The 57,671-nt window shown below is 51.4% G+C and carries 44 protein-coding genes and 1 tRNA gene (1 of these 45 running past the window's edge); 18 read left to right on the plus strand and 27 right to left on the minus strand.

The window, feature by feature from the left end; translation table 11 throughout:
* Window positions 1-83: 83 nt before the first annotated feature.
* The 3 genes from ACAW87_RS17565 to gyrB form a co-directional block, all read right to left on the minus strand.
* On the minus strand, window positions 84-656 hold the full coding sequence (locus ACAW87_RS17565) for a Uma2 family endonuclease (RefSeq protein WP_370724946.1): 573 nt from the start codon (window positions 654-656) through the stop codon (window positions 84-86).
* Window positions 657-678: 22 nt separating this feature from the next.
* Window positions 679-3,015, minus strand: a complete 2,337-nt coding sequence (gene ppk1 / locus ACAW87_RS17570) for a polyphosphate kinase 1 (protein ID WP_370724947.1) — start codon at window positions 3,013-3,015, stop codon at window positions 679-681.
* Between the two features lie 135 nt (window positions 3,016-3,150).
* Window positions 3,151-5,139 carry a DNA topoisomerase (ATP-hydrolyzing) subunit B gene (gene gyrB, locus ACAW87_RS17575; protein WP_370725133.1) on the minus strand — a complete coding sequence of 663 codons (1,989 nt, stop codon included), beginning with the start codon at window positions 5,137-5,139 and terminating at the stop codon, window positions 3,151-3,153.
* A 530-nt stretch (window positions 5,140-5,669) separates the two neighbouring features.
* Here gyrB and ACAW87_RS17580 point away from each other — a divergent pair.
* On the plus strand, window positions 5,670-5,978 hold the full coding sequence (locus ACAW87_RS17580) for an isoamylase early set domain-containing protein (RefSeq protein ID WP_370724948.1): 309 nt from the start codon (window positions 5,670-5,672) through the stop codon (window positions 5,976-5,978).
* Window positions 5,979-6,078: 100 nt separating this feature from the next.
* Here the strand turns inward: ACAW87_RS17580 and ACAW87_RS17585 are convergent, their stop codons facing one another.
* The 3 genes from ACAW87_RS17585 to ACAW87_RS17595 are packed head-to-tail and all read right to left on the minus strand — an operon-like array spanning window position 6,079 to window position 11,058.
* On the minus strand, window positions 6,079-7,038 hold the full coding sequence (locus tag ACAW87_RS17585; RefSeq protein ID WP_370724949.1) for a hydroxypyruvate isomerase family protein: 960 nt from the start codon (window positions 7,036-7,038) through the stop codon (window positions 6,079-6,081).
* Window positions 7,039-7,072: 34 nt separating this feature from the next.
* Complete coding sequence (locus ACAW87_RS17590; protein WP_370724950.1) at window positions 7,073-7,957, minus strand: RpnC/YadD family protein; 885 nt, start codon at window positions 7,955-7,957, stop codon at window positions 7,073-7,075.
* Complete coding sequence (locus ACAW87_RS17595) at window positions 7,957-11,058, minus strand: PVC-type heme-binding CxxCH protein (protein ID WP_370724951.1); 3,102 nt, start codon at window positions 11,056-11,058, stop codon at window positions 7,957-7,959. Before ACAW87_RS17595 ends, ACAW87_RS17590 begins: the two co-directional genes overlap by 1 nt.
* 311 nt (window positions 11,059-11,369) lie before the next feature.
* Here ACAW87_RS17595 and ACAW87_RS17600 point away from each other — a divergent pair, with 311 nt between their 5' ends.
* From ACAW87_RS17600 to ACAW87_RS17610, 3 genes are all read left to right on the plus strand, one after another.
* The gene (locus tag ACAW87_RS17600) at window positions 11,370-14,567 is read left to right on the plus strand and encodes a SusC/RagA family TonB-linked outer membrane protein (protein WP_370724952.1); all 3,198 of its coding nucleotides are present in this window, start codon (window positions 11,370-11,372) and stop codon (window positions 14,565-14,567) included.
* A 221-nt stretch (window positions 14,568-14,788) separates the two neighbouring features.
* Window positions 14,789-16,222 (plus strand): SusD/RagB family nutrient-binding outer membrane lipoprotein, encoded by a 1,434-nt coding sequence (locus tag ACAW87_RS17605; protein ID WP_370724953.1) that lies wholly within the window; start codon window positions 14,789-14,791, stop codon window positions 16,220-16,222.
* A 153-nt stretch (window positions 16,223-16,375) separates the two neighbouring features.
* The gene (locus ACAW87_RS17610) at window positions 16,376-17,860 is read left to right on the plus strand and encodes a calcineurin-like phosphoesterase C-terminal domain-containing protein (protein ID WP_370724954.1); all 1,485 of its coding nucleotides are present in this window, start codon (window positions 16,376-16,378) and stop codon (window positions 17,858-17,860) included.
* Between the two features lie 180 nt (window positions 17,861-18,040).
* Here ACAW87_RS17610 and ACAW87_RS17615 read toward each other — a convergent pair whose 3' ends face one another.
* Entirely contained in the window at window positions 18,041-18,349 is a 309-nt protein-coding gene (locus tag ACAW87_RS17615) for a plasmid stabilization protein (RefSeq protein ID WP_370724955.1), read from the minus strand.
* Window positions 18,350-18,593: 244 nt separating this feature from the next.
* On the opposite strand from ACAW87_RS17615, the gene ACAW87_RS17620 reads away from it, so the two are divergent.
* Window positions 18,594-21,875, plus strand: coding sequence for a S41 family peptidase (locus tag ACAW87_RS17620; RefSeq protein ID WP_370724956.1), 3,282 nt, complete (start codon window positions 18,594-18,596; stop codon window positions 21,873-21,875).
* Window positions 21,876-21,992: 117 nt separating this feature from the next.
* On the opposite strand, the gene ACAW87_RS17625 is transcribed toward ACAW87_RS17620, so the two are convergent.
* Complete coding sequence (locus ACAW87_RS17625; RefSeq protein WP_370724957.1) at window positions 21,993-23,000, minus strand: alkaline phosphatase D family protein; 1,008 nt, start codon at window positions 22,998-23,000, stop codon at window positions 21,993-21,995.
* A 286-nt stretch (window positions 23,001-23,286) separates the two neighbouring features.
* Here ACAW87_RS17625 and ACAW87_RS17630 point away from each other — a divergent pair, with 286 nt between their 5' ends.
* Window positions 23,287-24,870 (plus strand): M28 family metallopeptidase, encoded by a 1,584-nt coding sequence (locus ACAW87_RS17630; RefSeq protein ID WP_370724958.1) that lies wholly within the window; start codon window positions 23,287-23,289, stop codon window positions 24,868-24,870.
* A 161-nt stretch (window positions 24,871-25,031) separates the two neighbouring features.
* Here ACAW87_RS17630 and ACAW87_RS17635 read toward each other — a convergent pair whose 3' ends face one another.
* Both ACAW87_RS17635 and ACAW87_RS17640 read right to left on the minus strand, forming a co-directional pair.
* The gene (locus ACAW87_RS17635; RefSeq protein WP_370724959.1) at window positions 25,032-26,750 is read right to left on the minus strand and encodes an arylsulfatase; all 1,719 of its coding nucleotides are present in this window, start codon (window positions 26,748-26,750) and stop codon (window positions 25,032-25,034) included.
* A 121-nt stretch (window positions 26,751-26,871) separates the two neighbouring features.
* Window positions 26,872-27,930: a glycoside hydrolase family 2 TIM barrel-domain containing protein gene (locus ACAW87_RS17640; protein ID WP_370724960.1), complete on the minus strand. Its 1,059-nt coding sequence runs from the start codon at window positions 27,928-27,930 to the stop codon at window positions 26,872-26,874.
* A gap of 156 nt (window positions 27,931-28,086) precedes the next feature.
* On the opposite strand from ACAW87_RS17640, the gene ACAW87_RS17645 reads away from it, so the two are divergent.
* Window positions 28,087-29,376 (plus strand): hypothetical protein, encoded by a 1,290-nt coding sequence (locus tag ACAW87_RS17645; RefSeq protein ID WP_370724961.1) that lies wholly within the window; start codon window positions 28,087-28,089, stop codon window positions 29,374-29,376.
* 119 nt (window positions 29,377-29,495) lie between these two features.
* Here the strand turns inward: ACAW87_RS17645 and ACAW87_RS17650 are convergent, their stop codons facing one another.
* From ACAW87_RS17650 to rpoN, 7 genes are all read right to left on the minus strand, one after another.
* On the minus strand, window positions 29,496-32,072 hold the full coding sequence (locus ACAW87_RS17650; RefSeq protein WP_370724962.1) for a bifunctional glycoside hydrolase family 9 protein/polysaccharide deacetylase: 2,577 nt from the start codon (window positions 32,070-32,072) through the stop codon (window positions 29,496-29,498).
* 28 nt (window positions 32,073-32,100) lie between these two features.
* Window positions 32,101-32,856, minus strand: a complete 756-nt coding sequence (locus ACAW87_RS17655) for an HpcH/HpaI aldolase family protein (RefSeq protein ID WP_370724963.1) — start codon at window positions 32,854-32,856, stop codon at window positions 32,101-32,103.
* A gap of 94 nt (window positions 32,857-32,950) precedes the next feature.
* A tRNA-Arg gene (locus tag ACAW87_RS17660) sits at window positions 32,951-33,027 on the minus strand.
* Between the two features lie 49 nt (window positions 33,028-33,076).
* Window positions 33,077-33,871, minus strand: a complete 795-nt coding sequence (locus ACAW87_RS17665) for an enoyl-CoA hydratase/isomerase family protein (RefSeq protein WP_370724964.1) — start codon at window positions 33,869-33,871, stop codon at window positions 33,077-33,079.
* 240 nt (window positions 33,872-34,111) lie between these two features.
* Window positions 34,112-35,152 (minus strand): sugar phosphate isomerase/epimerase family protein, encoded by a 1,041-nt coding sequence (locus ACAW87_RS17670; RefSeq protein WP_370724965.1) that lies wholly within the window; start codon window positions 35,150-35,152, stop codon window positions 34,112-34,114.
* A gap of 225 nt (window positions 35,153-35,377) precedes the next feature.
* Window positions 35,378-35,965 carry a hypothetical protein gene (locus tag ACAW87_RS17675; protein WP_370724966.1) on the minus strand — a complete coding sequence of 196 codons (588 nt, stop codon included), beginning with the start codon at window positions 35,963-35,965 and terminating at the stop codon, window positions 35,378-35,380.
* Between the two features lie 189 nt (window positions 35,966-36,154).
* Window positions 36,155-37,612 (minus strand): RNA polymerase factor sigma-54, encoded by a 1,458-nt coding sequence (gene rpoN / locus ACAW87_RS17680; RefSeq protein ID WP_370724967.1) that lies wholly within the window; start codon window positions 37,610-37,612, stop codon window positions 36,155-36,157.
* Between the two features lie 324 nt (window positions 37,613-37,936).
* Here rpoN and ACAW87_RS17685 point away from each other — a divergent pair, with 324 nt between their 5' ends.
* The 4 genes from ACAW87_RS17685 to ACAW87_RS17700 all read left to right on the plus strand — a co-directional run bounded on the left by ACAW87_RS17685 (window position 37,937) and on the right by ACAW87_RS17700 (window position 44,709).
* A complete protein-coding gene (locus tag ACAW87_RS17685; RefSeq protein ID WP_370724968.1) occupies window positions 37,937-38,647 on the plus strand; it encodes an HAD family hydrolase in 711 nt (236 codons plus the stop codon).
* A gap of 62 nt (window positions 38,648-38,709) precedes the next feature.
* A complete protein-coding gene (gene nadE, locus ACAW87_RS17690) occupies window positions 38,710-40,758 on the plus strand; it encodes an NAD(+) synthase (protein ID WP_370724969.1) in 2,049 nt (682 codons plus the stop codon).
* Window positions 40,759-40,865: 107 nt separating this feature from the next.
* On the plus strand, window positions 40,866-41,750 hold the full coding sequence (locus ACAW87_RS17695; protein ID WP_370724970.1) for a DMT family transporter: 885 nt from the start codon (window positions 40,866-40,868) through the stop codon (window positions 41,748-41,750).
* Between the two features lie 109 nt (window positions 41,751-41,859).
* Complete coding sequence (locus ACAW87_RS17700) at window positions 41,860-44,709, plus strand: beta-galactosidase (RefSeq protein WP_370724971.1); 2,850 nt, start codon at window positions 41,860-41,862, stop codon at window positions 44,707-44,709.
* Window positions 44,710-44,732: 23 nt separating this feature from the next.
* On the opposite strand, the gene ACAW87_RS17705 is transcribed toward ACAW87_RS17700, so the two are convergent.
* Entirely contained in the window at window positions 44,733-45,476 is a 744-nt protein-coding gene (locus ACAW87_RS17705) for an OmpA family protein (protein WP_370724972.1), read from the minus strand.
* Between the two features lie 243 nt (window positions 45,477-45,719).
* Between ACAW87_RS17705 and ACAW87_RS17710 the strand changes: the two genes are divergently transcribed.
* Window positions 45,720-46,835 carry a hypothetical protein gene (locus ACAW87_RS17710; protein WP_370724973.1) on the plus strand — a complete coding sequence of 372 codons (1,116 nt, stop codon included), beginning with the start codon at window positions 45,720-45,722 and terminating at the stop codon, window positions 46,833-46,835.
* 100 nt (window positions 46,836-46,935) lie between these two features.
* On the opposite strand, the gene ACAW87_RS17715 is transcribed toward ACAW87_RS17710, so the two are convergent.
* Complete coding sequence (locus ACAW87_RS17715) at window positions 46,936-47,964, minus strand: glycoside hydrolase family 130 protein (protein ID WP_370724974.1); 1,029 nt, start codon at window positions 47,962-47,964, stop codon at window positions 46,936-46,938.
* Between the two features lie 96 nt (window positions 47,965-48,060).
* Here ACAW87_RS17715 and ACAW87_RS17720 point away from each other — a divergent pair, with 96 nt between their 5' ends.
* Window positions 48,061-48,288: an adhesin gene (locus ACAW87_RS17720; protein WP_370724975.1), complete on the plus strand. Its 228-nt coding sequence runs from the start codon at window positions 48,061-48,063 to the stop codon at window positions 48,286-48,288.
* A gap of 282 nt (window positions 48,289-48,570) precedes the next feature.
* Here ACAW87_RS17720 and ACAW87_RS17725 read toward each other — a convergent pair whose 3' ends face one another.
* A complete protein-coding gene (locus tag ACAW87_RS17725) occupies window positions 48,571-49,212 on the minus strand; it encodes a LysE family translocator (protein WP_370724976.1) in 642 nt (213 codons plus the stop codon).
* 64 nt (window positions 49,213-49,276) lie between these two features.
* Window positions 49,277-49,825, minus strand: a complete 549-nt coding sequence (locus ACAW87_RS17730; protein WP_370724977.1) for an NUDIX domain-containing protein — start codon at window positions 49,823-49,825, stop codon at window positions 49,277-49,279.
* Between the two features lie 51 nt (window positions 49,826-49,876).
* Between ACAW87_RS17730 and ACAW87_RS17735 the strand changes: the two genes are divergently transcribed.
* The gene (locus ACAW87_RS17735; RefSeq protein ID WP_370724978.1) at window positions 49,877-50,887 is read left to right on the plus strand and encodes a cation diffusion facilitator family transporter; all 1,011 of its coding nucleotides are present in this window, start codon (window positions 49,877-49,879) and stop codon (window positions 50,885-50,887) included.
* A 333-nt stretch (window positions 50,888-51,220) separates the two neighbouring features.
* Window positions 51,221-52,132, plus strand: coding sequence for a TIM barrel protein (locus ACAW87_RS17740; protein ID WP_370724979.1), 912 nt, complete (start codon window positions 51,221-51,223; stop codon window positions 52,130-52,132).
* 91 nt (window positions 52,133-52,223) lie between these two features.
* Here the strand turns inward: ACAW87_RS17740 and ACAW87_RS17745 are convergent, their stop codons facing one another.
* The 6 genes from ACAW87_RS17745 to ACAW87_RS17770 all read right to left on the minus strand — a co-directional run bounded on the left by ACAW87_RS17745 (window position 52,224) and on the right by ACAW87_RS17770 (window position 55,320).
* Window positions 52,224-52,646 (minus strand): BrxA/BrxB family bacilliredoxin, encoded by a 423-nt coding sequence (locus ACAW87_RS17745; protein WP_370724980.1) that lies wholly within the window; start codon window positions 52,644-52,646, stop codon window positions 52,224-52,226.
* A gap of 155 nt (window positions 52,647-52,801) precedes the next feature.
* A complete protein-coding gene (locus tag ACAW87_RS17750; protein ID WP_370725134.1) occupies window positions 52,802-53,113 on the minus strand; it encodes a DUF59 domain-containing protein in 312 nt (103 codons plus the stop codon).
* A gap of 20 nt (window positions 53,114-53,133) precedes the next feature.
* Window positions 53,134-53,550 (minus strand): SufE family protein, encoded by a 417-nt coding sequence (locus ACAW87_RS17755; protein ID WP_370724981.1) that lies wholly within the window; start codon window positions 53,548-53,550, stop codon window positions 53,134-53,136.
* Window positions 53,551-53,705: 155 nt separating this feature from the next.
* On the minus strand, window positions 53,706-53,843 hold the full coding sequence (locus ACAW87_RS17760) for a hypothetical protein (RefSeq protein ID WP_370724982.1): 138 nt from the start codon (window positions 53,841-53,843) through the stop codon (window positions 53,706-53,708).
* Between the two features lie 2 nt (window positions 53,844-53,845).
* Complete coding sequence (locus ACAW87_RS17765) at window positions 53,846-54,061, minus strand: hypothetical protein (RefSeq protein WP_370724983.1); 216 nt, start codon at window positions 54,059-54,061, stop codon at window positions 53,846-53,848.
* 20 nt (window positions 54,062-54,081) lie between these two features.
* Window positions 54,082-55,320: a SufS family cysteine desulfurase gene (locus ACAW87_RS17770; RefSeq protein WP_370724984.1), complete on the minus strand. Its 1,239-nt coding sequence runs from the start codon at window positions 55,318-55,320 to the stop codon at window positions 54,082-54,084.
* A gap of 283 nt (window positions 55,321-55,603) precedes the next feature.
* On the opposite strand from ACAW87_RS17770, the gene ACAW87_RS17775 reads away from it, so the two are divergent.
* From ACAW87_RS17775 to ACAW87_RS17785, 3 genes are all read left to right on the plus strand, one after another.
* Window positions 55,604-56,161 carry a hypothetical protein gene (locus ACAW87_RS17775; protein ID WP_370724985.1) on the plus strand — a complete coding sequence of 186 codons (558 nt, stop codon included), beginning with the start codon at window positions 55,604-55,606 and terminating at the stop codon, window positions 56,159-56,161.
* 504 nt (window positions 56,162-56,665) lie between these two features.
* The gene (locus tag ACAW87_RS17780) at window positions 56,666-57,394 is read left to right on the plus strand and encodes an acetylxylan esterase (RefSeq protein ID WP_370724986.1); all 729 of its coding nucleotides are present in this window, start codon (window positions 56,666-56,668) and stop codon (window positions 57,392-57,394) included.
* Window positions 57,395-57,448: 54 nt separating this feature from the next.
* Window positions 57,449-57,671 carry the 5' portion of a family 43 glycosylhydrolase gene (locus ACAW87_RS17785; protein WP_370724987.1) on the plus strand. 1,232 nt of this gene lie beyond the right edge of the window, so the window shows 223 of its 1,455 coding nt (coding positions 1-223); it begins with the start codon at window positions 57,449-57,451; its stop codon lies beyond the right edge, outside the window.

Consider the following 57,671-nt stretch of genomic DNA (forward strand, 5'->3'; position numbering starts at 1 on the left):
GAAGCTCCAGCTTCGGTAGTAGAAAATAACTAGTCTACTACCGAAGCTGGAGCTTCGGCGCTACAACATACGTACCTAGCTTGCTACAACTGGCTCAGGTCCAGCGAGAAATTGGTTAATATATTCTCCCCTTCCAACGATTGAACGCCTTCAGTGACTGTAATGGTGGAATCTGGTTTATATACGTATGCTGTTTTGGTGCTGGGATCGATGAGCCAGCCTAACTGGCATCCATTTGCCATCCAATCGTCCATCTTCTGCTGAGCATCGGTCAGCCGGTCAGAGGGGGAGCGTAGTTCAAGTACAAAGTCAGGGCAGAGGGGCACAAAACGACGGCGCTCTTTCTCAGTCAATGCCTCCCAGCGTAACCTGCTGATGCCCGCTACGTCAGGCGACATGACAGATGTATCAGGAAGCCGGAAAGCCGTCGATGAGTCAAAGAAGTAGCCCCACTTCGACTGCCTATTCCAGATCACAAAGTCTGCACCAATTTCTATATTCCGGTTACCCGTTTCGCCACCTGTTAAACTCATAAAAATGATGTCGCCGTTTTTCCGGCGCTCAAATCGTAACCCCGGATTGTCCTGACAGAAACGGAAGAATTCATCATCGTTCATCCGCAAATCTTCCGGAAAGTGCACACGTACCGTTTCCATAGAGTAAATTTACTTGATTATCTTAAATCGTAGCAATGCTTCGCTCGGTGCCTTCGGTCAGATCGGCTGGTAGTTCGTCGGTTGGGGGCGAGACGGTGTCGTTAAAGAGTTGGGCCTTCATTACGTCGGCTTCGCTGATATTGAAAAAAGCAACTTGCATATCAAAAGGCTCAGCGCCTTCGGCCGGTTCACACTTTTTGTATGTACCGTCTTCCTGTAAATCATAGGCATTGACGGTATCGCGCAGGTTGTATTCCAGAATCATAATGGCCTGTTGACGTACCCGAACATCGGCCAGATAGAATAGTGACTCAATGCGGCGGTCGAACGAGCGTACCATAGCGTCGGCACTGCCGCCGTATATTTTGGGCTCACCGGCATTATGGAAGTAAAACAGCCGGGTGTGTTCCAGGTAGTTGCCGACAATTGACCGTACTGTGATGTTTTCGCTGAGTCCTTTACGGCCGGGACGAAGGCAGCATATACCTCTGACAATTAATTGAATAGGTACGCCCGCTTGTGAAGCACCATACAATTCGTCGATGATCGTTTTGTCTTCTACCGAATTGATTTTGATGCAGATTCCGCTGGGCAAGCCACGCCGGGCCAAATCAGCTTCGGCCCGAATCAGGTCAATCAACTGATTGCGCATGTCGCGCGGGGCGGTAATCAGGTATTGGTAACCACTTGGCAATGAATGACCGGTGATTACATTGAAGAACTCCGAAATATCGCTGGTATACGTCTCATTGGTGGTTAGCAGGCCAATGTCGGTATACATCCGGGCGGTGTCTTCGTTGTAGTTACCACTCGACAGGTGGGCGTACCGAACTACGCGACTGCCTTCATTCCTGACAACCAGCAATAGTTTGGTGTGTGTCTTGAACCGGCTGATGCCGTAGATCACAAAACAGCCCGCTTTTTGAAGTCGTTGTGCTTCGCGGATGTTGTTTTCCTCGTCAAATCGCGCTTTCACCTCGAATAGTACCGACACGTGTTTGCCATTCTCGGCTGCTTTCAGAAGGGCCTCTGTGATGCGCGATCGTTTGGCCAACCGGTACACGGTCAGCTTAATAGCCAGTACATGCGGGTCTTCTGCGGCCTGTTCCAACAACTGAAGTACGGGCTCGAAATTGTTGTACGGATGGTGCAACAGAATATCATGCTCGCGGATAGCCTCAAAAATATCGTTGATTTTGTCGCGTTCCAGTCCAACGGGCGCTACCGGTGGAATAGGTGCAGGCATATCATTTTTAAACTCCGGGTGCCGGATAATCTGCCAAAGACTGGTGAAATCGATTAATGAGCCGGCCTCGAAGAGGTTTGTATCATCAATCTCCCAACGTTTCTTCAACAAGCTTATCATCCACGACGAAGCCGGCGACTCAATCTGGCCGGCCTCAATTTCAACCCGAACAACCCGACCCAACCGGCGATTTTTGATCTTCTGCTTGATTTCGTCTAGGAAGTCGGCTTCAACATCGTCGTTTTCTTCCAACGTGAAATCACCATTCCGCGAAATACGAAACATGTTCACCGATGAAATTTCGACGTTGCGGTAGAGTTTGTTCAGGTGCTGACGAACAATTTCTTCAATGGGAAGAAAGAGAATGGCTTCGTCGCGCTCAAACGTCATGAAGCGGGGCAAATTGGCTGGAATTTGCACAAACGACAGTCGATGATTATCGCTATCATCGTCGGGAGTGAGGTCGCGGAAATCACCGGCGGGTGTAAAGGTTACGACCCCGAAAATGAGCACTTTAGCCAGCAACACCGGAAACGTATGCGTGTAATCATACAGCATCGGCGTCAGCGTCGGAAAAATAGTCCGGTCAAAATAACTGGCTGCCTGTTCCTGTTCGGCTTCGGTCAGATCGGCATACTTAACCAGAGCCAGCCCGTTCTCGGCAAATAAGGGCAGTAACTGTTCTTTAAAAACCGTCTGCTGGTCAAGATTGAACTGCTGCATGGCTTTAAACAGCGTCTTCTTGAATGGCACTTCACGCAACCCCGAATAATCGACACGCTCTTTATGGTAATCCAGGTAGTTGTACAGGCTCCCGATGCGAATACTGAAAAATTCGTCAGCGTTTGAATCGGTGATAGCCAGGAACTTAAGCCGTTCCATAAGCGTCCGATTGGGGTTACGTACCTGATCCAGTACGCGCTCATTAAACTTCAGCCAGCTTAAATCGCGGCTTATATAATCGCTTTGTTCAATCAGCGTACTAACACGTTCGGCCGATTTTGCCGGGCTGAGATTACTGCCTGCGTCGGTAGTGGCGGGGCGGCTTGTCAGGCGGGAAACGAGGTGACCGATCAGGTTACGGCCGCGTTGAGGTTGGTCGGAGTTACGCATAAGGCAATGGTATAGGACGACAAGGCAAAAATAGACTACTTTGGCAACGCGCGAATCCGGTAATTTGATCAATCAATGCGTGTTACCCTTTTGTTACGTAACAAAAAACCGGGTCTTTCGACCCGGCTTTTTCTGCTAAACGTCTATTTTGGCGTATTTCGCATTTCGTTCAATAAAATCACGGCGGGGCGGCACTTCATCACCCATCAGCATGGAGAACACATGGTCGGCGTCGGCGGCTGATTCGATGGTTACTCGTTTCAAGCTGCGTTGCGAGGGGTCCATGGTGGTTTCCCAAAGCTGCTCGGCGTTCATCTCACCTAAGCCCTTGTACCGCTGAATGTTAACAGCTTCTTCACGGCCGCTACCAGCTAGTTCGCGCACGGCTGTTTCGCGTTGTGCTTCTGTCCAGCAGTAGCGTTGCTCTTTGCCTTTTTTCACGAGGTAGAAAGGCGGCTGAGCAATGTAGAGATATCCATTCTCGATCAGGGCGCGCATGTTGCGGAAGAACAGCGTCAGCAAAAGCGTGCGGATGTGACTTCCATCAACGTCGGCATCGGTCATAATAATGATCTTATGGTACCGAAGCTTTTCGAGGTTCATCTCGGTTTCGCCCGTCTCTTTATTCTTCTCAAGACGTACCCCCAGAGCGGTCCAGATGTTCTTAATTTCCTCGTTCTCGTAGATCTTGTGTTCCATGGCTTTCTCTACGTTCAGGATCTTACCCCGAAGCGGCAGAATAGCCTGGTACGCGCGGTTGCGGCCCTGCTTGGCTGAACCGCCAGCCGAGTCACCTTCTACCAGATACAGTTCGCAAACGCGAGGGTCTGTATCCGAGCAGTCGGCCAGTTTACCGGGAAGTCCCATACCGCCCATGAAGTCCTTGCGGTCGGTCATAATGCGCGAATAGGCCAGATCGGCAGCGATACGAGCCTGAGCTGAGATCAATACTTTCCGGACAATGGCCTGCGCGATCTTCGGATTTTCTTCGAGCCACATTTCCAGTGTCTCGCCCACCGCCTGACTTACCGCACTCACCACATCCTGGTTACCCAGTTTGCCTTTCGTTTGGCCCTCAAACTGTGGTTCCTGTACCTTCACCGAGATCACGGCAGTAAGGCCCTTACGGAAGTCGCCTCCCTCAAATTTGACTTTGCTCGAGTTCTTTGGAATCAGCCCTGGGTTCTTCTCCAGGTACCGACCAAATACGCGCGTGATGGCAGAACGGAAGCCCTGGACGTGCGTACCTCCCTCGTGCGTATTGATGTTGTTCACATACGACTGCACGTTCTCGCCTGCTTCCATATTGTAGAGCATGGCTACCTGTACGGGCGTGGTGTACTTTTCGTTCTCGATGTAGATCGGCGCCATGTTGTCGAGCGACTGACGTGATTCATCAAGGTACTTCACAAATTCGCTCAGACCACCTTCCGAGTGGAAATCGGCCGTGAACAGCGGGTTCCCTTCTTCATCGAGTTCGCGCATGTCGGTGAGCGAAATGCGAATGCCTTTGTTGAGGTACGCTAGTTCGCGCAGACGACCGGCAACGGTATCGAAGCGATAGACCGTTGTTTCGGTGAAGATTGTTTCATCGGGTTTAAAGTGAACGGTCGTTCCGGTATCGGTAGCTGTACCGATTTCGCGCACTTCGTATTGCGGCTTGCCAATGCTATACTCCTGATCGTACGCTTTGCCGTCGCGGTGCACTTCCACACGAAGCATGGTTGAGAGTGCATTGACGCAGGATACACCTACGCCATGCAGACCGCCCGATACTTTGTAGGTGTCTTTGTCGAATTTACCACCGGCGTGGAGCACGGTCATTACTACTTCGAGTGAGTTGCGACCGGTTTGTTTGTTGTAACCAACCGGAATACCCCGGCCGTTATCTCTAACTGTAATTGAATTGTCGGCATTAATCGTGACCAGAATGGTGTCGCAGTGGCCGGCCATGGCCTCATCAATGGAGTTGTCAACAACCTCCCAAATCAGGTGGTGCAGGCCTTTCACTCCTACGTCGCCAATGTACATGGCCGGGCGTTTCCGAACAGCCTCTAAGCCTTCGAGTACCTGAATGTTATCGGATCCATATTGGCCATTGGGATTGGCAACTTCTTCCTCCATTTCGGTGTCAACAGCGTCGTTTGTCATGCGGTATTTGAATGTGTTTATAGCGGAAAAGCGGGTCCCGGTAAAGCCGAAAACGGGCATTTTGCCTGCCTCTATCTAGCTTGTAAAAATACAAAAAATGTCGATCATTTCCCAGTGAAATGTCAAGCTATGTCCCTCTAAAGTGAAGTTTTTGGTGGACCTTTATGCGTTCGTTTAACAGGCGTTAAGCAAGGGTCTGAATGAGGCTGTTTACGCCCTGTCTGGTATTGTGCCGTTAAGTCAGAAATTGTATGGCTACTACCACACCTCTCTGAATACCGGCAAGGGCTGATAAAATCTAGGAGAAATAGCTGCTTGGGGTACGTTCGGTGTTGAAAAGGTGCACTAGCTCAACTAAACAGCTAAAGAGAAAGACTAGAGCAGTAGTAGGTTATATACATAAAATTGTATTAAAAAAAGAATATACAGTAGTAACTAACTATAAATTAGCATTTTAAAATTTGTGAAATATAATTTTGCACTAAATCAAAACAAAACATCATATGCCTATTGCCAAGCAGTTCCTGAAAAGTAAGCCGGTTGCCAAAGTAACGTTTGAACTTCCTGCCGAGGCCGTAAATGGTGCCAAGGTGGTATCGCTTGTTGGTGATTTCAATGATTGGGATGTAAACGCTCAGCCCCTGAAGAAGCAGAAAGATGGTTCTTTCAAAGCTACGGTTGAACTGCCAATCGGTACCGAATACCAATACCGGTTCATCATCGACGGTGAAACCTGGGCTAACGACTGGGCCGCCGACAAATACGTAGCCAGCCCCGTATCGACCGAAGAAAACTCGGTGGTTATCTTGTAAGAGACAAGAAAGAAGAGACAAGAAACGAGATGGCTCTGCTGATGCACCATATGGTACGTCGGCAGAGCCTTCTTGATTCTTGTCTCTTCTTTCTTATCTCTTAACCAGCAAAGCTATCTGACTCTACGTACGCCTTAATTAGCGCCATTTCACCTTCCTTACCGGGCATTGAATTGCCGTGTTCCATGCCGAAGATAAATGTGCGGTTGCTGGCTTTGGCTTTGTTGTAAATATGCTTGAAAATGTTTTTGTAGTTGATTTCGCCCGTGGTTGGCTCTTTCCGGCCGGGGTTATCGCCCATCTGAAAATACCCGATCTCATCCCACGTCCAGTCGATGTGAGGAATGATGTGCCCTTCGTTTTTCTGCATGTGGTAAATGTCGAAGAGAATCTTGCAGGCGGGGCTGTTCACGGCCCGGCAAATCTCATAGGTCTGGTCAGACGTCCGCAGGAACAGATTGGGCGTATCGCTCAGCGGTTCGAGTACCATGGTTAGGCCCGCAGGAGCCAGAATGTCAGCCCCCCGACGTAGTGCATCAATCACATTCCCCGTCTGAATACCGATGGGCAGGTTTCGCTCGAAATCGCCCGGCACAACCGTCATAAATTTAGCGTTACAGCGTTTGGCGGTTTCTACAGCCCGACGGCATCCGTTTAGGAAAATATCGACGTGCTCCTTTTTACTAGCTGCCAGCGTGTTTTGGCCGTTGCCTCCTTTGTCGACCACAAACACGCCCATTTTCATACCGAGGCGGTCTAGTTCCTTGCCGATTTTTTCCTGCATGGCGGGTTCACGGCCCATCATGCCATTGTCTTCCAGAGCCATAAATCCCTGATCAGCCATGAATTTAAGCTGGTCGATCGGGTCTTTCCCCGCGCTGTTTTCGAACATCCCAAAATGAGGGGCATAGTCGAGCTTGAACTTGTTTTTTCCGGCTACAACGGGCAGTGCTGGTGTTTTTGCCTGTGGCCTAACGGCTGCCTGAACTACCGACGTACCTGTGAAGGCTATACCTGTTGCTCCCAGAGCTGTCTTTAGAAAATCCCGGCGTTGGGTCATAGAGGGAAGGTTTAGAAAATAAAAGTTGTAAAAATCAATGCTTATCAATTCGTCGGGCAATAGCGTTTACGTGGTCTATCGACACGTCGGCGATCTCTGCAATTTCCAAATGACTTAAGCTGCCCTTACGAATCATCTTCTCGATAATCAGGTCAATGCCCTGCTCAATACCTTGTTCGATACCTTGTTCGATACCTTGTTCGATACCCTGTTCAACGCCTAACTCGATGCCTTTCTCAATTCCCTTATTAACTCCCTGCCTGAAACGGACATCCGTCTCTAAATCATAAACCAATGCCATTTTCTCGGAAATTTTGATGGTTAATTGCTGCAAGTTACGCAGATTAGAAAGTATTTCGAGTTGCTTGATGTACCGTTTGAGCTTCAACGAACGGGGTACTAATTCGCTGAGTTTTGAAACGATTGCTTCCAGAACATCATCGGCTTTATCCTGTTTGAAATCGCCTAGCACAGTGAGTAGTACTTCTTCCGGTACTGATGAATTTAAGAATAGGTGATAATCGACCTCGGAAGCATTAATCAATTCATACCTAAACGAGAGTGTTGTGTGGAAGAGATGCGATTTCATCTTCGACATCCCTCCGCCAATGTAAAATACATATTGCTTGACGGGCACACCATATTTCCGGTAAAGCATAGCATAATACTCCAGCATCCGAGCCAGCATTTCGTCGTCATCCTTGGTCTGGAATTCAAAGTGTAGGATGTAGTTGTCCGCTTCGTTGGGATGAAGTACTTTCTTCAGAAAATCTGGTTTACGCTCAATCGTTTGGTGTAGGTCGTCAGGAATCTCTTGCAAAGCAGGAATGGTGAGATTAAGCAGTCGGTTGGCTAACGGTACCACCAACTGCTCAATGTTCTCCCGGAAGATTCGATCATACGACTTATTCTTCCCCATTACTTCTTCTTCAGCGTACTCAAATACGTCACCAGGTCAACGAGTTCAGTGGTGCTCATGGCTTCCTGCAAGCCCGAAGGCATCATGGATGCATCCAGTTTTTTGATCGATTTTATGTTCGATGTTTTGTAGTTCTGTACCTGACCACCGGGAAACTTCATCTGCAAATCGGTTTCCGTTTTGCTCGATACAATGCCGGTCATCGTGCTGCCATCTTTGAAAGTCACTTCATAACCCTCAAAACCAAAGCTGATACCTGCGTCGGGATACAGAATAGCCAGATATTGACCATCCTTGCCCAATTTCGAGCCGATCTCTGATAATTTAGGCCCAAAGTCCATGCCCTCGCCGTTGACCTGATGACAAACCGAGCAGTTGTTTTTGTAGACCGTTAGCCCCCGCGAGGCATCGCCGTTCATGGCCATCAACTCGTTTACGCCCGGTAATTTTTTGACCGAAGCTGTTGACGTACCTGACTGATTGCCATCCAGGTACTTGGCCGCCTCTACGCGAACCATTTTGCGCCAGGCCGTTGAAACGCCCTGATAAGCAGCGGCTTTTAAATCGCTGCTTTTGATGTCGCCCGATTTGAGCAAGACAAGCACCAGATCTTCGCCCGACTGACTACCGCCCAGCGAACGGGTAGCTTCGCGGCGGAGCGGCATGGCCCGGTTTTCGTCCAACGCCACGCTTTTCAGTATATCGAGTGATTCTTTGCTGCCAACCCCACGGAGCGAGGTAATCATGTTTGTGGCTGCATCGGGGCTGCTGCCATTGATAGTTTCCCAGACAAGTGACGATCCTTTTTGGGTTAGCAATTGCTTTGCGGCGCTTCGCCCAATGTTGTCGGCTGGTTTCAGAATAGCGAGTTGCCGTAAACGGACGTTTTCGGTGGCGGGGCTGTAGCGCTGAACAAGCTCCATGTAATCAGCGGTGCCGTAGGTTTGGTCGAGCAGGTTTTGAAGGGCCCGCGAGGCCGATGCGCTTGTTGTTACGAAAGCCGGGTCGAGATGGCGTAGGGCCAGTTTGGTGACGTCGGGGCTATTTTGTGCCTGAATCAATTGCAATAGAGCATTCGATTTTTCGGTAGTGCCGGGGTTAAAATCAAAGGCCCGGAAATAACGGAGCCGACTTGCCAGCGGCACGTCTTTTTCGCCTGCCAGCTGAGCAAGGAGCGGCACCGATGCGGCCGTACGAGCCCGCCATACCACATCGCGGCCGCCAGCATTGGCTAACGGGTCATTGTTCAACTGCTTCAGATAAGCCGCGTAGTACGTGTCCCACTGATTATCGGCGCCAATTCCGAGCGCTTCCAGGTACCAGCGGTCTTTACCGTCATGCTGTGCGGCCAGTTGTGCCCACAGGGCGGGCGCTTCGGGCGATGCACTCCGGCGCAACGCAAGCGCGCATTCGCGACGTACCTGAGCACTCTGATCGTTAACCAGCTGTCTAACGAATCCAATTACGTCCATTTTCTGTTCGCGGGCAGTACGTAGGGCCGTAATACGCAGGTCGGCGTTGGCATCTTTCAGGGCCATCTCCACATATTTCTGTCCCTTCGGCAATTGACTCAACAACCACAACGCCCGCGCTTTCATGCGTGGATTGGTAGCCGATTTGTACAGCTTAGCCAGCGGTTTTTCTGCCTTCGTGCCCAGATTGTGCAAGGCCGTCCAGCCCATGTACCGAGCCGACATGTTGGGACTTTGCAGCGCAGTGATGGCTCCCTCAACCGTAGAAACGTCGGTTTTAGGTACCGACCAGGTTGAATTAGGCGGAGCCAGCCGGAAAATCCTGCCCCGGTCCTGATCACCGGCCTGATGGCCACCCACACCTGGATCATACCAGTCGGCAATGATCAATGAACCGTCAGGAGCCACGCACACATCCGACGGGCGGAACCACTGATCGCGGGTGCCTTCGACCAGATTGGCGATGCTGGCCTTATAGCCTGCGCCATCTTTTTCGACCGGATACGACCGGACCACGTTTGGTCCCGCATCGCAGTGGATGATCTGATTCTGGAACGTACCTGGCAGCAACGAGCCTTCGTAGACGATAATGCCTGTTGGTGAACCCGCGCCGGTTTGCAATAGATTGGGTACCACGCCGGGGTCATTCAGGTGCCAGTGACGGTGCGGAATTTCTTTTTCGATGTTGGTACGGTTGGCGCTCCAGCCGGCACCAGTCAACTCGTCGGTGTAACCGTAGTTACCGTATTCCATCACGTAGTTGATCCTGACGCTCTTGTTGCCGTCGTCGTCATTGTCTGATTGCCAGAGTGTTCCGTATGAGTCGACGGCTACTTCGAAGTTATTGCGGAAGTTCTGACCGAGCACTTCCATCTCTGAGCCGTCGGGATTACAGCGAAACACCATGCCTTGCCGATAACTCTGCTTGTCGATAGCCTTGCCTGTGTTACGGTCGAAAATAGGCTTGTCGTTTTTATCCCTTATTTGCTGCCCTTCGTTGCCGAAGTTGAAATACCATTTTCCGTCGGGACCAAAAACGAAAGCGTGCATGCCGTGGTCGTGTTGATCGCCGCTGAGGCCGGTGAACAGAATCTCCTTTTTGTCAGCTTTGTCGTCGCCGTCTTCGTCGGTAAACACCCACACATTAGGGCTATCCGATACGATGACTTTATTGCCCTGCACCCATATACCCAGCGGCGATTGAAGCTCCGGCCCTTGATAAAAAACCTTACTCACATCGGCCACACCGTCGCCGTTCTGATCTTCCAGGATCACAATGCGGTCGCCGGCGTCGTTAGTGGGGTTGCCGTTTATGGCCGGCCGGTAGTTGTAGGCTTCGCACACCCATACCCGTCCCTTGGCATCGACATCGATGTTGGTCGGGTTTTTTAGCATGGGCTCGGCCGCAAACAGCGACGCCTGCAAACCGGGCGCAACGTTAAGGCTGGCTACCGCATTCTTTGGGTCGTGCTTATCGTCGTCGGAAAGGGTAGCAAAAAACTGATTCAGGAACGGAATAGACGCGCGGCTTATGTCAGAACTGGAGTAGGCGCCCATAAACAAAGCGCCTGAAAGCATGGTTGCGGCACCCGCCAATCGGAGCGTTCGTGCGGTAAATGGTCGAGTCATGGCTGAGAAAGACAGTATGTTAATCTAGAAAGGAGCGAAGTAGCCCGTTATAATAGGTGAAATGCCAAAAAAGCCAAAATGGATTGATAGTGAGCAAGATTAGCGCTGAAGTATGCAGATTGGCCTACTGATAAAAGACTCTACTTACTTAGTAGTCTTAACGATTACGCAACATTCCGGTAAAATTCGCTTGATGCAGCGCGGGTACTTTTGCGGCTTCAAAAAGTAACCCACGTTATGGCAAACGCCGGTCTGGCCCGGCAACAGACCAGGTTTCTGCAATCCTCTTTTTAACCAATAAATAAAACATCATGCAACGTATTTTACGCTGTTCACAAGAATGGCGGACGAGGTGGCTTTGTGCTATAGCCTGTCTGCTTCTGATCAATACGCCTTTGCTGGCTCAGGTGGCCATTACGGGACAGGTGACCGATTCACAAACAAACGACGGGGTGCCTGGAGTCAATGTGCTTATAAAATTGGCCGGGCCAGCGAGCCGCCAGCAGGGCACAACAACCGACAAAAATGGGCGCTACACACTGAACGTACCCAGCGATCAGGCCGAGCTGGTATTCTCGTTTGTAGGCTATCTGCCGCAGACGGTCCGGGTTGGAAATCGGTCAGTTGTCAACGTACAACTTGCCGCCGATACGCGCAGCCTGAACGAAGTGGTGGTGACGGCGCTGGGTATCAAACGCGAGGAAAAAGCGCTCGGCTATTCAACCCAGAAGCTCGACGGGGCGGCGGTGACCGATGCGCCCGCCAACAACGTGATCAACTCGTTATCGGGCAAAATTGCGGGGCTGAACCTAACTAAAACCGACGGGCCAATGGGTAGCAGTCGGGTAACATTACGTGGCGAAGGCATCCTGGATCTGAACTCACCCGGTGCATTGATTGTGGTTGATGGTCAGCCAATTAACACGGGATTTCAGGGTGCTGGCCACGGCGCGTACCTGGGTGGCGACTCTCCCGTTGATTTTGGTAGCGCCCTCACCGACATCGACCCCAACAGCATTGAGTCGATCAACGTACTGAAGGGGCCGGCAGCATCGGCCTTGTACGGGTCGCGGGCTGGTGCGGGAGCCATTATTATTACCACCAAGAGCGGCAACAAAGACCAGAAAGGGATAGGCGTAACGGTCAATTCATACGTGAGTATCGACCAGATAAACCGCTGGCCCGACTATCAGTATGAGTATGGACAAGGCACAGCCGGTCAGCCTTACTACTCGTATGGCACCACTGCCGACGGGCCGGGTACCCAAAGCACCAGCTCGGCCTGGGGGCCACGGTTCGAAGGGCAGCAGTTCTATCAGTACAATTCGCCGCGCGATGCATCGGGTGCGTTTACGGCCCGTACGCCCTGGGTGCCTTACCCTGATAACCGGAAGAACTTTTTCCAGGAGGGTGTAACGCTGTCGAATAACGTAACGATCAGTAATACAGGCGACAAGGGTACGTCTCGGCTCAGTATATCGCACCTGCAAAACGACTGGATTTTGCCCAATACCGGCTATCAGCGTCTGAACCTGGGCTTCTCGAACCAGTCGCAGGTGTCCCGGAAACTGTCGATGAACACGAAGATCAATTACTACAACAAGTTCAGCGATAACCTGCCAACGACGGGCTACAACAACCAGTCGATCATGTACTTCACGGCGTTTCAAAACCCGAACATCGACCTCGACTGGTACAAGTCATACTGGTTGCCGGGGCGTGAGGGCGTGGAGCAAAATCACCCGTTCAGCTCGCTGATTGATAACCCGTATCTGATCAGCTACGAGATGTTGAACAAGTCGAACCGGCACAACATCACGGGCAACGTGTCGGTAACGTACAACATCATCAAAAACCTGGATCTCACCCTGCACGGAGGTCTGGATGCGGGTTACGAATTCCGGTCGCAGCAGCGGCCCAAGAATACGCAGAAGTTTCAGGAAGGCATGTACCGCCAGCAGAACGTGTTCAACATGGAATCGAACACCGATTTTTTGCTCCGCTACAAGGTGCGCCCAACGGGCGATTTCCAGATGACGGCCAACGCGGGGGGGAATATTCTTATTCAGCAGCAGACGTTTACCAACCAACTCGCCGACCGGCTGGTGATTCCGGGTGTGTATAACCTGGCCAACAGTGAGCAACTACCCCAAACCCGCAGCGACCGCGCTAAAAAACGCATCAATAGTCTGTATGGCTTCGTGAATATGTCGTACAAAAACGTGGCCTTCATCGACATCACCGGGCGGAACGACTGGAGCAGTACCCTGCCCGCGCAAAACAACTCGTTTTTCTATCCCTCAGCCACGTTGAGCCTCATCGCGTCTGACATCTTGACAATGCCGAGTTGGGTAAGCTACGCCAAGTTACGCGGGGCCTACGCCAGTGTGGGATACGATGCCCGCCTGGGTACGTACAACCTCGAAAAGGTGTACGAGCCGGGCGTGTTTCCGGGCGAATTGGAGAACCCGAACACCATTGCCAACCCGAACTTACGGCCACAGCGTAACAAGTCGTGGGAGATTGGTACCGAGTGGCGCTTCTTCAAAAATCGCCTTTCGTTCGACCTGACGGCTTATCATCAACTCACTGTCGATCAGATTCTTTATGCGCCGGTTGAGTACGCGTCGGGCTATAATTCGTCGCTGATCAACATGGGTAAAGTGGCCAACCGGGGCGTTGAACTCACGCTGACGGGCAGTCCGGTGAAAAATACGCGGGGCCTCACCTGGGACGTAACCCTGAACTGGGCCATGAACCGGAACCGTGTAGAGGAACTGAATAACGGAACGGGTAACGTGGTATTGGCCAGGTACGTTGGTAGCCGCGTTACGGTAGAAGCCCGCGAAGGCCGACCCCTCGGCGAAATATACGGTCTGGGTTACCGCCGCTCGCCAGACGGGCAGATTGTGTACGACAGAACGGGTTACCCGCTGCTGAGCGAACAGTTCATCAACCTGGGTAATTCGACACCCAGATGGCGGAGCGGCCTGACTAATAATGTCAAATACCGGGGCTGGAATATGTCGGTGTTGATTGACCGGCAGCAGGGGGGAAGCGTGTATTCGCTAACCAACTCGGTGCTGGGTGAACAGGGTAAAATCAAGGCTACGCTGCCTGGTCGTTACGATGGCATCGTGGGTGAGGGAGTGACTCAAAACGCGGATGGCACCTACGTACCCAACACCACCAAAGCCACGAATATTGTCACGTATTACAGCAAGATCTACGGCCGCGATAACGTAGAAGCCAACCTCTTCGACGCCACCTTTACCAAACTCCGCGAGGTACGTCTGGCCTATACATTCCCGACCAAAACGCTCAGCAAGTCCTTCCTGCGCGGTGCCAGCATCGGCATCTACGGCCGCGACCTCTACAACTGGACCAGCTTCCCCGGCTTCGACCCCGAAACATCAACGCTCGATAACTCAACCATCACCCCCGGCCTCGAAATCGCTCAGTTCCCATCGACCAGAACGATGGGTGTTAATTTGACTATTTCGCTGTGAGCCCTCACCCCTAGCCCCTCTCCCACGTTGGGAGAGGGGAACCGCTCTACAGTAGCTCCGCTTTGCAGTGCTTTGCTTATTCCAATCAAGTGATTGTCTCACTAAGAAAGAGGCATCAATAGTATAGTGCGAAGCTACTGTAGTGCGTCTCCCCTCTCCCGTAGGGGGCGGTCCGCCGTTGCGGGAGGGGCCGGGGGTGAGGGTAAACAAACCAACTAACAATGAAGACCTTAACACAACTTATTCTAAGCTCTCTACTCTTGGCGGGAGTGAGCTGCACCAGTTCACTGGACGGACTACTGAATGACCCGGAGGCAGTGACAACGGCAACGTCGGGTAGCTTTTTGAATACGGCCGTTCTGAACGGGGTGAACATCGGACTGAGCCGAAGCCACCGGCTGAACAACGAGATGATGCAGGTGACGGTGTCGCTGACCGATGGGCAGTTTCATCGCTACGTGCTGATTCCGAGCGAGTCAGATTACCTCTGGAATAACTACTACCTGACGCTCACAAACGTCCAGGATATGTACGAACGAGCGAAACAGAGTAACAACCGCAACCAGATGGCCGCTGCCCTGACCGTGCGGGCATGGCTGTTTCAGAACCTGACCGATGCGTATGGCGATGTGCCCTACTCACAGGCGTTGCAGGGCTACCCAAGCTACCAGATTACCCCAAAATTTGACCCGCAAGAGGCTATTTACACTGACTTGGTCAATAAGCTCGATTCGGCCAACACGTTGTATGAGGTGACCAAAACCATGACGCCGGGTATCGATGCGCTGTATGGTGCTGATAAAAGTGCGGCGGGTACCGTAAAATGGCGCAAGTTTACCAACTCGTTACGGCTTCGGTTGCTGATGCGCGGCGAAGCCAAATCGGACGTGTTCAAGCAGAAAATCCGGGAGATGCTGGCCAATCCGGCCAAATACCCGCTGATGACTGCCACTGAAGAAAGCGCCACGCTGACGTTTACAGCCGTAAATCCGCTGCTGAATCCCTTTGCCGATGACCGCGATTATGATTTCAATGGAGCCAATGCTTATTCGACTTACTTCATCAATACGCTGTCGACCTCGCAAGACCCGCGCCTCGACGTGTGGGCGACCAAAGTCAGTGGCAAATTTGTGGGCGTTCCGAGTGGTTACCCGCTGGGTGATGCAGCTAAAGTAGCGGCAATCTCGTCGTCTCGACTGCACAGAAACCTGAAAACGTCTCCCATTCTGGGTAGTATTATGCAGTATGCCGAAACCGAATTCTTGCTGGCCGAAGCGGCTTTGAAAGGGTACAGCAGCGATTCCCCTAAAGACCATTATGAAAAAGGGATTCGCGCTTCGATGACGTATTGGGGAGCCACCATGCCTGCCGATTTCCTGACGCGTAAGGATGTGGCCTACGCAGGTACGTTCGAGCAGTTGATGACCCAGAAATACATCGCTTTGTTCTTTACAGAAATGCAGCAGTGGGCCGAATACCGCCGGACGGGCTTCCCGGTGTTGCCGAAAGGACCGGGTCTGGAAAACGACGGTAAAATGCCCGCCCGCATGGCTTATCCCTTATCAGTACAGTCGCTGAACAGGGAAAACTACACCGAAGCCGCCGCCCGAATGGGAGGAGATAACCTGAACGGAAAACTCTGGTGGGCTAAGTAGGTAGTCATTAATAGTCATTTGCTGTGCGTCATTAATGGTCATTTATTGTCATTCGTTGCAATTGGTTACAAGTCAGCTACTCGCAATGCGTAACTACTAATGACAACGAATGACAATAAATGACGCACGGCAAATGACAAAAAATTAAAACCAATGGTAAACAGACGATCATTTCTTAAATACCTGGGCTGGTCGGGAGCGGCCGTAACCGCAGCAGCCCCCGTAGCACTGGCCAATACGAACCCAGCGCCTAACGTACCTGCAACTATTACTGGCCGTGTTCTTGGTAACGGAAAAGGCATTGCCAACGTAGCCGTGACGGATGGCTATTCGGTGGTGGTGACTGACAAAAACGGACAGTATTCACTACCTGCAGCTGCAGCGGCAGAGTTTGTGTATATCAGTCTGCCAGCGGGTTATGCCGTTCCGCATGAGCGGGGTGTGGCGCAGTTTTACCAGCCAATTACCGCGAAAAATGGCGGTTTTACGGCCGATTTTAAGCTGGAAAAACTAGCTGTCGATGACCGGAAACACCAGTTTGTGGTCTGGGCCGATACGCAGATTATCTCCAAAAAAGACGGTGAGCAACTGAAAGCCCAGTCGGCTCCTGACCTGCGCGACCTGGTGGCCTCGTACCCGAAAGGCTCGCTTTTCCACGGTATCGGCTGCGGCGATCTGGTGTGGGATCATTTCGAATTGTATGCTGACTACAAAGAGGCCATTGGCATGACTGGTATGCCTTTCTTCAACGTCATCGGCAACCACGACCTTGACCTCGATGCACGATCGGATGATTATTCGGCGAGGACCTTCAAGCAGCAATTCGGCCCGACGTACTACTCGTTCAACCGGGGGCAGGTGCATTACGTGATGCTCGACGATGTCTTTTTCATCGGCACTGCCAAGAAATACATCGGCTATCTGACCGAAAACCAACTACACTGGCTGGAACAGGATTTGAAGCTGGTGAAGCCCGGCACAACGGTGGTTGTTAGCCTACATATTCCGACGCAGACGGGCCACAAACGCCGCGAGAACCTGAAAGAAGAGGAACTGGGCGGCAGCGTGTCGAACCGGAAACAGTTATACGAGATGCTGAAGCCGTTCAACGCGCACATCATGTCAGGACACACGCACGTGAACGAAAAGTGGGAGGAGGGCTCCGTTATGGAACATGTACACGGAACCGTTTGCGGCGCGTGGTGGACGGGGCCAATCTGTAGCGATGGTACGCCAAGCGGCTACGCAGTATACGAAGTCGATGGCGGCGAAATCCGCTGGTATTACAAATCGACGGGTAAGCCGCGCGAGCATCAGCTTCGACTCTACGAAAAAGGCCGCGTGAAAACAGCTTCGGAATACATGGCGGTAAACGTCTGGAACTGGGACCCCAAGTGGAAACTGGAGTGGCTCGAAGATGGCGTTGTGAAAGGAACGCCCGAACAGCGCGTTTCTCATGATCCTTGGGCGGTTGAACTCTACGCGGGACCTGACCTCCCTAAAAAGCATAAGTTCGTTGACCCCACCATGACCGATCACCTGTTTTTCTTCCAGCCATCGGCTTCCGCAAAGAAAATCACGGTACGCGCAACCGACCGGTTTGGGGGAGTGTATTCTGAAACAATGACGCTGGCGTAGTATGCGGTAACGCGAAATGCTTCGCGCTTGTGGCCCTTCGACAGGCTCAGGGTGACAATCCCACCCAAGGTTGTCATGAACGTCTGGATGTGAGTTGTCACCCTGAGCCTGTCGAAGGGCCACAAGCGCGAAGCATTTCGCGTTACCGCTTAGCAACGCATGTTAAACCAGGTATACCACCTACTTCGCCGCCGCGTTTCGCTTGCGTGTTTCGGCGGCTTTTTTGGCGGAGGCAGATCGCTCTTCTGCCGTGCGTGAGGCTGAGGCAGCACCACCTTTTTTACCACCTTTCTCGTACGATTCCTTGTTTTCGGCTTTTCCACGTCCGGAACCGCTCTTCTTGCCGCCACCCGAAATCTTGTTCACCGTGGCCCAGGCTCTAGCCTCTGCTTCTTCTTCAGGTACGCCCCGCTTCTCGTAACTTTCCTCGATGTGTTCGGCCTGACGGATTTGCTTGTCCGTATACGCCGATTTATCTCCCTGTGGCATTGATGTGATTGGTTAAATTAAGGCTCATTTTGCCCGTTAAACAGCCAGATTGGTCAATTGTTCTGATAGACTAATCCTGTATGACTTACCGGTATTATGAAAATTTCCGCCTAAAAACAGGATAAAACGAAGCTATTGGTGTGGGGCAATACGTTGACGGTGAGCCATGTTGATTCAGGTTCTATATTTAGGTTACCAATTTCCAGGTACGTAAAACTAACCCGATTCATCAACTCGTTTTCCTATGCGTCGACCAATACGTGTTCTCGTTTCTGCACTTGCCATCTGGGTCACCAGTTACCCAACAGCTATAGCCCAACCGGCTGCTCCGTCGCCCAAATACGCCTTTGCTGAACCGGCCATATCGCCCGACGGATCGGAGGTCGCGTTTATTTCGGGCGGCGATATCTGGACGGTACCCACAGCAGGCGGCGAAGCGCGGTTGCTGGTGGCTCATGCCGATAATGAGTCGCGGCCACTTTATTCGCCCGATGGAAAATACCTGGCCTTCGGCTCTACCCGCTCCGGCAACGGCGACATTTACCTCCTCACGCTGGAAACTGGCGATCTGCGTCGCCTGACTTATGATGATGGCGCAGAAAGCCTGACGGCCTGGTCGAAAGATGGAAAGATGGTCTACTTCCAGTCGACGAGCCGGGATATTGCCGGGATGAACGACATTTCGCGCGTCTCTATCACGGGTGGAACGCCCATGCCTGTTACGGCCGACCGCTACGCCAGCGAGTTCTTCGGTACGCCATCGCCCGATGGTACTACGCTGGCCTTTTCGGCCCGGGGTATTTCGGCGGCGCAGTGGTGGCGGAAAGGTAGCAGTCATATCGATCAGACCGAGATATGGACGTGCAAAATCGGGTCGAAAAAAGGTGATAGGCCTGCCTACGAACGCCTGACCGAAGGAGGGGCCAAAGAACTATGGCCGATCTGGAGCGCCGACGGACAAACGATCTACTTCATGTCTGATCGAAACGGCAGCCAGAACCTTTGGTCGAAACCGCTGAAAGGACAGGCTACCATGCTGACCACGTTTAAAGAAGGCAGGGTACTGTGGCCGTCGATGAGCCAAAACGGGAATACGATTGTTTTTGAGCGGGACTTTCAAATCTGGAAATACGACATTGCTTCGAAGCAGGCGACGCCCGTTGCCATTCGATTGCGCGGGGCAGCGGCTGGCTCGGCAGTCGATCATCAGAAGCTAACGAGTCAATTCCGTGATCTGGCTGTTTCGCCGGATGGTAAAAAAGTGGCTTTTACAGCCCACGGTGAAGTATTTGCGGCCTCGGCAAAAGAGGGTGGCGATGCTATTCGGGTGAGCAACAGCCCCGCTGTTGAATCGCAGGTGGCGTGGATGCCGAACAGCCGCAGCCTTGTTTACGCCAGTACGCGCCACGGTATGGCGAATTTGTTTCAGTACGACTTTTCGACCCGCGCCGAAACCCGCCTGACCGATTCGGCACTCGATGACAGTTCACCGATTGTTTCGCCCGACGGACAAGCTATCGCGTTCATGCGTAACGGGCAGGAACTGCGTGTGCTGGATATGACCACGAAGAAAGAGCGGGTGCTGTATAAAGGTTATCTGGGTCGTGCACCGTTCGCCGGTTCAGGTACGTTGACGTTCTCGCCCGATGGCAAATGGCTGGCCTTTGTGGCCTACGGTACCAAGACATTCCGAAACGTGTGGGTAGTACCTGCAGCGGGTGGTGAGGCAAAGCCGGTAAGTTTTCTGGCCAACACCTTTGGCGGGAACGTGAACTGGAGCCCCGACGGAAAATACATTCTGTTTGGTACGAACCAACGTACTGAGACAGCCCAAATTGCCCGCGTTGATCTGGTGCCGAAACTGCCTAAATTCCGCGAAGACCAGTTCCGCGATTTGTTCAACGAAGAGGTGCCCCGCAACGTACGAACCACCTCGTCAACCAGCACCACGACTGCAGCACAGCGTTCATCGCTCGATACCACTGCAAAGGCGAAAGGGGCGGGGAAAGAAGCGACGACTGTTGTGTTTGACGGTATTCGTCAGCGTTTGAGCCTCTTGCCGGTAGGTATCGAAGTGGATCAGCAGACGATCAGTAAAGACGGCAAAACGCTGTTACTGGTTGCCAGTGTAGCTGGTCGGCAGAATTTGTACACGTTTTCGCTGGACGAAACCAGTAGCGAACGCCCCGTGGCTCGACAGTTGACGACCACGCCCGGCCAGAAAAGCAGTGCCCAGTTTACGGCCGACGGCAAAGAAGTGTATTACCTCGAACAGGGACGTATTCAGTACATCTCGCTGGCCTCGCGGGAGCCTAAACCAGTGGCCGTAACCGCTGAACTCGACGTTGATTTTGCAACCGAAAAGCTACAGGTATTTCAGCAGGCGTGGGACGTTCAGAACAAGGGTTTCTACGACCCCGAGTTTCACGGCACCGATTGGAATGCGGTAAGAGCCAGTTACGAGCCCTATGCCGCCGGAGCGCGCACGCCCGACGAGTTGCGCCGGTTGCTGAGTTTGATGGTTGGTGAACTGAACGCGTCGCACTCCGGCGTGTCGGCTCCGCAAGGGTCAGCCGATATATCGACCGGGCGGCTGGGGCTTCGTTTTGATCGAATCATGTACGAGAATACGGGAAAATTGATGATTACCGAAGTGGTTAACCTGGGTCCGGCTTTTCTGGCGGGAACCATCAAACCGGGCGATTACCTGCTGGCGGTGGATGGAAAAACCATTGATGCCACCACCAATCTGGATCAGCTGCTGGGCAATAAAATCAACCGGCAAACTACGCTGGCTATTGCGTCGTCGCCCACCTCAACACCCAAAGATGTTAATGTGATGCCGGTCAATCTGGCTACCGAGAAAGGATTGCTCTACAAACAGTGGGTGCAGCAGCAACGCGATTTCGTAGAGAAAGCCAGCAACGGCCGACTTGGGTACGTGCACATGTTCGACATGTCGGCCGAGTCGCTGAATCAGTTATACATCGATCTGGATGCCGACAATCATGCCCGCGAAGGCGTCGTGGTCGATGTGCGCAACAACAACGGTGGTTTCGTGAACCCCTACGCCATCGACGTATTCGCCCGGAAAGGCTATCTGACCATGACGTCGCGTGGATTGCCCGCCGCGCCGGCCCGGTCGCAACTAGGTCAGCGGTCGCTGGAAACGCCTACGATTCTGGTCACGAATCAGCACTCGCTGTCTGATGCCGAAGATTTCACCGAAGGCTACCGGACCCTGAAGCTAGGCAAAGTCGTGGGTGAACCAACGGCAGGCTGGATCATCTTTACCTCGGCGGCCCAACTCATCGACGGTTCATCGATTCGGCTACCGTTCTCGAAGATCACCGACAACACAGGCAAAGACATGGAACTGGCCCCGCGCCCCGTCGACGTACCTGTGTCGCGCCCCATCGGCGAGAGCTACACCGATCAGAATCTGCAACTGAGCACCGCCGTGAAAGAACTGGTAAAACAGCTGGACGAGTCGAAATCGGGTAAAGCAATGAGCGGGAAAGAGTAGGGTTGGGTTTGTTGGGTGATTTTGTCGGTCGTTGCTGACGCATGTGTAGAGACGCAAAATCTTGCGTCTCTACGGACCCGAATGGCCTACGCTCGGGTCAGCAATACAACGCACCCCCTAAAAACCAATCTTCTGCGTCAGGTACGTTGCCTGATTGTCGCCGTTGATGCGGACGGTGACGGTTGGTTTTGGTGTCCAATCGATGCTGATGAGGCCGTAGTTCAGTTGCGCCACCATCTCGCCAACGCGGTGTTTATTGGGTTCTTCGTGGGCTTTCGATACGTGGGTCAGGCCGCTGCTGGTAATATCGAACAGGTCGTAGCCGAGGCCGGGAACGGTCACTTTCGATACTTCGGCAATGTGGCGGTCGCCGCTTAGTAGCAGGGCCCCTTTGGGTTTGGTTTTGGCCAGTAAATCGAGAAAACGCTGGCGGGAAGTGGGGAAGTTAGCCCACTTTTCGTAGACGTGCTCTTCGGGCAAGAACTGAATACCACAGCCAATAACATGTACATCGGCGTCGGAGTTGGTCAACTGGTTTTCCAGCCAACGCCACTGCGTTTCGCCCAGCATATCGCCCGATGGGTCAGGTACGTTGCTCTTTCCTTCCTTCTTCAGCGGGTCGCGGAAGTAGCGGCCATCCAGCAAAATTACTTTCACGCGTTGTCCTTTTGGGCCATAGGTGTGGGCTGAATAAGCGCCTTCCTGTTTACGGAGCGGATCGTTGCCGGGTACGTCCATAAAGTCGAGCATCAGTTGCTGACTTTCCTTTCGCTTCGGGTACTCTTTACCGCCATCGTTCACGCCATAATCATGATCGTCCCAAACCCCGATGATCTTCGTTGACTGACGAAGTTGCTGGTACACCGGATTGGCTTTCTGGCGGTCGTACTTGGCGCGTAGCGTGTCCAGATTTTCGGAATCGCCGTAGATGTTATCGCCCAGCCACACCCATACATCCGGCTTTTGGGACACAATATCATCCCAAAGCGGTTGAGGCCGTTTCTGATCGCTACACGAGCCGAAGGCAATGGTTGTAATGGGTTTTTGAGTGGTTTCAGGGCGGGTTGGTCGGCAAGTAGCCAGCAAAGCGAGCGCCGCCAGGCTGATGGGAAGCAGTGTTTTCATAATTGTGTGTTGACGTACAGACCCGGCAAAAATAGCCGTTTGAGTCTGGCAAAGGGTTGGGGTCATTATTTGTTAATATGGCAAAACGTTGTTGGTTGAAGGGCCATGCGTCAGCAATACACGCGTCCGCAACACAGCACAACCTGCCTCCAACAAAACTATATTCTGTCATAAGTGGTATTTGGCGACGAAAATGTAGGCCTTAAGCAGTAACGTAGCTTGAGATTGTTACCGACTATCGGGAAATCGTTATCTTCGGGCTACTTCCCCAATTTTACCAGATTTCATGACAAACAAACTACTCGTTACCGGGCTGCTCGTTGGCAGTTCGTTACTCTCGTATGGTCAGGACGAAAAAGTCGACATGGCCACCATGGACAAAATTCGTCAGGAAGGCATGCAAAAGTCGCAGGTGATGGAAACGGCTTTCTACCTGACCGACGTGAATGGCCCGCGTATTCAGGGCCCCGGCTACATGAACGCCGCCAACTACGCCAAAGGAAAACTGACTGGCTACGGTCTGCAAAATTCCCGCCTCGAATCGTGGGGCGATTGGGGAAAAGGCTGGAACGTAGAGCGTTGCTATTTTGCCATGACCGCGCCTTACTACAAGTCGATGATCGCCGTTCCCCGCGCCTGGAGCGGTAGTACCAACAAGCTGCAAGCGGCTGATATTCTGTTTATCACCGATACCGACACGATGGCGCTGGAAAGCTATAAGGGCAAGCTGAAGAATAAGATCATTCTGATGGATCAGACCTACAAAGTGTCTCCATCGTTTAAGGCCGATGCTGATCGGTATACGGAGGAAGAACTTCAGAAAATGGCAAGTGCCGAAGCGCCACGGGCTGGCGGTGGTCAGCGTGGAGCCGGTGGGGATTCAACCATGCGCCGGATGATGCAGACCATGCGTACGCGCAACGTGTTCAACCAGAAGATGCGCAAACTGGCCAAGACAGAAGGCGCCGTTGGTATCCTGAACTCAACACAGACCAGCAAAGACGGTACCCTTTTCGTTAGTGGTGATTACGCCAACGCGGCTTTAGGCGCTGTGCCCGATGACCTGGCTGACCTGTCAATTTCGGCCGAAGATTACATGATGCTTTGCCGGTTGATGAAGGCGAACGTACCTGTGAAACTGGAAGTCGACGTAAAGACGAAGTTTTTTACCAACGACATCAAAGGCTACAACGTACTGGCCGAAATTCCGGGAACTGACCCTACTCTCAAAGATGAAGTGGTGATGCTTGGCGCTCACCTTGATTCGTGGCACGCCGCTACCGGAGCTACCGATAATGCCGCTGGTAGTGCCGTGATGATGGAAGCCGTTCGTATTCTGAAAGCTGTTGGAGCCAAACCTCGCCGGACCATTCGCATTGCCCTCTGGAGCGGTGAAGAGCAGGGCCTGTTCGGATCGCGTAACTACGTAACCAACCACCTTGTCGACGCCAAAACGTCGAAACTGACGAAGGACGGCGAGAGCATCTCGGCCTATTTCAACGTCGATAATGGAACAGGTAAAATTCGGGGTATCTATTTGCAGGGCAACGTTGCCGCCGGCCCTATCTTCTCGCAATGGCTGAAACCGTTTAATGATCTGGGTGCTACTACCGTTACGGCTCAGAACACAGGCGGTACCGATCACCAGTCATTTGATCGGGTGGGTATTCCGGGTTTCCAGTTCATTCAGGACCGGATCGAGTACAACACACGTACCCACCACACCAACATGGATACCTACGATCACCTGCAACCCGACGACCTGAAACAGGCGTCTACCGTTGTGGCCGCGTTCGTGTACAACGCTGCCATGCGTGATCAGAAAATTCCAGTTAAAGCAGCCGTTACCGCGCAGCAATCGGCCCGGTAGGTAATACGTGACAGAACATAAAAAAGCGTTGGTTAGCCACTACAGTTCAGGTGGTTGACCAACGCTCTTTTATGTTATCTGTTTAGGTCGGGGACCTGACAACACATTACCTAAACAGTTACCTTTTTTTATTCTGTATGCTTTTAATCAGCTGCTGTTGGTTAGTTGCGCTTTGGCTGCGGTTTAGGCAAAACCTGATGTGTAGTTGCCCACTGCTGCCATAATCCCCTCAACTCACGTACTTTTTCAGGGTTTTTAGCTGCAAGATCCTGCGTTTCCGACTTGTCGGTAGCCAGATTAAACAGATGCCAGGTACTATCACGGCTCAGTGAAACCAGTTTCCAGTCGCCTGACCGGGCAAACCGAGCGCCAAAATGTTCATTGAACAGCGTTTTGTGCCCCGCTGACTGTTTACCGGCAAACGACGGTGCCAGGCTAATTCCCGTTGTGGGTGTAATGGCGTGCCCCTTGAACGTAGTTGGGTACGTTGCTCCGGTGAGGTCTAAAAACGTACGCATAAAATCCATGACGTGTCCCACCTGATGGCTATAACTTCCTTTTTTGGCGGTGATTCCTTTTGGCCAGAACGCCACCAGCGGTGTATGCGCGCCGCCTTCATACGATTCTGCTTTCCAGAGTTGATAGGGCGTATTCGCTACGTTGGCCCAGCGCTGACCAATCGAGGCAAAGGTGGTTTGTGAGCCAGGCATCACTTCTTTTTTCAGGTCATACACCACTTTTCGGCCATCACGGGTTTCGCCGGGGCGGTCGAAACCGGGACCGTAGCCTGCCGAGCTTTCTGAGCTGGCTCCGTTGTCTGACAGGAATAGAATCAGCGTATTGTCGAGCTGACCTGTTTCGCGCAGCGCTTCAATCATACGGCCAATGCCCTGATCCATCCGGTCGATCATGGCGGCGTGAACGGCCATGGCGCGGGCATCCCATTCTTTATCCGGGTTGGCCTCCCAACTCAGGTCGTTGTTCCAGCGGTCGGATAGTTTGGTTTTGGCTGGATCAATCAGGCCCAGTTTTACCATTTTCTGATAGCGTGCCTTCCGAATGGCATCCCACCCAACTTTATAGGTGTTCTTATACTTGTCGATATCGTCGGGCAGCGCCTGAAGGGGCCAATGAGGAGCCGTTTCGGCCACATACATAAAAAATGGAGCCGACGATTTGGCAAATGACCTGATGTAGGCCACCGACGTATCGCTGATGGCGTCGGTGTGGTAGTAGTTTTTAGGTACGTTCTGCACCGGTTTTGTGCCGCTGACAAGGCTAAACGGATCGAAAAAATCGACTACGCCCCAGATGTTTCCGAAATACCGGTCAAATCCCCGGCTGGTTGGATATTGGTCGATGGGTGAAAAATCGCCGAAGTCTTTCTTGTGCGTCAGCCAGGCCATCTGCTCCTGCGCGTTTTTCTGCACAATCGTGTTCGACACATGCCACTTACCCGTCATGGCCGTTTGGTAACCCGCCGTTTTCAGCACCTCGGCCAGCGTAACGGCGTTGTCGGTCAAGTGCCCCCGGTAGCCCGGCGTTTTCTCGTCGTCGGTCATTTTGCCAATGCCGGCCTGATGGTTGTACAGGCCGGTCAGTAAGGCGGCACGGGTTGGGCAACAGCGCGACGTGTTGTAGAACTGGGTGTACCGGATGCCGTTGTTGGCCAGATAATCCAGGTTTGGCGTCTTTATTTCACTGCCGTAACAGCCCAGATCCGAAAAGCCCAGATCGTCAGCCATGATCAGGATGATGTTGGGGCGTTTACCTGCTGCCGACGTCGATGAGTCCGACCTTTTTTTGTCGAACCCGCTAAAGAGCAGAGCGGCGGAAGCTGTTACAACAGAAACGGATAATCCGATAAGCCACTTTTTCATAACGACTGGTACGATTGAAAGGTAAGCTGATGTACTTCCGTCAGCTAAAGCAGACGGCAATGTGTTAGAATTTCCGATGGGACTTGCAGTAGGTTCCCGTCTGCTTTAGCTGACAGAAACACTATTTCTTGCCCGTTGTCGCTTTAATTGTCTTGATTTCGTCTTGACTGAACGGGGTGCCGTCTTTCCGGAAAATGTCATGAAACCATAAGTCAGGCTCTTTGCCGTTCGGAATTGGCGTATCCCAGGCGAAAATCGTGTTGGTTTTGCCAGCCACAAACCCCCAGTTGATAGCCCCGATGTTTTCCTGTTTTAACAGGGGCAGAATGGTCTGGAATAGGCTACCGTTGCGGCGGGCCATGTATTCAGTGCAGATCAATGGCCGGTTATGCTGCCGAAGGTCGTTGATCCGGGCAACGTGTTTGTCGATGTACTCGTATTGGTGGTAGGTGATCACATCCGAATTTTCGAGTTGAAAGGCATTAAGTTCGGCAAATTTGGGTCCCCAGTTCCACAGGCCGGCGCTGATGGGTTGCGATGGATTGACGGCCCGTGCCCAGCCAAATACGGCTTTCAGGAGCGGTAGGCTTTTGCCGGTATAGCCGCTGTTTCCGGGTTCGTTGTAGAGGTCCCACAGCAGAATACGCTCGTCGCTTTTAAAGGTGGTCATCACATCCTTCACATAAGCTTCCAGCATTGGAAGGCTGTCGGGCTTGTTGAGAATCATACTGCCGGGGTCACGTACCCAGCCGCTGTTGTGCACGCCGGGTTTGGGGGCGGGCTGTTTGCCGGGTCGGTATTCATCGTTCCAGCAGTCGTCGAAAAATACCAGAATGGTTTTGATTTTATGCTTGTTGGCGATCTGCAAATACTGATCGAGGCGGCTTTTAAAACCCGCTTTGTCCGACGTCCAGGCAATGTGGTGCAGATATACCCGCATGGCATTCATGCCCAGCCCTTCGGCCCATCCCAACTCACGATCGATCGTTTGCGGATCGAACGTGGCAGCCTGAAACATCTCCAGCTGATTAATGGCTGTGCTGGGCTGAAAATTGCTGCCGCTGATCCAACCCTGTTTTTTATACCATTGACTAGCCTTTTCGGCCGTCCATTTTGATTGTGCCTGAAGACCCGCCGTAGTGAGGACGAAGCTGAGAAGCAGAAGCAATAATTTTTTCATAAAACGATTGGCAGATTGATAACTGATTGATTGGTTACTGGTTTTAAGAAGCAGTACATACCCGCTGATTACTTAGCTGCGTTTGTATGAATACCTGACGTTATGAAAATGATTGTCTACTCCCGCTTACTCTTACTGGCCATATGCTGTTGCTTTATGATTGATAGCAAGGTGGCCAAAGCAGAAAAGTCCCGATCTGCCTTGCTTGCCGATAGTACCCGAAACCGGGTCAATGTGGCCGTTATGACCACTGTCTCTATCCGGACGGTAGCGGAGCTGAAACGCTTCCTGGCCTTGCCGCAGACCAACAAACGGGCTGTGCTATCGGGCGTCTACGACCTCGGAGGCACGTTTCTGGAGCGCACCGGTGCCTGGACCAACGTGCTGCTAACGGCGGCTGCGGGCGGGGCAACCATTCGCTCGTCGGGTACAACGGTGCTTCTGTTTCAGGGGACGAAAGCCGTGAATAAGGTGAAGCTGGAAAAGATAACCTTTCAGTCAACGTCGATGGGGAAAGGCTACCCGATGGTTTTTTCAAATGAACTGGTTTCGTTTCGCGGCTGGGAAATCGCTCAGTGTCGATTTTTTGGTTCAGGGTCAGGTAGTTACAATGCCTTTGGAGTGCTGCAATACAGTTCCGCTAGTCAGGCGGGTGGTACCTCGGCTGATTTGTATATCCACGACTGCCTGTTCCTGAATATTCCCCGGATGGGCATGGAAATTCTGTCGCAGGGGTATGATAAAGTCAGGTTGTCGAACTTGACGATTACTCGAAATAGGTTCGAGAACAGGTCGATCAACAAGGCTGAACCGCATCGAATGGCCACGAGTCTGTCAGGGTTGATCACCAACGTCTATCACGCGCAAAACACGTCGATCGAGGCGAAAAATATTGCCTATGAGTTTGTCAACGTGACCGATGTATTGGCTGAAAACAATACCGCCACTGCCAGACTGGAAACCACCGTGGGTTACTCGATTACCGACGATGGACGTAATACAACGGAGCGCATCACGATAAAAGGCGGGAAGTTCGACGTGACCAGCCGCCCGTTTCAGGTATATGGGGCGAAACAGGTTCACTTCACTGGTGGAACGTACCTGGGCCACCGGGGGGTCGATCTGAATTGCCAGAACAGTAGTTTCGATAGGCTGACTATTACCGTGCATTCGACCACGGTAGAGAGTAGCTGGCAGTTTGGTGGTGAATCGTCGGGCAACACCCTGGCAAACTCCGTTATCAGTTCGTTTGGTGCTCAGAAGGCGGGTTATCATCCGGCGTTCGAGTCAGTGGTACTCCGGTCAGGTACGTCCAACAACAAGCTAAGCCGCATTACTACCCGTCTGGGTAAAAAAGCTGACGGTATTCACTATACCGATGGGGCTATCAAAAATCAGGGTGCATCAACGAATGTTATTCAGAACGCAACTGTCCAGCTTGAATAGGGGGGATGTTGGACGCTAGATGTTAGCTATTGGACGCTAGACGCTGGATAGTAGGCACTTGATGCTAGCCGTTAAACTTTGAACGTTAGACATTAAACGTTAAACACTGAACGCTCCTGTTACAGTCTATCGACCCGAACGAACTGGTACCCTTTTTCACGGAATCGGGTTAGTAGCTTATCCAGGTGTGCGTACAATTTGTCGGTTCGGGCGGGGGCGGTGCCAATGTGCATGAGTAGAATAAAGCCGTTCAGGCCCGCCGATTGCTTCTCTTCGTACGCATACATTGATTGCAGAATCGTTTCGCTTGGTCGGTAATTGCGGTCTTGGGGCGTAGTATAATCGGCATGGCTCAACGTACCTGGCGTGTAGTTGATGAGCTGAATTCCTTCGGCTTTTGTCCAACTAGCGATGCTGTCGTTGTACCATTCGTAGGGGGGCATAAAGAGCCGGTTAGTGCTGGGTACGTTGCCAAAGCGGGCCAGTGCCTTGTAGTTGGCCTTTAAATCAGCTACAAACTGCGGCCGGGTAACCAGCAAACTGTCGGGCTTTGACCAGTCGCAGTAGAGCAAATGCTGGTCGGAGTGTGGGCCGAGGTAATGACCGTCGCGCTTAAGTTGCCTGACTATTGGCGCAAAAGCGGGGTTACGGAGAAAGCGGCCGGTCAGAAAAAACGAAGCCTGGACCTGGTGCTTCCGCAACGTTTGGGCAATAGCGGTGCCTCCATCGGCAAACTCATCGCCGGTGAACACCAGCGCCAGTCGGCGGGCGGTAGTGTCGCCCCTGATTTTGGCTCCCTTGCTATAGGTCGATTTTGCGCCGGTCTGTGGTTTCGATACCTGCTTTTGGGTGGGCTGTATCGCCGTTGGTCGGGTGCCTGTTTTTCGGATTGGCTTGAGGGTTTCACCTTCTTTGGCGGCGAGTAGGTAAATAAGTGACGCCGTACCATCCATGGTGGGTTCGTTGGTACTGTAGTCGCCGTAGTCGTCGTGATAAACGGCCGTTTTGCTTTGCAACGGCGCGTATTCATCGGCTTCATGCAAGGTAATGCCGATCAGGTTACCGTAAATGCTGCCGCGAACGGGGCCGTCGACAAGCCCCCCGTCGATGGGGTAATTTTTCAGGTGCGTAAAAGCCGAATGGGGGTCAACGGGTGTATCGCCATCGGAGGGAAGGCCGTAGACAAAGCTTGTGCCCCACGGATTACAGCCGAAAAGCCAGTCGAAATTGGCCTGTTCGAGCTGGGCAAACTGATCGTCGCCGGTCAGTTGGCGGTACCAGAAGCACTGCGTGGCAAATGAGGTGGTGAGGTTGTTGCTGCACCAGGTAAACGGAACGCCCCGGTAAAATGCATTCGTACTGGCCCGTTGCCAAATCAACTCAATGCCCGATTTGTAGTAATCCGTCACTGTTTTCCGACTGGCATAGGGTAGGCGCTTGGCCAGTTCGGCATGCCCTACATTAACGAACGGATACCACTGGTAATGGCGCGCTGTGTCGTTTTTCATCCAGGGAGTCACGGGTTCCTGACGGGCAAAATCCAGCGCCGTTTTCTGCCAGTTCAGGGCCAGCTTTACGGGTTTACCGGTTGTTCTGGCCACGTTGTGAAGTTCAACGGTCGCCAGTTCCATGTCATCGGTGTAGTTGTCTTCTTCGTAAAAATAAGGAGCCCGCCCCGGTGCTGTCTGGCAGTTGCCGGGTTTATCCAGCCCTAGTTTATAGGCAGATTGCGCGCGTTGCCACAGCTTTTTGGCATAGTCGGTATCAGCCTTGCGGGTAAGTTGATACCCCAGCGAAAAGGCACTGCTGACCTTTCCTGCGGTCGATGCTACACCTGTTGCCCGATTTTTGTGTTTGAATAAACCCTGCGGCAGACCCGTTGCGAAATAAACCGGGCGTTCATACCCTTTGCCATACATGCTGTCGAGCTTCGGAATCCGCATCGACGCATGATCGCGGTCGTCGCCCAATTGATTGAATAGCCAGGTATCGGTGGGGTGCATCTTCAGCAGCCAGTCGAGTCCCCAGCGGGCTTCGTCCAGTACGTCGGGTTGCCCGTTCGTACCCGGTAGCCCGTTGGCCTGATGATTGTCAGTAAAAGCAGTCGGGAAATCGCGCAGGGCGGCCAATAAATGATACGTTGCGTTAGCTGACGTGGTGACGTATTGCAGGTAATCGGAAGCGTCGTGCCAGCCACCCGATACATCGATATGGGTACTGTCGGGCATGGGGCCATACATGGAGTAGCCGTCGTGGGTATGGCAGGAATCGTTCAGAAAGGGGTTAAAACCACTTCGTTGTTGTCGCATGTAGCGCAGGCAAAAGTCAGCTGCCCCTTTATACACATCCTCATCGATTCGAAAGGCAGGTGAGCGGGCACCGTCGGCAGTTTTCAGATAGTACCGGCCGGGTGTGTTGACCGAAGAGAAGTCGAGCCGATAGGTCTGTTTGAAAGGGCCATATGCGCCAAATGCCGATCCTACCTGAACCGATAGTACGCTTTCGCCCGTCAGTTCATCAACTAACTGACAGTCTGCCAAGGCAATGTCGGTGAAGCTGGCCCAAACGGCTACTTTAGGGCTGGCGGGCCGGTAGCCCAGCAGGTTAACTCGGATGACGGCGGCAGGCTCCTGATGGGCCGGTATCAACGCAGTACTGGTAAGCAGGAGAAGGAGTAGGGACAGGCGGATCGTCATACCCCCAAAAGTAATGATCACCAAGCGCTTACCCGGCCCTAAATGCTGATATGATCTGCTGTGCGCCGTTCCAGACAAAAAACGTGTCGGTACCAACGGCCAGAAACCGAACGCCGCTGGTGAGTTCGGCCTGTATCGTATCGGGTTTTTGCAGGAACAACCCAACTGGAATGCCTTTTTTAGCGCATTTTGTTTTTACCTCTTGAATCGCTTCCTGAACGTCAGGACTACCAATGTCACCCAACTGGTTCAAACTACCGGAGAGATCATACGGGCCAATAAACACACCATCGATGCCATCAACGGCTAGAATATCATCCAGATTAGCGACTGCTTGTTTATGTTCTATCTGAATAATGACTGCCACCGATTCATTGGCGTGCCGGAGGTAGTCGGCAAAATGCAGTCCGTATCCGTGTGCGCGCCCAATACCCACACTGCGTGTGCCCTGAGGCGGGTATTTCGTGGCCGACACCGCCTGTCGGGCCTCGGCCTCCGTATTGACCAGCGGAACGATGATGCCGTCTGCGCCAATATCAAGCGCCTGTTTTATCAAAATAGGGTTATTCTCGGCCACCCGAATAAGGGCGCTACAGTCATTTTTCAGGGCCAGAATTATCCGTTGCGCTTCCCCGATCGACATGGTGCCGTGTTCCATATCGATAAACAGCCAGTCGAAACCCGCCAGCGACAGCAGTTCGCTCAGTTCGGGAGAGGGAAGAGAGGCAATAGTCCCCAGCAGTGGGTCAGGCCCATTGAGTTTTTCGCGGAATGTCGGTTTCATCCCGCAAACGTACCTACGCTGGGGGTAATTCTTAACGGCTGGGTACGTTGCTAAGAGTATAAAACCAAAAAAGCCAGTCATTGCTGACTGGCTTTGGTGCTCTCGTAGGGATTCGAACCCCAAACCTCCTCATCCGTAGTGAGGTGCTCTATCCAGTTGAGCTACGAAAGCATTCCCGTGTTGGGATTGCAAAAGTAGTGCAAAAAAGGGTTTTGTCAAATTAGCGGCCCTTAAATTTTGCTGTTTTCTTCATCAGGAAGGCTCCAATACCTTCGGCTACGTCGTTAGTTCGGCCCAAAGTATCCTGATTGTCAGCTTCCTGTTCCAGTTGATGGGCCAGGTCAGAATAGAGCGATTGATTCAAAACTTTTTTCATTGCACCGATCGCCAGGGTAGGGGCAGCGGCATAATAAGCCACTAATTCGGCTACGGCGCTGTCTAATTCGTCGGCAATCACCGATCGGTTCACCAATCCCAGTGCGGCGGCCTCGGGACCATATACCCGGCGGCCGGTGCTGCATAGCTCAAACGCTTTCAGAGGGCCGATCAGTCGGGGGAGGAAAAAGGTTGAGCCTGCGTCGGGCATCAGGCCGATGTTGACGAAGATCTGACTGAAATAAGCCTCGTTGCTGCAAACCAACACGTCGCAGGCGAGGGCCAGTGAGAAACCCGCACCTGCCGCCACGCCGTTTACCCGCCCGATGATGGGTTTGGGTACGTTGCGCATGGCCATGATCATGGGGTTATAGCCGCTTCGCAACGAATCACCCAGGGCCATGCCGCCCGATGCCTGGGCATTGGCGAAGCCCTCTTTCAGATCAGCGCCGGAACAGAACGCTTTCTCGCCAGCGCCGGTCAGCACAATGACGCGTACGATATCATCGGCCCCGGCGGCGGTAATGGCAGCGGTAATGTCATGAATCAGACCGGGGCTTAAGGCATTGTACACCTGCGGACGGTTCAGCGTGATGCGGCAAATGCCATCTTCAACGGAGTAAAGTAGATTGTTGAACACGATTTTTGGGTGTTTGTGACTAATTGGTATGCAAGCATACTACTTTTCCGTGGAAAACTCGTCACCCTATACAGCCAAGACGGATACTGCCATTACTGCAACAGTTGGCAGGCAGTGGCCGAATTACCCTTTTCTGACAATGAATCGGCGATTGACGCGGTGCCGATAAAGCCTGTCACCAGGGAATAAGCTGGCATTTTTCATCGATGGTGGGTACGTCTGTTTACTGGTTTTGTGAGTTTAACTCAGGGCATTTCGGCAGAAAGCGACACATTTCTTTACCTCTGCTACGGCGTTTGAACCTGCCGGAACCTGGTATTCCAGTTCTACAGTAGCGGGAAACGTATATTTCTGGTCACGCATCAGCTTCAGTACATCGAGCAGCGGTGTGTCGCCCTGTCCCCAGGGAAGATTGCCTTTGCCGTGGGCTGGCGTTTGCCGGTCTTTAATGTGCATGCTGGCAATACGATCGTGTTTCTCCCGAATCAACGCCAACGGGTCGGGCTGACCGGCGGCCAGGTAATGACCCAGATCAAAATTCATCGCGTTACCGGACGATTGGGCTAATGCTGTATCCCAGAAGGTGGGTGTTTGCTGTTCATGGCCATGATAACCCACCCGAATGCCGTGTTTCTGCGCCATTTGGCCCAGTTTGAGCGTGTGGGCATCGTTGCCCGGATGTTCGAGCGTGACCTGATTGGCACCCAGCGTTTTGGCTGCCAGCATGCCGTAGTTGATCTCGGCGTCTGAATGTTGAAGACCAAAGGCATCCGGTTTGAACCCGTAAATTTTTACACCTGCCTTATTGTACATTTTTCGGACCTGCTCAAATTTGGCCATCGGTGCTGCAAGCCGCCATTTGGTCAGTTCTTCCCGGTACGCTTTCGTCTGGGCATCGGCTTCGGTCAACAGTTTCTGCTCGTCCTGCGTCAGCTCCTGTTTTTCGCGGCGTTTGCGCATCAACGGAAAGATAGACCGCATATCGACCGTGTTTTTGGGAGCACCGGCAAACGATTCGGCTGGGCCACCCATCAGTTCAATGGCGCTGATACCGGAATCCAACACGTATTGCAGCGTGGCTTCAGCACTTTGATCGGGCATGTCGCGGAATGAGTAGGTGATGACGCCGATCTGCACGCCATCGATCCGTGAATTGGGCTTATCGCCCAGATGGCGAATAAGGGCGGGTGCACCAAAGAGGTTTTGACTACTGACCACAGCTCCCGAGATCAGGGCGGCGGTGGTTCCCAGAAAATGACGACGAGTTGTTGCGTTTTCCATGGTTATGCTGGTGTAAAGGAGATGTAGGATTAGGAATAAACGTATCTATGGCGAAACACGTTTTCCCATCCCATCTACTACAGCAGCCCATCGATCTGGTAAGCTGTCAATTGCTGGAATTTGGATATCGGATGTTGTATTTTGGATACTGGATCAAGACCAACCAGATAGATCTGTCATCCGTCCGGCATCCAGCGTCCAAAATCTAACGTCCAGTATCCTGAGTTAAACCAGCCAGAAAACGGCCAGGCCGCTGATGAGTACACCTAACCCTAGACCGGCGCCGACTTGGCCAATGGTGTGGGCGTTGAGTTGTAGCCGGGCGGTAGATACCAGGCCACTAATGGCAATGAGGCCCACGAAAGGCATAAACAAATCGGTGTCGCTGTGTTTGGCCAGCATGACCATCACGGTGCCCAATACGCCGCCAATACCCACACCATGGGCACTGATTTTCCAGACACTATTGATCAGGGCTACCAGTAAAATAGAGAGAGTGATGCTACCCAGTATGATGGCCACCCCCGGCGACGTGGCTGAAAAAAGGCTCATCCGAAAGGCAAACAGGTACGTGACCACTGCATAGACCACCCCTGTTATCAGGTAAGGGAGCCGTCGGTGGGCGCGTTCGGGCATGTTGAGATCGGCGAGCAATCCCATGCGGTAGAGATAGAGAATTAACAGGCCGGGAACGGCGAACGTACCCACCACAATCAGGATCAGCAAGCTGAGACGAACGCCGGGTGAGTAGGTATCAACGTTGAGCCTGACCGGCGACACGTAGAGCAAGAGCCCAAACAGCCAAGTAGGCATTAACAACGGATGAAAAATGACAGAGAGGGCGTAAGCGAGGCGGGGGTGCAAAGACAATTATCAGTTATCAGTGAACAATTATCAGTGAACAGTTACCAGTTATCAATGTATCCAGCTAGCTGATAAATAGGTAGCTGGATACATTGATAACTGGTAACTGATAACTGTTCACTGATAACTGATAATAGTTTAAAGCTGTTTCCGTAGTCGGGCCACGGGGATATTTAATTGTTCGCGGTATTTGGCTACCGTTCGGCGGGCGATGTTGTAGCCTTTGTCGTTCAGCATCTTCTCGAGCTTATCGTCCGACAGTGGGTTCACTTTCGGCTCGGTGTCGATCATATCCTTGAGAATATTTTTTACCTCTCGGCTGCTGACATCCTCGCCCGAATCGGTTGCGATGCCTTCTGAGAAGAAATATTTCAGCGGATAGATACCAAATTCAGTCTGAACGGCTTTACTGTTGGCTACCCGCGAAATGGTCGACACGTCCATATCGATCATCTGAGCGATGTCTTTCAGGATCATTGGCCGCAATTTATTCTCGTCGCCGGTCAGGAAGAAATCGTACTGATACCGCACAATGGCGTTCATCGTTTTCAGCAGGGTTTGCTGCCGTTGTTTAATGGCGTCGATGAACCACTTGGCCGCGTCGAGTTTCTGTTTCACGAAACTGACGGTTTCTTTCAGGCCTTTATTTGTTTTGTTACTCTTGTCGTAGGTATCGAGCATATCGGCAAACGACCGGCTGATCTTCAGTTCGGGGGCGTTGCGCGAGTTGAGGGTCAACTCTAGTTTTCCGCCGTTGTTGGTCAGCAGAAAATCGGGCATCAAGTACTGCACGGTATTGTCGTCGCCTTCAACCGAGCCCGGTTTCGGATTCAGTTTGATGATGATCTCGACTACCCGCTTCAGCGCTTCGTCGTTGACATTAAGACGTCGCTGAATTTTGTCGTAATGCTTTTTCGAAAACTCTTCGAAGAACTCGTTGATGATCCGAACGGCCAACTGAACATATGGGTCTGTGTTGTCTTTTCGGCGGAGTTGAAGCAGCAAACATTCCTGCAAATCGCGGGCGGCAATGCCCGGCGGGTCAAAGGTCTGAATCTTGTGCAGCACTTCTTCCACCTCTTCGGCATCCACAAAAATGTTCTGCGAGAAGGCCATATCGTTCACAATAGCCTGCAATGAGCGGCGAATGTAGCCGTCATTTTCAATGCTACCCAACAGTTGAAGGCCAATAGCCCGCTGATCGTCGGTGAGACGGAGGTAACCAAACTGCTGCGCCATCGAATCCATCAGGCTTGACATAGTGGCAATCGGCATTTCGCGATCCTCTTCATTATACGAGCCATCGCCCTGCATTTTGTAGCCTGCAAATTCATCATTGGCCAGATAGCCATCGATGTCTAGATCATCGCTGCGGTCGCTATACTCGTCTTTATCGTCATATTCTCCACTCTCGTCAAACTCATCTTTGGTGTCGTACTCCTCGTCCATACCTTCTTCCAGGGCCGGATTAATTTCCAACTCCTCCTCGATACGAGTCTCCAGTTCAGCCGTCGGTATCTGTAACAACTTAATAAACTGAATCTGCTGCGGAGACAGTTTTTGTTGAAGTGACTGGCTTAGGCTAAGTTTCTGCATACGTAAAATAGTGCCGGGGCAGCAGTGGGTTAGATAAGTAAGCGTAGCACGAAAGATGCATTGCCCAGAAGCGGCCCCTCAATTATCAGACCAAATTACTTTGGTTTTGTTGGTACTGTCAAGAAAAAATTAAGAACCAGTATAATAGACTATTCATGCGAAGCGTTGTAACTGATTGTTTTTGAGCCGAAAAAGCCTTTGTTGCCTGGAATAGCGGCTTGAAAAAAAAGTAGATGGGCTATACTCGCCAGGTGTATTTGGTCGATTTAATCGTTCATCGGTCAAACTCGGTAACCTATGAGCCTGTTTTGGGTTAGACTGAGTATGAACTCTTCTTCGCGCTTTATCGATCAGTTCGATGTTATTCTGCTAGACCTGATGGATACCCTGATGTTTGGCGGCAACCGCTTCTCTGAGGAGCAGGATTATGCCCAAACGTATCGAAAACTGGGTGGCACATATCACTCAAACAACGAAGTGCAGTGGGTAATCAGGCAGGTATACGAGACCATGAGCGAGCACTATGCCGACCCCGCTTACCACGAAAATTTCAAACCGGCCAGTACGTATCTGGCCGAAACCCTGGATGCGCTGGGTCTCCCCCAAACCGATGCGCCCCGGTTACATAACGTATTTGCCCACCACGAACTAGGGCACGTACCTGACCGGCATTGCGAGGCACTGCATCAACTGGCCAAAACACACCGACTAGGGTTGGTCAGTAATTTATGGTCTGAGAAAGCACTGTTTGTGCGTGTATTCCGGCAATGTCGCATTCATCATCTCTTCGATACGCTCGTATTTTCGTCGGATCATAGCCTGGTGAAGCCGTCGCCGAAGATTTTTCAGAAAGCCCTCGCTCATTTCGATCACCCGCCACACCGTATCCTGTTCATCGGCGACAGTCCCGACCGCGACATGGCCGGTGCCGAAGCCCTCGGGCTGGGTACGTTGCTGGTCACCGGCGGCCGCGAAACAACGTACCCAGGCCGCACTTTAACTGACATCTGCGATTTATTGGCGTATCATTGCTAGGCTAGCGTCAATCTTATTTCGTGCATCTTTGTTGACCAGGTAACTAATTCACTCATTCGACCTTGAAACTATTAAAAGTCGCTGCTGGTGTGCTGAACCAGACCCCGTTGGATTGGGATCATAATCGGCAAAATATCATTGATGCTATCGACTCGGCACGTACACAGGGCGTGAGCCTGCTTTGCTTGCCCGAACTGTGTATCTGTGGCTATAACTGCGAAGACATGTTCTACGCGCAGAATACTGTTGACCAGTCCATCGCATCGCTGCTCGAGATCGTGGGGCATACAGCCGATATTGCCGTTTCTGTTGGGCTGCCTATGCGGCACAATAACCGCACGTTCAATGTGGCCTGCTTCATCGTCAACAAGCGTATTCTGGGTTTCATTGCCAAGCAGTATCTGCCCGGCAACGGTATCCACTACGAACCGCGCTGGTTTCAGCCCTGGACGGTAGGCGTGCGCGACGAAACCCATATCGGCGAGTTCAACTACCCATTCGGTGATCTGGTATTCGATTTGTCGGGCATTCGGGTGGGCTTCGAGATCTGCGAAGATGCCTGGATAGCCAGTCGGCCGGGACGTGCGTTGTACGAACGGGGCGTCGATATCATCCTGAATCCGTCGGCCAGCCATTTTGCGTTCGGCAAGTCGGTTACGCGTGAGCGGTTGGTAGTTGATGCGTCGCGGTCGTTTGGGGTAAGCTATGTGTATACTAACCTGCTGGGCAACGAAGCCGGTCGGGCTATTTACGATGGTGATGCCATGGTGGCCTCTAACGGCGAACTGCTGGTATCGGGCCCGCGCCTAAGCTATGAAGACATGCACATCGTGTCGGCGGTGATTGATGTAGACATGACGCGGCTGAATCAGACCCAGAACCGGGGAAATCTAGCGTTTGCCCTGCCCAACCTGCGCGTCACCGATCGCTTCAACTGGCCCGATGTTACGCCCGTCATCCAGAAAGCTGAACTGGAGCCCTGGGAACGGTTTGGCAGCATCAAAGAAGAAGAGTTCGCTCGTGCCGTGGCGCTTGGCCTCTTCGACTACCTGCGCAAAAGCCGCTCGCAGGGGTACGTCCTCAGCCTGTCGGGAGGGGCCGATTCGTCAGCCATTGCGGCTACGGTGTACCTGATGGTGCGCATGGCAGTAGAAAATATTGGGCTCGATGGGGTCAAGAAGAAGTTGCATCATCTGAAAGCCGTTCAGGACTGCGACACTGCCGAAGCCATGGTTGGTAAACTGCTGACCACGATTTATCAGGGCACATCAAACTCGTCGGACGATACGTTCAATTCGGCCAAAGAATTGGCCGAAAGTCTGGGTGCTACGTTCATGAACATCAATATCGACGGGCTGGTCGATACATATACGGGCCTGATCGAGGGGCAAATTGGCCGGAAACTGACATGGAGTACCGACGATCTGGCCCTGCAAAATATTCAGGCGCGGGTACGTGCTCCGGGCGTCTGGATGCTGGCTAATCTGAAAAACGCCCTGTTGCTCAGCACTTCGAACCGATCGGAAGCCGCCGTGGGTTACGCTACGATGGATGGCGACACAGCGGGTAGCATTTCGCCTATTACCGGTATAGATAAGCATTTTCTGCGGGGCTGGCTGCGCTGGCTTGAAACTGTAGGGCTAAATGTGGTAAACACCGCATCGTCTGCTGACCACATCAAGCTATCGGGCCTGAACCGGGTGAACAACCTGCAACCCACCGCCGAGCTACGCCCGCTTGATCGCAATCAGACCGACGAGGATGACCTGATGCCATACGACGTGCTGAACGAGATCGAGAACGCCGGTATTCGCGATAAGCAGGCACCGGTCGATGTGTTTAAGTTGATCGAAGTGAAGTTTGCCGGGCAACACAGCCGCGAGAATTTACTGATGTGGGTAGAACGGTTTTTCAAACTCTGGAGCCGTAATCAGTGGAAACGCGAACGCTACGCCCCCAGTTTCCACCTCGACGACCATAGCCTGGACCCACGTACCTGGATGCGCTTCCCAATCCTCTCTGGCGGTTTTGAGAAAGAACTCGCCGAAATGCGCGATTGGGCACAAGAACACAATAAAGGCGGCGGTCGTAAAGGGAAGATCGGGTTTTAACACAAACCGTCCAACTACAGTAGAGACGCAAGATTTTGCCGGTCTGCCGGTACGGTCTCTACACACGCGTAAGCAATACGCTTTCTATATTCCGTTAATCACTACCCGTGCCTCAATCCCGTTCAAGCCTGCTTATTCCCGGTCTTCTTTTTGCCATGTTGTGGGCGTCGGCGTCGGTGGCTACCAAGTTTGGCGTTCAGTCGGCGGCACCGCTCGTGCTGGCTACGGTCCGCTTTCTGATTGCGGGAAGTGGTATGTTGCTGGTTGCCTACGTACTTCAGAAAGGTAATCCGATGCCAGTAGGTGTGGAATGGAAACGGCTGACGATTTTTGCGGCGCTGAACACAACCATTTATCTGGGGCTTTTTGTGCTGGCTCTTAAGCAGGTGTCGGCAGGCATTGGTAGCTTGTCCACGGCGACCAATCCGCTGTTTATCAGCCTGATGTCGGCCGTTTTTCTACGAAGACCACTTCAATGGCGGGAAGGAGCCGGGTTGTTGTTGGGTTTGCTGGGCGTATGCGTGGCGGCCTATCCGTTACTGGGACAAGCCTACGCTACCGTTGAAGGTCTACTAATTTTGCTGGCCAGTATGCTGTCTATTTCGGCGGCAACTGTCTACTACGCCCGCTATACCTGGCGGTTACCTAACCTGGTCATCAATGGCTGGCAGGTGCTGATCGGAGGAATTCTTATTTTGCCCGTAACTCTGCTCACCACCGATATCAGCGCGTCAACCTTCGACGGGCGGTTTTGGGCATCAGTGGGTTGGCTTATCGGGCCGGTATCGGTAGTGGCGTTGCAACTGTGGTTTCGGCTGGTTCGGGCCGATGCCGTGAAAGCGTCGTTGTGGTTATTCCTTTGCCCTATTTTTGGGTTCATTTACTCGTCGGTACTACTGGGCGAACCCATCACAGGCTATACCGTGGCGGGCACTGTATTGGTCGTTGGCGGGCTCGGACTGGGTCGCAAAACAGGGGAAGCTACAAAATAAGTTGTGCACACGATGAAGCAGGTACGTTCGTTCTGAACATACTGAATCAACCGGGTACGTGCCTGATTGAGGCACCGAAACGGCTTTATCACTGATCAATTATTTCTTCATGAATCGATTTTACCGCGTCGTTCTGACGGTACTATTGGGCGCTTTAACTCTTTGCGTATCAGCGCAGGACAAGCAGCGTTACCTGGCCATTTCACTCAACAATAACTACATCGGAAATGGTGATGATGGTATTGAGTCGATCAATCAGCTAAAAGCACTTGGGGGTAACACCGTTCTAGTGACCGTATTATGGAGTACGGTCAATAATTGGCGGAAAAACGACCCTAACCCCTGGCTGCAATACGATAATCAGATTGCAGCCGCGCGCCGAAATGGAATGAAAGTCGCTATCCGTATCTGGATCGACAATCAGCGCCCCGATGTGCCTTCCGACCCGAATAACAACATGGAAGATGGGTTTAATGGCTGGGCTGCGGGCGACCGAATGCAGGGGTACAACATCTTTGGCCAAAATCTACGCGTTTATCAGCAGTTCGATGGCCTCTATCTGAATCAGGGGACGTTTCGGGTATTTACCAGTTTTGCTGCCCCAGCCACCGTTGAAAAGGGAACCACTTTTGCGGCACGGGTAGCCGAACGGTATCGCTATTTGCTGGATACCAATGAGTTATTGTTTATATGCATGGGTAACATTGGTGGCGAGTTTAGCTATCCGCTTGTTACGACCAAAGGGCTGGAAGGCGATTTTATCCGGTTATACGATTATTCCGAACCCATGGTGAAAGGCTATCGTAACTGGCTCAAATCAAAATATGGTGGGGTATTGAGCCGGTTGAAAGAGGCCTGGAAAGGAGAGGCGCAAAACGTTAGCAGTTTTGATCAGATACAGCCTAAAACACCTAACGGTCAGTTTAAAGGCGCTTTTGAAGGCGAGTCGGGGCTCGACTGGTACCGGTATCGGCATGGCGTTATGAAAACGTTTATGTATGAGGTAACTGCGGCCATCAAAGCAACTGACAACCGCTTCCCGGTCATTCACGAATACGGTTCGGTCTATGATAAGCTATCGGTGCAGCGGGGAACGTTTAGTTTTAAAGACACCGGCGAAAGCCTGGATGGTATAAAAATCAATGACGGACAGTATTCAGACTACCGCTTTTCAACGGACATTGCCCGCTCCAATTCGCCGGGTAAGTTGATCGTCAACGAAGTAGAAGGGAACATAAACCGGCAGAATAACCCGGTTGCGCGTGACGAAATGATCCGGCAGTTTATTGACTGTTACGAACACGGCACTCAGGTTATTACCACGTTCAATTTCGATCTCAGTTTTGAGCATGATCGGAGCGTTATCCGAGAAATAGCGGCCCGATACATCGCCAATACTGCCCCTGTTATTCGTAGTCCCAAGTCAGATGCTTCCTATACTATTTCGGGTATACTGAACGCCGAGGGCTGTAACGCCAATCGCAGTTCATTTGCGCTCGATTGTCAGGCTTACAAAGACTGGCGGACAGCTTATGATTTAAGTGGCGGTCAGCCGGTCAATTTTCTGGCTAAGGATGATATTCTATCGCCCAACTCAACCGAAGTGTTTCGGTATAACCGGGTGTTGGTTATCGGCAATGCCATGACCGAAAAAGCCCCCGACAACGCCATTGGCTGGACGGGTGGGCCGTGGGGCATGGCGGCCACGTCGCGCGAAAAAGATTACGTGAGCCTGCTGACGGATAAACTGGTAGAACAAAACCCCGATGTATCGGTGCAGCGCCTGGTGCTGAACGACTGGGAGCGGAGCTATGTCAATCAAACATTCCCGTACAAAACCGCAATCACAGACAGGGTTGCCGCGTTATGGGCGGGTGAAAAACCAGATCTGGTCATTGTTTCACTGGGAGAAAATATCAGTCAGGCGGCTTTTGATCCGGGTACGTTGCGGGCCGAACTAATCAAACTGGTTGTCGCCACGGGTTTTGCAGGGGGGACAGTTGTGCTACGTAACTCGTTCCTGAACGGTCAGAACCAGTCGAACCAGGCCATTCGAAATTTGGCTGAAGAAACAGGCTGGCGTTTTGTGAACCTCAACTGCATCCGGGCCGAACCTCTTCTGAACGCGTCGACCGACTGGCCCGCCGCTGACTCGCTCGTCAAAAGATACCCCGGCGATGCGGGCATGACTACCATTGCCAATCTCTACTGCAACCAGATTCCGGGCCTGAACTGCTCGGGCGAACAAGTGCAGCTACCGGTAGTAACCCGGGTGAGGGTTCATTTCGGCGTTGATTCGTGCAGCACCTGTAGCGACCGCTGCCGGAGCGGCTTTATTCAGGGCTCGCAGGATAGCCTTTCCTGGACAACCCTGGCCATTCTCCGTCAGCCGGCCAAAGCCTGGAATGAGTACGTGGTCAATGCTGATCAACCATGGCGGTATGTGCGCTACGTGGCGGCTAAAGATTGCCGGGGTGAGTTGACCGAACTGGAGTTTTACGCCGGCAACCGTAAGCTGAAAGGAATTGCGTTTGGGAGTGGAGCCAGTCAGCCCACTACCGGCTATCAGGCGGCGTTGGATGGGCAGTTGACCACCACTTGGAAAGGCGCTACCCCCGGCCCACAAAACACAGTAGGATTAGATTTTGGCGTACCCACGTTTGCCCCTGAGCTCATTGAGTGGTGCCCTGATGAGGTGCCGGGAACCGTGCAATTGGAACTAGCTCCCAACCCCGCCGACGATTACATTACGTACCTGTATCACATGCCTACGGCCGATGCTGTTACCATTGAGGTGTTCAATGTGGCGGGGCGGTTACTGGAGCGGAAGCAACTGGCTGGGAGTGAAACTAACCAGCAGTATCGTATCTATACGGGCAACTGGCCGCAGGGTGTGTATGTGGCTCGCATAAAAGCAGGTACGTTCGCTACCTCAAAACGGTTTCTGATTGTCAGATAAGCCAGTGGTTGCCCTATAGTGCCTCAGGGCTTAATTACCAGCATCTCTACACGCCGGTTAAACTGGCGGCTTTTCTCGTAATTATTGGTCGCCACCGGCCGGGTGCCGCCGTAGCCCCTGGTCATGATGCGGCTGGCGTCGATGCCTTTATTCACCAGAAATGTCTTTACCGCTTCGGCCCGCCGCCTCGACAGGCTGACGTTCTGATCGAAATCGCCCTGATTGTCAGTGTGCCCGGCCAATTCGATGCGGATGGTCGGGTTTTGGGTGAGGAATGTAAACACGCGGTCGAGGTCAACGGTGGCTTCAGGGACCATGTCGGCGGTGCTTTGTACAAACTGGATCGCGCGCAGGTCAACGGGTTTATCGGTAATGGTCAGGGGCGGTTTAGCAGTACTGGCTGGTGCTGGCCGGGGTGTTGAAGCTGCTTTACCTGTGGTTGCTACGCTGGGGACCTTATCGGGAAGGGTTCTGTTCAGTAAGATCGTTTTGCCAAAAAGGCGCACGGCCCTACTGTCGGTAAACGCTATACGTTCTTCACTGGCAATAAATCCATCAGCTTTGGCTACAATCCGGTATGACTCTTTCGCACTCAGGGTCAGTTTAAAACTACCGTCAGACGATGCCGATTTGGCCTGTGTGGCCACACCCGTTTGAGTAATAGCCTGGATAGTGGCTCCAACCACAGGCTGTCGGGTAGCAGCGTCAAGCACAAGTCCTTCCAGCGAAGCTTTGTCGCTCTGGCTAAAACCGGACAGGGTTGTCACAAAAAGACCCCACACGAGGACTGTTTTACTGAATATAGTCATACTTCTTAAGCAACGGAAAATCGCCGTTAAAAGTACGCCATGGCCACAGATATACCACAGAACAGGGTCTCTGAAAACAGTACATGATCAGCTCTTAAATTGTCTAAAAATAATTTATAACTAGCTGATATACAGATTGATGATTGGTGTTTTTGGGGACTTGAAAAGGAACCCCGCACCGGGCTGTTTTGTTTCTATTGTATGAGAGAAACAACCAATGTGTCGATGGCTTCTATGCCTCTGCAGGTGGCCAGTAAACCCGCTTCGGCGGTAGATGAAACCCTTCGGAGTACCGCTCAGTGGGACACTACCCAACGGGATGCCGACCTGCGTAAATCGATTCCGGCGCAGGTGTTTTTGAATCACTTTTTCGCCATGGACTACCACATCCAGCATCATAATGATCTGTTCGATGTCGCCAAGTTTCCCATCTTTCAGCAGTTTGGGGGTTTGGGAGCGGCAGATCGTCAGGTGGCCCTGGAGAAGTTACTGCTCAATAGCTGGAGTGCCGAATATGCCCTCCGTATCACGCCCGTTCTGAACGACCGCTCGGCCGATTCGGAACAGTATTTGCAAAACTCACTGCACTGGACGTTCCCGCAGGCTTATTACAGTGTACTGTTTAGTGCGCGGGCGTTTCTGGCGGTGCAGAACATCAATGTCAGTAACGAAGAGTTGATTCGGAAGCGGATTGGCAATATGGTCGTGCGTGGCTATTATCCGTCTTCTGTAGGGTACTATGCGTTGGGTCCATTCAACAGCTACCGAATTCAGCGGTTGCCGATGGCAAAACGCATGGCCGAAGCCAGTCGGTCAGATCTGACATTACCGTCGCGCCACACATCGGCTCAGATCGACGTGGCTCAATTTCTGAAAACCACCCGCGATCAGCGCATCAAGGCGTTGCGTAATGCCGTTCAGAACAATCCAAAAACGGCCCTTCGATCGTCGCGCACCGGTGCAGTTTTGCAGAAGTTTGGGCCTGAACAATACAAACAGTTGGCGCGTCAGATTGGCTATACCACTTATTTCGATATGCTTAGCCGTTTGCGCATTTCATCGGCCAATGGGAGCGGGGCACCGCGTGAGATCGAACGCTTTGTTGACTCGGAAGTTGATGTACGGCTCTTTCATCAGAGTCTGGTCAACATTGTAACACACGTAAATTCGTTGCACGAGGCCTACGTGGCCAAAGCCCTGGGTATTGAGGCGTACCGCAAACTGGTTGCCAAATTACCAACGTACCTGCAGGAGGGCTTTGTCCGTGAACGGCTCAACACCGTCATCGAACCCATACTGGCCGATGCTGTCAAATAAAACGTCATCTGCCTTCGGCGTCATTAATTGTCATTCGTTGCCCTTGCGAAAAATGACAATTAATGACGCGAAGCATAATGACTATTAAATGACGCGAAGACTAATGACGCTTCAATACCGCCATGCCTACGCCTGAGTCGGCGGCTCCGTAGTAGACCCACCATTCGCCGGGGCCGTTAGCTACCCATCCGTTGCTGAATACTACGTTGGGGAAGAACCCTTCTCGTTCCCAGCTTAATTCGGGCGTGAGCAGCGGCGCGTCTGATCGGTCAAGAAGCCGGCCGGGGTCATTTATATCCAGCAGGGCCAGGGCCAGGGCGTATTCATGTTGCTGGCCCGCGCCGTGATACAGCAACAGCCAGCCATCGTCGGTGCGGATCGGTTCGGGCCCCGCGCCAATCTTCAGGTTTTCCCAATTCGCTTCAGTAGGACCGAACACGTACCGGTGATTGCCCCAGTGTACACCATCAGGTGATTCGCTGATCCAGACCGAAGGTTTGCCAATCTCCGACACCATGGGCCGGTGCAACATCATCAGGTTTCCGTTGATACGTTCAGGAAACAGACAGGCATCTTTGTTGGGCGGCGGTAACACCATGCCCACCCGCTCAACGTGTACAAAATCGGTTGTTTTAGCCAGACCAACGCCGGGGCCGTTTGCCGATACGGCGGTGTACGTGATCCAGTACGTATCATCAATCCGGGTAATGCGGGCGTCTTCAATACCAAACGCTTCATCGGGCCGGGCTGGAAACAAAAACGGTTGTTTGTCAATGGTGAAATGTATGCCATCCTTACTGCGGGCCAGCCTGAGGTGACTCAACGATGTCAGGTACGTTTGTCCGTCGATGGTCAGCAGCCGGGCATCATACGGTTCGTCAGGCTCTCGGAACGACGTCACGGTTAGTGTCGATTCGCCATGTTCAGTAGTTACAGTAGGTACATGCAGCCAGCCCCGTTCGCGTTTGGGGGCTTCGGCCACCCGGAGGAGAAGAATGATTTCATTACCAAACCGGCAGGCGGCGGGGTTGAATGCTCCCAACACGTCGAAATCTTGACCGTAAGGAACAACGTCGCCGGTTGTCAGAATAGGTTTATCACTGAAGCGTTGAAGTGTGTAGTTTTTCATAGGTAAGAGAGTCCGTTGGCTCGATTCATAGTATCTTAACTAACCAACCACGAGCCGTAGGGTTATGAGGTTCGGAAACCTATTCAACACACAACAATGATCGACAATGATGACCTGCTCGATGATGAGCAAGATGATGATCTGTTAATGGAAGCTACAGAGGGAGCTGAATTCGGCGACGAAGGCTCTGGCGCAACAAGTGGCTACGGCGACACAACGGAAGACGACCTTAGCTTAAGCGACGATGAAGAAGTGGAGGATCCGCTTGAGATAGACCCTGATGACGAGCTTCAGGGTGACGACATCGATGATGATGACTTATAGTTAACCAGCAAAACGATGCCAGAAGACGTAGAAAAGCCGGACCAGATAGATTCTCCCAACGAATCGACCGCTCCGGACAGCGAAACACAATCCTCGGTTGCTTCGGCACAAGGGGAGCGCAACAATCCCGCTATCAACGAAGAAAAAACCGGAAGCCGGGAGAACGAACCGGCAGAAGGAGGTAGGTAGAAGATAGTTTAAAGTTTAAAGTTCAATGTCTAACGTTGCTCTGTTAACCTACGAAGCGACTGTAGACATTGAACTTCAGACTTTAAACTCAATTCACCACTTCCCCAGCCACGCGCTCATTGGTTCATATAGCTTTACCCAGGCCAGGCGGGCGGCTACGACGATGAAGACAATGCCCGTGATTCGGTTGAACGCGAGAGCTACGCCGGGCGTGAAAAAGCGCTTTAGCTTATGGGCAAAAATGGCCAGTGATGACTCGGCTACAGCAACACCCAACAGGGCGAAGCACATGAAAACGACCTGCTGCGTAGTGTCGTAACGCAGTGAATGGCGCATATAAGCCGCAATGGTCACCCACGACACAAAATTGATCGGGTTCAAAGCATTCAGCAAAAAGCCGGTGGTGAAGTAATAGGCGTAGTTGCCGAACTTAGTCTTGGGATAGGCAATTCGGGGCGTGCCTTTAATGATGTTGAACAGGCCTAATACCACCAGAAATACCACGCCCACTGCCGCCAGTATAGGTTCCAGCTCTTCAGAATGCGGAATGATCGACGTACCTAACAATGCGAACGTGATGTAAATGGCATCGCCCAATACAACACCCAGCGTGATAGTTAATCCCGCTTTATAGCCATTATCGACACTGTTTTGAATAAGGGCAAAGAACACGGTTCCGAACGTCAGGCACAGGGCCACGCCCGTCAGGAAACCATAAAGAATGGGTAACAGCATGAAGGAAATGTTGGTCAATGGCAGTAATTGTCTACTGCTTACTGTCAATAACCAATAAATGTTTTTAGATGCCGCGTTGCCGGGCTAGTAGTAACAAACCTGCCATGCTGATTGAATCCGTAATTCGGCCATCCATCACCATCTGAACTGCTTCTGTCAGCGGGAGTTTCAGAAGTTGGAGATCTTCGGTTTCTTCCGGATCATGTGGGCCGGGAGTCAGGTCTTCGGCTAAATAAATAAATCCTTCTTCGTCAGTGGCTGAGTTCGAGGTGTGGATGCGGGCAAGTTTGGTCCATCGGGCGGCCACGAAGCCGGTTTCTTCCTGCAATTCGCGTTTGGCAGATGTCAGTATGTCGGTATCTACGGGGGCGCCACCTTCGGGAATTTCCCAGGTATACTCGTTTAGGGCATACCGGTATTGACCAACCAGGTACGTATTGCCATCAGAATCGATCGGAATAACGCCCACTGCTTTGTTTTTGAAACTAACTACGCCGTATATACCCGGTGTTCCAGCGGGAGTAATTACGTTTTCGTGCCTGACTGTAAGCCAGTTATTTTCGTATTTTACCGCTGAATCAAGGGTTTTCCAGGGGTTTTGCGTCGTATCCATGCGGCGAAAATACGAACGATTTGTCCGGTTCGCCGTATCTTTATAGACTCTATGAAGCTATTACAACATGCCAAAACCCGCTGGATGGCCCTGTCGCTGGTGGTTGGTATCGTACTGCTGGTACTAAAGTTTACAGCCTTTTTCCTGACAAACTCCACTGCTATCCTCACCGATGCGCTGGAATCGATCGTGAACGTAATTGCCAGTGCGTTTGCGCTTTATAGTCTATACATCGCTGGTCTACCACGGGACCAGAACCACCCCTATGGTCATGGCAAAGTAGAGTACCTTTCCTCTGGTTTCGAAGGTGCTCTGATTCTGTCGGCGGGTCTGGTTATTATTTATGAAGCGGTCGTCAGCTTCTTCGAGCCAACCACTCTCAGCGAACTTGGCTGGGGAATGGCCCTGATTGCCTTCACTACCGCCGCCAACGCGCTTTTGGGGTACACCCTGACCAAACAGGGCAAACAAACCGATTCGCTGGCCCTGGTGGCCGACGGGAAGCACTTACTTGTCGACAGTGTGAGCAGTGTGGTGGTTATTATCGGCGTTGGTCTGGTGTGGCTCACCGGTTGGGTATGGCTCGACCGGGTGTTGGCCCTGGCTTTAGCGCTGTTTATCATCTATAATGGCTGGTCGTTGGTACGCCTCTCAGTAGGGCGGTTGCTCGACGAAACCGACTTCCAGACCATCGATCGCGTGGTAACGGTACTGGCTGAAAACCGGCAGCGCAACTGGATAGACGTGCATAACCTGCGCGTTCAGAAATACGGCGCTGATCTGCATATCGACTGCCACCTTACCTTACCCTACTATTGGGATTTGCTCAATACGCACGACGAAGTACACCGTTTCGAGAAAACCCTACAGGAAGGCTTTTCAAGCGAAGTAGAAATTTTCGTACATGCTGACCCCTGCTTGCAGGAGTGCTGCCATTACTGCCGGGTGGCCAATTGCCCCGTTCGCGGACACGCTTTCGTCAACGACGTTGTCTGGACCGCTGATAATCTGCCACTCAATCAAAAGCATTTTGTGCCGGTAGAGCAAGGAGTTAAGAATTAACAGCTGAGAGTCAAGAAGCAAGAGCTAAGAGTCAAGAAGCAAGAGTTGCTCTGCTTAGGCACTAGTTGACGGATTAAGCAAAGCAGCTCTTGCTTCTTGACTCTTAATTCTTAACTCTTAATTGAAATAACTTGACATATTCGCCGAAAAAATTGTACCTTTCGAGTGTATCATTTCACTGATGCTACCGGGTTGGTTCACCAATAGAATGATATTCAGGTTGTATTCTGAACTGGAAAGACGGGTTGCCCTACAGCCCGCCTTTTTTTATGCCGTAGATTCAAGGTGAATAAGCCTTATCTGCCAACAAACCAACATAACATATTAGCCATTATGACCACTCTGAATCGCCGGTCGTTCCTGCAAACTGCTGGAGCGCTTGCTACTACTGCCCTACTTCCAGCCTGGGCCGAAGCCGCCCCTCAAAAATTGCCTTTCACTATTTCGCTGGCCGAATGGTCGCTGCATAAAGCCTTATTCGCTAAGAAGATTACTAATCTCGACTTTCCGGGTATCGCTAAAAAAGAGTTCGGTATCAGCACGGTCGAATACGTGAACCAGTTTTTCAAGGACAAGGCGCAGGACAAAGTGTATCTAGATGAACTGCTGATGCGCTGCAAAGACAATGGTGTTACCAATCACCTGATTATGATCGATGGCGAAGGCCCGTTGGCTGATCTGGATGCTACAAAACGCAACCAAACGATTGAGAATCACAAAAGATGGATCGAATGTGCCAAGTACCTCGGTTGCAAAACTATCCGGGTAAATGCACAGGGGACCGGAGCGCCCGAAGAAGTGGCCAAAGCGGCAGTAGAAGGCCTCAGCAAACTGGGTGAAGTGGGAAAAGCATCCGGCATCAACGTGATTGTTGAAAATCACGGCGGCATCACCTCAAACGGGGCCTGGCTGGCGGGCGTGATTAAGCAGGTAGGAATGAAAAACGTAGGTACGTTGCCTGATTTTGGCAACTTCTGCATGAAGCGCAGCGCCACGGGTTGCGACGATTCGTATGATCGCTATCAAGGCACTCAGGAACTGATACCCTACGCCAAAGGACTATCGGCCAAAACGTATGATTTCGATGAGCAGGGTAACTGCATCGAAACTGATTATGTGAAAATTATGAAGATCGTGAAGGACAGCAAGTTCAAAGGCATCATCGGTATCGAATATGAAGGCAGTAAACTAGACGAATATGCCGGCATCCGCAAAACAAAGGAACTGCTGGAAAGAGTAGGATAACAGTTATCAGTAAACAATGAACAGTTATCAGCGCTGCCGAGGAACGTACCTAAGCAGCGCTGATAACTGTTCATTGTTTACTGATAACTGATTACGCTTTCTCGCAGAATTCTTCCAGTGCCATTTCAAGGTGCTGGGCAATCATTTGGGCCGAACGGCCTTCAATGTGGTGCCGCTCGATGAAATGAACCAGATCGCCATCCTTGAAAATGCCAATTGCTGGCGACGATGGGGGATAGGGTAGCAGATACTCGCGCATCTTCGCCGTGGCGTCGAGGTCGGCACCGGCAAATACCGTCACCATATTGTCTGGCTTCAGGTCAGCTTTAGCCAGCGCCATTTTCACTCCTGGACGGGCTGCACCGGCAGCGCATCCACATACCGAGTTCACAACAACGAGTGTTGTTCCCTCTGCAGCCATGGCGGCATCAACATCGGCGGCAGTTGTCAATTCCTGGAAACCTACGCTAGTGAGGTCTTCCCGCATGGGGGCAACTAAATGAGGAGGATACATAACTTGTTTAGTCTTGACTTTTAGTCTTGAAAGTCGTTTTTGAAAATAGTGCTAAGTCTTGACAGTCGTTCTTTTTGGTAGTTAACCGCTGCAGTCACAAAAGCGACTTTCCAGACTTGGTACTACCTTTTGAACGACTTTCCAGACTCAAAAGATTACATGAAACCGAGTTCTAATTTGGCTACTTCCGACATCATCTCGGAGCTGTAGGGCGGGTCGAAGGTGAGTTCAACGCTTACGTCATTCACGCCAGGTACGTCGCGGACCTTCTGCTCAATTTCGCTCGGTATCTCACCGGCCGATGGGCACGAAGGAGACGTCAACGTCATGAGAACATATACATTGTTGACTGGAAAGATCTTAATATCGTAGATCAGGCCAAGTTCGTATACATCTACCGGAATTTCGGGATCGTAGACGCTTTTAAGAGCTAGTACAACCTGCTCTTTCAATTCAGTTTCTGACATAATTGTCGCATTCATTGATATCAGGCGTTTGCCATAGCAAACGATTTCATGCGTTGAATCATTGACGCCATACCACCAGCCCGCCGCGAAGTAACCAGGTTGCTGAGGCCAATACGGTCAATGAAGTAAAGATTAGCGTTGGCTACCTCATCTGCTTTCTCATCCGATAAAACCCGAATCAGTAAACTGACCAGGCCCCGGCTGATTTGAGCGGTTGGTTCGGCATCAGCTTCAAAATGCACCACATCGCCATTTAGTTCGCTATTCAGCCACACCTTCGATTGGCAACCCGGAATCAGATTCTCAGGTACGTGCAACGAATCGGGAAGGGGCGGCAGTTTTTTGCCAAGGTCAATAATGTACTGTGTTTTATCTAACTGATCGTCAAAGAGGTCAAACTCTTCGATAATCTCGTCTTGTTTCTCGTTAATCGTCATACTCAAATTTTGCCGAGTGGACGTCCCATCGGACGGATTGCCAGAATCCGAGGAATCAAATCCTGTATATTGTATAAAAGCCGATATCGCCCAACGAATAATTCTCTAACTTCTGTCATCTGATAGTCAGGTATTATTCGACCTATTTCTGGAAATTAAGCGATGTAGGTCAACTTTTTCGCTAACTCTTCTGACCAGTTGTCGGCTAGTTTAGGAGACAGATCGAAAAGGTAACTGTAAATCTCTCTAACTTCTTCTCGGGCAGAGTCTTTCCACGCAATGTCGTTAGTCATGTTTATTTCTTCAGATCAGTCATTTTTTGGCGTCTTAACTCCTGAAGTTCTTGCATAACAACTGAGTTGGGTAGTTCTTTTTGCTCGTGTAGGCGTTCTTCGATAAGCTTGATGAACAGTAGTCGTTCAAGTAAATCTTCAAACGACACTTTTTCAGGTAATTCCTTAAAACTGTCAAGAACCTGATTTCGGTCTAGCAATATAGTGTCAACTAGCATAATCAAGGTAGTTTAGCGGCTTACGCCATCATGGTTTTTACGCGGTGTAGGCCTTTTACGAGCCGGTCGATTTCGTCGGTTGTGTTGTAAACTGAAAACGAAGCCCGCGTGGTTCCGGCAATACCGAGGCGACGCATCAGGGGTTGCGTACAGTGATGCCCGGTCCGAACGGCAATGCCCTGCTGATCCAGAATAACACCGGTATCTTCGTGGTGAATTCCATCGAGCACAAACGAGATTACGCTGATTTTATCTTTGGCATTGCCTACAATGCGCAGACCATCAATGCTTTGTAGGGCATCAGTAGCGTAGGCGAGTAATTCATGTTCGTAGGCGGCAATGTGTTCTTTACCCAGCGTGTCTACGTAATCGATAGCGTTTTTAACCGCAATCACATCGGCGATGTTGGGCGTACCCGCTTCGAACTTATACGGAATATCGTTGTAGGTCGTCTTCTCAAAGGTCACTTCCTTAATCATCTCGCCGCCGCCCCGGAAAGGAGGCATCGCTTCCAGGATAGCCCGTTTTCCGTATAGCACACCCATGCCGGTTGGGCCAAACAGTTTGTGGGCCGAGAATACGTAGAAGTCACAATCGAGCGCCTGTACGTCGATGTCTATATGCGATACAGCCTGCGCCCCGTCGATCAGCACCACCGCGCCAACATTATGCGCTTTGTCGATGATTGTTTTGATGGGATTGATCGTACCCAGCGCGTTGGATACATGAACGACCGATACCAGTTTAGTGCGTTCGGTGAGCAGCTTTTCATACTCATCCATCAGCAATTCGCCGTCGTCATTGATAGGAATCACCTTTAGCGTACAGCCGCGTGCTTCGCACAGCATCTGCCAGGGTACGATATTAGAGTGGTGCTCCAGCGTGGAAATAATGATCTCATCGCCCGGCCCCAGGTACGTTTGCCCGTAGGTTTTGGCCACTAGGTTAATCCCATCGGTGGTGCCGTAGGTGAAGATGACCTCTTCGGCCTCGCGGGCATTGATAAACGATTGAACTGCCCGGCGAGTGGCCTCGAAATTGGCCGTAGCCCGTTCGGCCAGTGTATGAATACCCCGGTGAATATTGGCGTTGTCGTGCTCGTAGTAATGAGTAAGCGCGTCGAGCACGGTACGGGGCTTCTGCGTAGTGGCGGCGTTGTCGAAATAAACGAGCGGCCGACCGTTAACGAGTTGGTCGAGTACCGGGAAATCGGCCCGGATCTGCTGAATGTCGAGCGGTGTCTGCGTAATGGCTTGCATACCTATAGAACACCGGAACAGCCCCAAAAAGTTGACCCTGGAATAGGAATATGGCTACCGCTAATGAGATACCTAGCCTTTTAAAGCGATCTTTTGTATACTTAGGTCAATAAAGGTAAACGTACCTGGCGTGTACACGGGCTGCAATACCATCTAGCTTATCCAGAGGCTACTGCTCTATCATGAAGAAGGTTTAAATCTCATAGAGATTATTGAACCTGATGAGCCTTTGGTATTCCTGCATTGCTACCGTTTCAACGTTATAAAAATTGTAAAATAGATAATGAAAAAACTGGTATATACTGTTATCGCCCTGTTTTCGCTTTTCGTCCTCTTTTTTCTAGGTTGTGAACGGTGGAATGAATTTGATTTTGCAACTAAGATTATCGATGTTCAGGACACGATTACGGTAGGTAAGCCATTCAAGTTTAGGCTTGTTTTACGTAATGATACATTAGAAGAAATGAAACTCGCCATAGACGATTCTGTTCAAAAGTCAGTTTCTTTTAGTCCTCAGTTCGTGTGTAATGATGAGTTTATGTATTCCAAGCCAAGAACAGCAAAAAACGATAAAAAGAAAGTTCATAATCATCAAAAATACTATTTAAAGAAAGGTGATTCATTGGTTTATCAACTCAGTGGACAGATTACGAAGGTTGATAATACATTGCAAATGAAAATTTATGGCTACGATAGAGTGTGGAAAATAAAGGGAATGGATTGTGATAGTTTAACCGTATATTTTGCAGGAAAGTGGATTCCGCGCAGCTATAGGTTCCTTGATGCATTGGATGGATATGGTTTCATAAAAAAAGTTACGATTAAATCAAGTGACAAGTGAGGCGTGTTTAATATGTTAATTGTACGATAGTCGATATTTAATCAGGATACATTTTTTCTGAATGTAGCATCCTATTTATTAGTAGTAGAAAATAGTTGTAATGATGCCATTCATCTAATGGCGAACGTACATTTATGGAATCATCGTGTTTATTCATCGATTAGATACTGTTTTGTAAAAACTAAACTGCCTGCGCAATAGTGAAAAGGTATGTTACAATTTGCCCGATGCTTCAATGCCAAGGTCTGGACAGCAACCGTTTCGCTGGCGTTAATTTGTGTTGTTAATGCCTTCTCTACTGAGGAAAATTCGGACAAACCTACTTATAAAGTTGAAAGGTATAATTGCTATACTTTTTGGTATATATATGGCAGTTAAAACGTAATTATTCGTAAGTATTTGCGCAGGTGGTTATACTTTGCTGTTTGTGATTGAGTTCAACAACGTAGCTGGATTAAAGTGCTGAGTTACCGAGCCAAATCGTAAACCCTATAAAAAACCACTATGAATCGTAAAATACCAGTGCTGGCATCAGGCTTTTTGATGTTGGCAGAATTGGCATTGCAAAGTTGCTCACCTACATCAAAAGGTTCTGTTAAAAGCACTGCCAAAAGCGATACTACACGAAGTATTGCCCCCTACTTCACGTCGGCCACAACCGCAAAAAAAACACCGGATGCTGAAGGCTTCATTCAGCGTTGGTCGTTGTTAGAACCCATTAGCAAGCCGAATCGGAGCAACACTGTTTTCACGGATAGCTATCTCAGAACAGCCTTTGCGGCCGAGTATTTTCCAAACCAATTTACTGTTCTTCCTAAAGATGGTGAGAAGGTAAAAGCAGGTGAGCAGGAACTGACGTGGCATGCACTGGAAAGTAAAAATTTCAACGTCAAACTGTTTCGCTTTGCCTACGGGCTAAACAAACCGACGTACGGCGTTTTATTTTGGGCAGTAACGGTAGTCAACAGTCCGCAGGAAATGAAAAATGTACGAATGGCTGTCGGGTCCAATGCATCATCAATGTGGTGGCTGAACGGCAAGGAAACGCTATTACTTGCTGGAGATAGACGAATGGTGATGGATGATTGTGTCTCGCCACGCCTAACACTTAACAAAGGAAAAAATATAGTCCGGGGAGCCATTATCAATGGCCCTGGAATGAGTGATTTCTGTGTTCGCTTTCTCGACGAAAAAGGAGCGCCGGTGAAAGACCTCACTATCACCTACGAATGAAATTAAGTAGTCATCCTGTTTTAAGCGTTCAATCGTACAGAAATTGACAGTATTATGAAATTGACGAGTATACTAATGGGCGCAATCGCCCTATTATCCGTGTGGTCAACCGGAACCGCGCTGGCACAAGTCGGGAAACCATTTATACATGATCCATCAACGATTGCAGAATGTGAAGGGAAATATTACACGTTCGGCACGAGGGGAGGTGGATTAATTTCCGAAGATGGCTGGACATGGAATAGCGGTGCAGAACGACCCGGTGGGGGAGCCGCGC

The sequence above is a fragment of the Fibrella aquatica genome (assembly GCF_041321135.1).
In the GTDB taxonomy this organism is placed as follows: Bacteria; Bacteroidota; Bacteroidia; order Cytophagales; family Spirosomataceae; genus Fibrella; species Fibrella aquatica.

What these genes read in the sequence shown, in the direction of transcription:
- ppk1 (WP_370724947.1), bottom strand. Translation starts at nt 3,015, where the DNA reads ATGCGTAACTCCGACCAACCTCAACGCGGCCGTAACCTGATCGGTCAC.
- ACAW87_RS17650 (WP_370724962.1), bottom strand. Translation starts at nt 32,072, where the DNA reads ATGACGATCCGCCTGTCCCTACTCCTTCTCCTGCTTACCAGTACTGCG.
- ACAW87_RS17640 (WP_370724960.1), bottom strand. Translation starts at nt 27,930, where the DNA reads ATGAAAAAATTATTGCTTCTGCTTCTCAGCTTCGTCCTCACTACGGCG.
- ACAW87_RS17610 (WP_370724954.1), top strand. Translation starts at nt 16,376, where the DNA reads ATGGTAAACAGACGATCATTTCTTAAATACCTGGGCTGGTCGGGAGCG.
- ACAW87_RS17605 (WP_370724953.1), top strand. Translation starts at nt 14,789, where the DNA reads ATGAAGACCTTAACACAACTTATTCTAAGCTCTCTACTCTTGGCGGGA.
- ACAW87_RS17780 (WP_370724986.1), top strand. Translation starts at nt 56,666, where the DNA reads ATGAATCGTAAAATACCAGTGCTGGCATCAGGCTTTTTGATGTTGGCA.
- ACAW87_RS17770 (WP_370724984.1), bottom strand. Translation starts at nt 55,320, where the DNA reads ATGCAAGCCATTACGCAGACACCGCTCGACATTCAGCAGATCCGGGCC.
- ACAW87_RS17685 (WP_370724968.1), top strand. Translation starts at nt 37,937, where the DNA reads ATGAACTCTTCTTCGCGCTTTATCGATCAGTTCGATGTTATTCTGCTA.
- ACAW87_RS17710 (WP_370724973.1), top strand. Translation starts at nt 45,720, where the DNA reads ATGAGAGAAACAACCAATGTGTCGATGGCTTCTATGCCTCTGCAGGTG.
- ACAW87_RS17725 (WP_370724976.1), bottom strand. Translation starts at nt 49,212, where the DNA reads ATGCTGTTACCCATTCTTTATGGTTTCCTGACGGGCGTGGCCCTGTGC.
- ACAW87_RS17750 (WP_370725134.1), bottom strand. Translation starts at nt 53,113, where the DNA reads ATGTCAGAAACTGAATTGAAAGAGCAGGTTGTACTAGCTCTTAAAAGC.
- ACAW87_RS17585 (WP_370724949.1), bottom strand. Translation starts at nt 7,038, where the DNA reads ATGACCCAACGCCGGGATTTTCTAAAGACAGCTCTGGGAGCAACAGGT.
- ACAW87_RS17670 (WP_370724965.1), bottom strand. Translation starts at nt 35,152, where the DNA reads ATGGAAAACGCAACAACTCGTCGTCATTTTCTGGGAACCACCGCCGCC.
- ACAW87_RS17675 (WP_370724966.1), bottom strand. Translation starts at nt 35,965, where the DNA reads ATGCCTACTTGGCTGTTTGGGCTCTTGCTCTACGTGTCGCCGGTCAGG.
- ACAW87_RS17700 (WP_370724971.1), top strand. Translation starts at nt 41,860, where the DNA reads ATGAATCGATTTTACCGCGTCGTTCTGACGGTACTATTGGGCGCTTTA.
- ACAW87_RS17630 (WP_370724958.1), top strand. Translation starts at nt 23,287, where the DNA reads ATGACAAACAAACTACTCGTTACCGGGCTGCTCGTTGGCAGTTCGTTA.
- ACAW87_RS17775 (WP_370724985.1), top strand. Translation starts at nt 55,604, where the DNA reads ATGAAAAAACTGGTATATACTGTTATCGCCCTGTTTTCGCTTTTCGTC.
- ACAW87_RS17745 (WP_370724980.1), bottom strand. Translation starts at nt 52,646, where the DNA reads ATGTATCCTCCTCATTTAGTTGCCCCCATGCGGGAAGACCTCACTAGC.
- ACAW87_RS17740 (WP_370724979.1), top strand. Translation starts at nt 51,221, where the DNA reads ATGACCACTCTGAATCGCCGGTCGTTCCTGCAAACTGCTGGAGCGCTT.
- ACAW87_RS17635 (WP_370724959.1), bottom strand. Translation starts at nt 26,750, where the DNA reads ATGAAAAAGTGGCTTATCGGATTATCCGTTTCTGTTGTAACAGCTTCC.
- ACAW87_RS17735 (WP_370724978.1), top strand. Translation starts at nt 49,877, where the DNA reads ATGAAGCTATTACAACATGCCAAAACCCGCTGGATGGCCCTGTCGCTG.
- ACAW87_RS17760 (WP_370724982.1), bottom strand. Translation starts at nt 53,843, where the DNA reads ATGACTAACGACATTGCGTGGAAAGACTCTGCCCGAGAAGAAGTTAGA.
- ACAW87_RS17620 (WP_370724956.1), top strand. Translation starts at nt 18,594, where the DNA reads ATGCGTCGACCAATACGTGTTCTCGTTTCTGCACTTGCCATCTGGGTC.
- ACAW87_RS17765 (WP_370724983.1), bottom strand. Translation starts at nt 54,061, where the DNA reads ATGCTAGTTGACACTATATTGCTAGACCGAAATCAGGTTCTTGACAGT.
- ACAW87_RS17655 (WP_370724963.1), bottom strand. Translation starts at nt 32,856, where the DNA reads ATGAAACCGACATTCCGCGAAAAACTCAATGGGCCTGACCCACTGCTG.
- ACAW87_RS17565 (WP_370724946.1), bottom strand. Translation starts at nt 656, where the DNA reads ATGGAAACGGTACGTGTGCACTTTCCGGAAGATTTGCGGATGAACGAT.
- ACAW87_RS17625 (WP_370724957.1), bottom strand. Translation starts at nt 23,000, where the DNA reads ATGAAAACACTGCTTCCCATCAGCCTGGCGGCGCTCGCTTTGCTGGCT.
- gyrB (WP_370725133.1), bottom strand. Translation starts at nt 5,139, where the DNA reads ATGGAGGAAGAAGTTGCCAATCCCAATGGCCAATATGGATCCGATAAC.
- ACAW87_RS17720 (WP_370724975.1), top strand. Translation starts at nt 48,061, where the DNA reads ATGATCGACAATGATGACCTGCTCGATGATGAGCAAGATGATGATCTG.
- ACAW87_RS17755 (WP_370724981.1), bottom strand. Translation starts at nt 53,550, where the DNA reads ATGACGATTAACGAGAAACAAGACGAGATTATCGAAGAGTTTGACCTC.
- ACAW87_RS17645 (WP_370724961.1), top strand. Translation starts at nt 28,087, where the DNA reads ATGATTGATAGCAAGGTGGCCAAAGCAGAAAAGTCCCGATCTGCCTTG.
- ACAW87_RS17600 (WP_370724952.1), top strand. Translation starts at nt 11,370, where the DNA reads ATGCAACGTATTTTACGCTGTTCACAAGAATGGCGGACGAGGTGGCTT.
- ACAW87_RS17590 (WP_370724950.1), bottom strand. Translation starts at nt 7,957, where the DNA reads ATGGGGAAGAATAAGTCGTATGATCGAATCTTCCGGGAGAACATTGAG.
- ACAW87_RS17580 (WP_370724948.1), top strand. Translation starts at nt 5,670, where the DNA reads ATGCCTATTGCCAAGCAGTTCCTGAAAAGTAAGCCGGTTGCCAAAGTA.
- rpoN (WP_370724967.1), bottom strand. Translation starts at nt 37,612, where the DNA reads ATGCAGAAACTTAGCCTAAGCCAGTCACTTCAACAAAAACTGTCTCCG.
- ACAW87_RS17615 (WP_370724955.1), bottom strand. Translation starts at nt 18,349, where the DNA reads ATGCCACAGGGAGATAAATCGGCGTATACGGACAAGCAAATCCGTCAG.
- ACAW87_RS17730 (WP_370724977.1), bottom strand. Translation starts at nt 49,825, where the DNA reads ATGGATACGACGCAAAACCCCTGGAAAACCCTTGATTCAGCGGTAAAA.
- ACAW87_RS17595 (WP_370724951.1), bottom strand. Translation starts at nt 11,058, where the DNA reads ATGACTCGACCATTTACCGCACGAACGCTCCGATTGGCGGGTGCCGCA.
- ACAW87_RS17715 (WP_370724974.1), bottom strand. Translation starts at nt 47,964, where the DNA reads ATGAAAAACTACACACTTCAACGCTTCAGTGATAAACCTATTCTGACA.